52 protein-coding genes and 1 tRNA gene (2 of these 53 running past the window's edge) are annotated in these 56,654 nt (G+C 66.5%); 25 read left to right on the top strand and 28 right to left on the bottom strand.

From position 1 onward, the window contains the following. Together ACE3QW_RS04700 and ACE3QW_RS04695 are read right to left on the bottom strand one after the other, a co-directional pair. Positions 1-809, bottom strand: the 5' portion of a protein-coding gene (locus ACE3QW_RS04700; RefSeq protein ID WP_374250654.1) for a beta-ketoacyl synthase N-terminal-like domain-containing protein. Its footprint begins 355 nt before the window's first position; the window shows 809 of its 1,164 coding nt (coding positions 1-809); its start codon is at positions 807-809; its stop codon lies beyond the left edge, outside the window. Further along, on the bottom strand, positions 806-2,362 hold the full coding sequence (locus ACE3QW_RS04695; RefSeq protein ID WP_374250652.1) for a long-chain fatty acid--CoA ligase: 1,557 nt from the start codon (positions 2,360-2,362) through the stop codon (positions 806-808). Before ACE3QW_RS04695 ends, ACE3QW_RS04700 begins: the two co-directional genes overlap by 4 nt. A 166-nt stretch (positions 2,363-2,528) precedes the next feature. On the opposite strand from ACE3QW_RS04695, the gene ACE3QW_RS04690 reads away from it, so the two are divergent. Beyond that, positions 2,529-3,209, top strand: a complete 681-nt coding sequence (locus tag ACE3QW_RS04690) for a TetR/AcrR family transcriptional regulator (RefSeq protein WP_374250651.1) — start codon at positions 2,529-2,531, stop codon at positions 3,207-3,209. A gap of 53 nt (positions 3,210-3,262) precedes the next feature. Here ACE3QW_RS04690 and ACE3QW_RS04685 read toward each other — a convergent pair whose 3' ends face one another. The 11 genes from ACE3QW_RS04685 to ACE3QW_RS04635 all read right to left on the bottom strand — a co-directional run bounded on the left by ACE3QW_RS04685 (position 3,263) and on the right by ACE3QW_RS04635 (position 15,640). Beyond that, the gene (locus ACE3QW_RS04685) at positions 3,263-4,384 is read right to left on the bottom strand and encodes an ABC transporter substrate-binding protein (RefSeq protein ID WP_374250650.1); all 1,122 of its coding nucleotides are present in this window, start codon (positions 4,382-4,384) and stop codon (positions 3,263-3,265) included. Positions 4,385-4,834: 450 nt separating this feature from the next. After that, on the bottom strand, positions 4,835-6,817 hold the full coding sequence (locus tag ACE3QW_RS04680) for a hypothetical protein (protein WP_374250649.1): 1,983 nt from the start codon (positions 6,815-6,817) through the stop codon (positions 4,835-4,837). A gap of 16 nt (positions 6,818-6,833) precedes the next feature. Next, positions 6,834-8,060, bottom strand: a complete 1,227-nt coding sequence (locus ACE3QW_RS04675) for an ABC transporter substrate-binding protein (RefSeq protein ID WP_374250679.1) — start codon at positions 8,058-8,060, stop codon at positions 6,834-6,836. Between the two features lie 77 nt (positions 8,061-8,137). Then, on the bottom strand, positions 8,138-9,241 hold the full coding sequence (locus tag ACE3QW_RS04670) for a CaiB/BaiF CoA transferase family protein (RefSeq protein WP_374250648.1): 1,104 nt from the start codon (positions 9,239-9,241) through the stop codon (positions 8,138-8,140). A 42-nt stretch (positions 9,242-9,283) separates the two neighbouring features. Continuing rightward, complete coding sequence (locus ACE3QW_RS04665) at positions 9,284-10,096, bottom strand: SDR family NAD(P)-dependent oxidoreductase (protein WP_374250647.1); 813 nt, start codon at positions 10,094-10,096, stop codon at positions 9,284-9,286. A 4-nt stretch (positions 10,097-10,100) separates the two neighbouring features. Further along, on the bottom strand, positions 10,101-11,240 hold the full coding sequence (locus ACE3QW_RS04660; RefSeq protein ID WP_250167069.1) for a thiolase family protein: 1,140 nt from the start codon (positions 11,238-11,240) through the stop codon (positions 10,101-10,103). Continuing rightward, a complete protein-coding gene (locus tag ACE3QW_RS04655) occupies positions 11,237-11,647 on the bottom strand; it encodes a Zn-ribbon domain-containing OB-fold protein (RefSeq protein WP_029557355.1) in 411 nt (136 codons plus the stop codon). Before ACE3QW_RS04655 ends, ACE3QW_RS04660 begins: the two co-directional genes overlap by 4 nt. Beyond that, on the bottom strand, positions 11,644-12,408 hold the full coding sequence (locus ACE3QW_RS04650; RefSeq protein ID WP_374250645.1) for an SDR family NAD(P)-dependent oxidoreductase: 765 nt from the start codon (positions 12,406-12,408) through the stop codon (positions 11,644-11,646). Before ACE3QW_RS04650 ends, ACE3QW_RS04655 begins: the two co-directional genes overlap by 4 nt. Then, complete coding sequence (locus ACE3QW_RS04645; RefSeq protein WP_374250644.1) at positions 12,405-14,027, bottom strand: AMP-binding protein; 1,623 nt, start codon at positions 14,025-14,027, stop codon at positions 12,405-12,407. Before ACE3QW_RS04645 ends, ACE3QW_RS04650 begins: the two co-directional genes overlap by 4 nt. After that, positions 14,024-14,707, bottom strand: coding sequence for a 3-hydroxyacyl-CoA dehydrogenase family protein (locus ACE3QW_RS04640; protein WP_374250643.1), 684 nt, complete (start codon positions 14,705-14,707; stop codon positions 14,024-14,026). Before ACE3QW_RS04640 ends, ACE3QW_RS04645 begins: the two co-directional genes overlap by 4 nt. Before the next feature lie 54 nt (positions 14,708-14,761). Further along, on the bottom strand, positions 14,762-15,640 hold the full coding sequence (locus ACE3QW_RS04635) for a 3-hydroxyacyl-CoA dehydrogenase family protein (protein ID WP_374250642.1): 879 nt from the start codon (positions 15,638-15,640) through the stop codon (positions 14,762-14,764). A gap of 259 nt (positions 15,641-15,899) precedes the next feature. Between ACE3QW_RS04635 and ACE3QW_RS04630 the strand changes: the two genes are divergently transcribed. The 5 genes from ACE3QW_RS04630 to ACE3QW_RS04610 are packed head-to-tail and all read left to right on the top strand — an operon-like array spanning position 15,900 to position 20,579. Continuing rightward, positions 15,900-17,129 (top strand): CaiB/BaiF CoA transferase family protein, encoded by a 1,230-nt coding sequence (locus ACE3QW_RS04630; RefSeq protein ID WP_374250641.1) that lies wholly within the window; start codon positions 15,900-15,902, stop codon positions 17,127-17,129. A 5-nt stretch (positions 17,130-17,134) separates the two neighbouring features. Then, positions 17,135-18,313: an acyl-CoA dehydrogenase family protein gene (locus tag ACE3QW_RS04625; RefSeq protein WP_374250640.1), complete on the top strand. Its 1,179-nt coding sequence runs from the start codon at positions 17,135-17,137 to the stop codon at positions 18,311-18,313. Continuing rightward, positions 18,313-19,071: an enoyl-CoA hydratase/isomerase family protein gene (locus ACE3QW_RS04620; RefSeq protein WP_374250639.1), complete on the top strand. Its 759-nt coding sequence runs from the start codon at positions 18,313-18,315 to the stop codon at positions 19,069-19,071. Before ACE3QW_RS04625 ends, ACE3QW_RS04620 begins: the two co-directional genes overlap by 1 nt. Positions 19,072-19,083: 12 nt before the next feature. Further along, entirely contained in the window at positions 19,084-19,872 is a 789-nt protein-coding gene (locus tag ACE3QW_RS04615; protein ID WP_374250638.1) for an enoyl-CoA hydratase-related protein, read from the top strand. Between the two features lie 8 nt (positions 19,873-19,880). Next, positions 19,881-20,579: a TetR/AcrR family transcriptional regulator gene (locus ACE3QW_RS04610; protein WP_051679054.1), complete on the top strand. Its 699-nt coding sequence runs from the start codon at positions 19,881-19,883 to the stop codon at positions 20,577-20,579. Between the two features lie 80 nt (positions 20,580-20,659). On the opposite strand, the gene ACE3QW_RS04605 is transcribed toward ACE3QW_RS04610, so the two are convergent. Both ACE3QW_RS04605 and ACE3QW_RS04600 read right to left on the bottom strand, forming a co-directional pair. Then, complete coding sequence (locus ACE3QW_RS04605) at positions 20,660-21,874, bottom strand: ABC transporter substrate-binding protein (RefSeq protein ID WP_374250636.1); 1,215 nt, start codon at positions 21,872-21,874, stop codon at positions 20,660-20,662. A 57-nt stretch (positions 21,875-21,931) separates the two neighbouring features. Then, positions 21,932-23,593: an AMP-binding protein gene (locus ACE3QW_RS04600; protein WP_374250635.1), complete on the bottom strand. Its 1,662-nt coding sequence runs from the start codon at positions 23,591-23,593 to the stop codon at positions 21,932-21,934. A 128-nt stretch (positions 23,594-23,721) separates the two neighbouring features. On the opposite strand from ACE3QW_RS04600, the gene ACE3QW_RS04595 reads away from it, so the two are divergent. Both ACE3QW_RS04595 and ACE3QW_RS04590 read left to right on the top strand, forming a co-directional pair. Further along, the gene (locus tag ACE3QW_RS04595; protein WP_374250634.1) at positions 23,722-24,594 is read left to right on the top strand and encodes an enoyl-CoA hydratase-related protein; all 873 of its coding nucleotides are present in this window, start codon (positions 23,722-23,724) and stop codon (positions 24,592-24,594) included. A 76-nt stretch (positions 24,595-24,670) separates the two neighbouring features. Continuing rightward, a complete protein-coding gene (locus tag ACE3QW_RS04590; protein WP_374250633.1) occupies positions 24,671-25,654 on the top strand; it encodes a Bug family tripartite tricarboxylate transporter substrate binding protein in 984 nt (327 codons plus the stop codon). 18 nt (positions 25,655-25,672) lie between these two features. Here ACE3QW_RS04590 and ACE3QW_RS04585 read toward each other — a convergent pair whose 3' ends face one another. The 7 genes from ACE3QW_RS04585 to ACE3QW_RS04555 form a co-directional block, all read right to left on the bottom strand. Then, positions 25,673-26,431: an SDR family NAD(P)-dependent oxidoreductase gene (locus ACE3QW_RS04585; protein ID WP_374250632.1), complete on the bottom strand. Its 759-nt coding sequence runs from the start codon at positions 26,429-26,431 to the stop codon at positions 25,673-25,675. An 81-nt stretch (positions 26,432-26,512) separates the two neighbouring features. Continuing rightward, positions 26,513-27,286, bottom strand: a complete 774-nt coding sequence (locus tag ACE3QW_RS04580) for an SDR family NAD(P)-dependent oxidoreductase (RefSeq protein ID WP_197022985.1) — start codon at positions 27,284-27,286, stop codon at positions 26,513-26,515. 68 nt (positions 27,287-27,354) lie between these two features. Next, positions 27,355-28,509: a thiolase gene (locus tag ACE3QW_RS04575; protein ID WP_029557340.1), complete on the bottom strand. Its 1,155-nt coding sequence runs from the start codon at positions 28,507-28,509 to the stop codon at positions 27,355-27,357. A 16-nt stretch (positions 28,510-28,525) separates the two neighbouring features. Next, positions 28,526-28,897, bottom strand: a complete 372-nt coding sequence (locus tag ACE3QW_RS04570; protein ID WP_029557339.1) for a Zn-ribbon domain-containing OB-fold protein — start codon at positions 28,895-28,897, stop codon at positions 28,526-28,528. Between the two features lie 52 nt (positions 28,898-28,949). After that, complete coding sequence (locus ACE3QW_RS04565) at positions 28,950-30,125, bottom strand: acyl-CoA dehydrogenase family protein (RefSeq protein ID WP_374250631.1); 1,176 nt, start codon at positions 30,123-30,125, stop codon at positions 28,950-28,952. Continuing rightward, the gene (locus tag ACE3QW_RS04560) at positions 30,112-31,212 is read right to left on the bottom strand and encodes an acyl-CoA dehydrogenase family protein (protein ID WP_374250630.1); all 1,101 of its coding nucleotides are present in this window, start codon (positions 31,210-31,212) and stop codon (positions 30,112-30,114) included. Before ACE3QW_RS04560 ends, ACE3QW_RS04565 begins: the two co-directional genes overlap by 14 nt. Positions 31,213-31,256: 44 nt before the next feature. Beyond that, on the bottom strand, positions 31,257-31,544 hold the full coding sequence (locus ACE3QW_RS04555; RefSeq protein ID WP_029557336.1) for a DUF1330 domain-containing protein: 288 nt from the start codon (positions 31,542-31,544) through the stop codon (positions 31,257-31,259). A gap of 329 nt (positions 31,545-31,873) precedes the next feature. Here ACE3QW_RS04555 and ACE3QW_RS04550 point away from each other — a divergent pair, with 329 nt between their 5' ends. Next, positions 31,874-32,863, top strand: coding sequence for a Bug family tripartite tricarboxylate transporter substrate binding protein (locus ACE3QW_RS04550; protein WP_374250629.1), 990 nt, complete (start codon positions 31,874-31,876; stop codon positions 32,861-32,863). A 68-nt stretch (positions 32,864-32,931) separates the two neighbouring features. On the opposite strand, the gene ACE3QW_RS04545 is transcribed toward ACE3QW_RS04550, so the two are convergent. Further along, positions 32,932-33,771: an IclR family transcriptional regulator gene (locus ACE3QW_RS04545; RefSeq protein WP_374250628.1), complete on the bottom strand. Its 840-nt coding sequence runs from the start codon at positions 33,769-33,771 to the stop codon at positions 32,932-32,934. 338 nt (positions 33,772-34,109) lie between these two features. Between ACE3QW_RS04545 and ACE3QW_RS04540 the strand changes: the two genes are divergently transcribed. The 3 genes from ACE3QW_RS04540 to ACE3QW_RS04530 are packed head-to-tail and all read left to right on the top strand — an operon-like array spanning position 34,110 to position 37,248. Then, positions 34,110-34,916 (top strand): enoyl-CoA hydratase/isomerase family protein, encoded by an 807-nt coding sequence (locus ACE3QW_RS04540; RefSeq protein WP_374250627.1) that lies wholly within the window; start codon positions 34,110-34,112, stop codon positions 34,914-34,916. 27 nt (positions 34,917-34,943) lie between these two features. Continuing rightward, positions 34,944-36,383 (top strand): NAD-dependent succinate-semialdehyde dehydrogenase, encoded by a 1,440-nt coding sequence (locus ACE3QW_RS04535; RefSeq protein ID WP_374250626.1) that lies wholly within the window; start codon positions 34,944-34,946, stop codon positions 36,381-36,383. A gap of 16 nt (positions 36,384-36,399) precedes the next feature. Beyond that, a complete protein-coding gene (locus ACE3QW_RS04530) occupies positions 36,400-37,248 on the top strand; it encodes an oxidoreductase (protein WP_374250625.1) in 849 nt (282 codons plus the stop codon). A gap of 37 nt (positions 37,249-37,285) precedes the next feature. On the opposite strand, the gene ACE3QW_RS04525 is transcribed toward ACE3QW_RS04530, so the two are convergent. Then, entirely contained in the window at positions 37,286-38,047 is a 762-nt protein-coding gene (locus ACE3QW_RS04525) for an enoyl-CoA hydratase-related protein (protein ID WP_374250624.1), read from the bottom strand. A 123-nt stretch (positions 38,048-38,170) separates the two neighbouring features. On the opposite strand from ACE3QW_RS04525, the gene ACE3QW_RS04520 reads away from it, so the two are divergent. The 4 genes from ACE3QW_RS04520 to ACE3QW_RS04505 all read left to right on the top strand — a co-directional run bounded on the left by ACE3QW_RS04520 (position 38,171) and on the right by ACE3QW_RS04505 (position 43,544). Next, the gene (locus ACE3QW_RS04520) at positions 38,171-39,376 is read left to right on the top strand and encodes an NAD(P)H-dependent flavin oxidoreductase (RefSeq protein ID WP_374250623.1); all 1,206 of its coding nucleotides are present in this window, start codon (positions 38,171-38,173) and stop codon (positions 39,374-39,376) included. A gap of 172 nt (positions 39,377-39,548) precedes the next feature. Further along, complete coding sequence (locus ACE3QW_RS04515) at positions 39,549-41,603, top strand: acetate--CoA ligase family protein (protein WP_374250622.1); 2,055 nt, start codon at positions 39,549-39,551, stop codon at positions 41,601-41,603. A 70-nt stretch (positions 41,604-41,673) separates the two neighbouring features. After that, the gene (locus tag ACE3QW_RS04510) at positions 41,674-42,717 is read left to right on the top strand and encodes an ABC transporter substrate-binding protein (protein WP_374250621.1); all 1,044 of its coding nucleotides are present in this window, start codon (positions 41,674-41,676) and stop codon (positions 42,715-42,717) included. Positions 42,718-42,764: 47 nt separating this feature from the next. Further along, a complete protein-coding gene (locus tag ACE3QW_RS04505; RefSeq protein WP_250167041.1) occupies positions 42,765-43,544 on the top strand; it encodes an enoyl-CoA hydratase/isomerase family protein in 780 nt (259 codons plus the stop codon). Positions 43,545-43,614: 70 nt separating this feature from the next. On the opposite strand, the gene ACE3QW_RS04500 is transcribed toward ACE3QW_RS04505, so the two are convergent. Then, on the bottom strand, positions 43,615-44,466 hold the full coding sequence (locus ACE3QW_RS04500) for an IclR family transcriptional regulator (RefSeq protein WP_374250620.1): 852 nt from the start codon (positions 44,464-44,466) through the stop codon (positions 43,615-43,617). A gap of 265 nt (positions 44,467-44,731) precedes the next feature. Here ACE3QW_RS04500 and selB point away from each other — a divergent pair, with 265 nt between their 5' ends. The 6 genes from selB (at position 44,732) to ACE3QW_RS04470 (ending at position 49,406) form a co-directional block, all read left to right on the top strand. Beyond that, positions 44,732-46,648, top strand: a complete 1,917-nt coding sequence (selB, locus tag ACE3QW_RS04495; protein ID WP_374250619.1) for a selenocysteine-specific translation elongation factor — start codon at positions 44,732-44,734, stop codon at positions 46,646-46,648. A gap of 15 nt (positions 46,649-46,663) precedes the next feature. Next, positions 46,664-46,759 (top strand) — tRNA-Sec (locus ACE3QW_RS04490). Between the two features lie 73 nt (positions 46,760-46,832). After that, complete coding sequence (locus tag ACE3QW_RS04485; protein ID WP_374250618.1) at positions 46,833-47,129, top strand: hypothetical protein; 297 nt, start codon at positions 46,833-46,835, stop codon at positions 47,127-47,129. 54 nt (positions 47,130-47,183) lie between these two features. Next, positions 47,184-47,369 (top strand): hypothetical protein, encoded by a 186-nt coding sequence (locus tag ACE3QW_RS04480; protein ID WP_250167037.1) that lies wholly within the window; start codon positions 47,184-47,186, stop codon positions 47,367-47,369. Between the two features lie 16 nt (positions 47,370-47,385). Continuing rightward, a complete protein-coding gene (locus ACE3QW_RS04475; RefSeq protein WP_374250617.1) occupies positions 47,386-48,432 on the top strand; it encodes a hypothetical protein in 1,047 nt (348 codons plus the stop codon). Continuing rightward, positions 48,429-49,406 carry a hypothetical protein gene (locus ACE3QW_RS04470; RefSeq protein ID WP_374250616.1) on the top strand — a complete coding sequence of 326 codons (978 nt, stop codon included), beginning with the start codon at positions 48,429-48,431 and terminating at the stop codon, positions 49,404-49,406. Before ACE3QW_RS04475 ends, ACE3QW_RS04470 begins: the two co-directional genes overlap by 4 nt. A gap of 37 nt (positions 49,407-49,443) precedes the next feature. Here the strand turns inward: ACE3QW_RS04470 and trxB are convergent, their stop codons facing one another. Then, complete coding sequence (gene trxB / locus ACE3QW_RS04465) at positions 49,444-50,394, bottom strand: thioredoxin-disulfide reductase (RefSeq protein WP_374250678.1); 951 nt, start codon at positions 50,392-50,394, stop codon at positions 49,444-49,446. 297 nt (positions 50,395-50,691) lie between these two features. On the opposite strand from trxB, the gene ACE3QW_RS04460 reads away from it, so the two are divergent. Genes ACE3QW_RS04460 through ACE3QW_RS04450 form a run of 3 tightly spaced genes read left to right on the top strand, consistent with a single transcriptional unit; the run spans position 50,692 to position 55,162 of the window. Then, a complete protein-coding gene (locus tag ACE3QW_RS04460; RefSeq protein ID WP_374250615.1) occupies positions 50,692-51,828 on the top strand; it encodes an acyl-CoA dehydrogenase family protein in 1,137 nt (378 codons plus the stop codon). Positions 51,829-51,833: 5 nt separating this feature from the next. Beyond that, complete coding sequence (locus ACE3QW_RS04455; protein WP_374250614.1) at positions 51,834-53,981, top strand: acetate--CoA ligase family protein; 2,148 nt, start codon at positions 51,834-51,836, stop codon at positions 53,979-53,981. Beyond that, complete coding sequence (locus ACE3QW_RS04450; protein WP_374250613.1) at positions 53,978-55,162, top strand: acyl-CoA dehydrogenase family protein; 1,185 nt, start codon at positions 53,978-53,980, stop codon at positions 55,160-55,162. The genes ACE3QW_RS04455 and ACE3QW_RS04450 overlap by 4 nt, the downstream gene beginning before the upstream one ends. Positions 55,163-55,283: 121 nt before the next feature. Here the strand turns inward: ACE3QW_RS04450 and ACE3QW_RS04445 are convergent, their stop codons facing one another. Together ACE3QW_RS04445 and ACE3QW_RS04440 are read right to left on the bottom strand one after the other, a co-directional pair. Next, positions 55,284-56,357 carry an ABC transporter substrate-binding protein gene (locus ACE3QW_RS04445; RefSeq protein ID WP_374250612.1) on the bottom strand — a complete coding sequence of 358 codons (1,074 nt, stop codon included), beginning with the start codon at positions 56,355-56,357 and terminating at the stop codon, positions 55,284-55,286. Further along, positions 56,354-56,654: the 3' end of an ABC transporter permease gene (locus tag ACE3QW_RS04440; RefSeq protein ID WP_374250611.1), read on the bottom strand. 488 nt of this gene lie beyond the right edge of the window; 301 of the gene's 789 nt are visible here — the last part of the coding sequence; its start codon lies beyond the right edge, outside the window — the gene reads right to left on this strand; the stop codon is at positions 56,354-56,356. Before ACE3QW_RS04440 ends, ACE3QW_RS04445 begins: the two co-directional genes overlap by 4 nt.

The raw sequence follows: 56,654 nt of genomic DNA, 5'->3' as shown, positions 1-56,654 counted from the left end.
TGCGCATAGGCTCCTTGAGCTGCGGCCACCGTCGCCTCGAAGGTGCAGAGGTCCGGATGGCCGGCGATGCGTGCGCTGCCGCGCGCCTGTGCCGACGCCAGTACTTGCACCGGCTGCGGGATCACATCGCGCAGGCGATCGCCGGCGACGAGCAGCACGGCAGCCGCGCCGTCGCTGGCCGGGCAGCAATCGTAAAGTCGCAACGGATCGCAGATGAGGCGGGCGTTGCCGATCTCCTCGACCGAGAGCTGCGCGCCCATCTGGGCGAGCGGGTTTCGCAGGCCGTTGCCCTTGTTCTTGCGCACGACGGCAGAGATGTCGTCCCGCGTCGCGCCGTAACGCTGCTCATAGAGGCGCCAGGCGAGGCCGAACAGGCCGGGGAAGGTGAGCCCGCTCACCCCGTCACTGCGGAAATCCATGGCGCAGTTGAGTGCCGAGGTGACGGCCGCCGTGTCGGCATGGGTCATCTTCTCCGCGCCCACGGCGAGCGCCATGTCGCACATGCCGGTCGCCACCGCGAGATAGGCGTGGCGGAAGGCGATGCCGCCGGAGGCGCAGGCTCCCTCCACCTTGGTGCAGGGAATCTGCGGCAGGCCGAGCCCGTCCGCCACCAGCCCCGCCAGCACCTCCTGCCCGAGCAGCGGCCCCGCGACGAAATTGCCGAGATAGAGGGCGCCGACGTCACCACGATCGAGCCCGGATTCGCGGATCGCCGCGTCCGCCGCGCGGATGGCGAGGGCCTCGATGGACGTTTCCGGATGACGACCGAAGGCCGAGGAGCCGATGCCGGCGACGAAGACCGGCCTCATGAGGTGGCTCCCTGGTCCTGGACACGCGCTGCGGCATCGGCCTCGGCAAGCCGGCGGCGCAGCTCGGTCTTGAGGATCTTGCCGTAGTTGTTCTTCGGCAGCGCCGCCTCGAAGCGGTAGCGCTTGGGTCGCTTGAAGCGGGCGATGTTATCGAGGCAGAGCTGGTCCAGCTCCGAAGCGTCGACCTCCGCCCCCGGGCGGACGGCGACGAACGCCACCACCTCCTCGCCCCAGTCGGGATGCGGCGCGCCGATGACGGACACCTCCAGCACGCCTTCATGGAGCAGCAGCACCTCCTCCACTTCGCGGGGATAGATGTTGCTGCCGCCGGAGATGATGAGGTCCTTGGAGCGGTCGCGCAGCGTGAGGTAGCCGCGCGCGTCGAGGCTGCCGACATCGCCGGTGTAGAGCCAGCCGTCGCGCAGGGCGGCCGCCGTGCCGGCGGGGTTGTTCCAGTAGCCTTCCATCACGCAGTCGCTGCGGGTGATGACCTCGCCCACCTCGCCGGGCGGGAGATCATGCCCGTTCTCGTCGACCACCCGCACCTCCTGCCCGGAGCGGGGGAAGCCGCAGGAGCCCAGCACGGCGTCATCGGCCGGGGCACCATCGGCGCGCACATGCAGCGCCTTCGGCAGCAAGGTGATGGTCATGGGGGATTCGCCCTGGCCGAAGATCTGGCACAGCTTCGGGCCGATGACACGCAGTGCCTGCTTCAGGTCGGCGACGTACATGGGCGCGCCGCCATAGTAGATGGTTTTCAGGTTGGACAGATCCGCGCAGAGCGTCGCCGGATGGTTCACCATGCGCGTGAGCATGGTGGGGGCCGCGAAAAGCGCGACCTTGCTGTAGCGCGCGATGGCCTTCAGCACCTCCTCCACATCGAAGCCCGGCAGCACCACCTGATGCGCGCCCTTCATCAGGAAGGGCAAGGCGTAGAGACCAGCGCCGTGGGAGACCGGCGCGCATGCGATGTGGGTCTCATCGGTGTCGATGGAATCGACATCGGCATAGTAGGCGAGCGACATGGCCAGGAGGTTGCGATGGCTGAGCATCGCGCCCTTGGGCTTGCCGGTGGTGCCGGAGGTGTAGAACAGCCAGGCGCGTTCTTCCGGCGCCGCATCCTCGCAGGCGATCGGCTCGGCGGCGACAAGGCGTGCATAGGCCTCGGAGCCGGTCGTTATGATCGCGAGCTGGGCGAGGGCATCGATCTCGGCCGCAAGGGCCTCGGACAGGCCGGGCGTGGTGAAGAGCGCTTCGGCCTCCGCATCTGCCGCGATGCCGATCACCTCGCGCGGATGCAGCTTGGCGTTGACCGGCACGGCGCACAGGCCGGCGATCCAGCAGCCGAGGAGGCATTCGAAGAAGGCGCCGGTGTTCTCCATGAACAGCACGACACGCGCGCCCGGCTTGAGATCCATCGTGCGCAAACCGCCGGCGATCCGGGCCGACCGATCGGCGAAGGCGGCGTAGGTGAGGGTACCGTTGGCGTCGGTGATCGCGGGTTTGTCCGGCAGGCGTCGCGCGGTCTGCAGGATGAGCGTGGCGATGCTCATCGGCCCCCCCTACCATTTAGTAGTTATATTTACTGATGAGTCAGACTAGCTGTTTTGCGAGTTTTATGCAAGCATGCGACACAGTATTTGTTCGAAGGTCGGCGCGCCGGATGCGTTCTCCGGGAAGCCGCTCCTCGTTATCGCCGAAAGCAGGACCCGCCAGTTCATGAGTGACACTCCCAGCGCGGCGACCCGCGCTCCCGCGCCGGGGCGTGCGGCCTTCGACAGAGACGAGCAGCGCCGCCGCAAGCGCGAGGCGGTGCTGCGGGTGGCGGCATCCGCCTTCAACCGCCGCGGCTTCGCCAACACGTCCATGGATGATGTGGCGTCGGTTCTCGGCGTGTCGAAGCCGACGCTCTACCAGTATTTCAAGAGCAAGCAGGAGCTGCTCTACGCCTGCCACCAGGTGGCCATGGACAATGGCGAGGCGGGCCTCGCCCTCGCCGCGGCCCATGACGGGACGGGCCTCGAAAAGCTGATCATCTACCTGCGTCGCTACATGGAAGGCATCTTCGGCGACCTTGGAAACTGCCCGGTGCTCACCGACGTGGATTCGCTGGCACCTGAAGATCGCGCGAACGTGGTGGCGCGCCGAAAGCGCATCAGCGCCGCCACGAAGGAACTGATCGCCCTTGGCGTCGGCGACGGCTCCATCGGCCCCTGCGACCCGAAGCTCGCGAGCCTGTTCGCCCTCGGCGTGGTCAACTGGATTCCAGCTTGGTATCGGGATTCCGGCCCCAACACGCCGGAGGAGATCATGGAGAGCTTCGCAGCGCTCCTGATCTCCGGCCTTGCGGCCCCGGCGTCGCCGAAGCCCCCGCGCAAGAGAGCGAAGTCACAGGCCTGATCCCTCCCCTCGCGCCGCCGGACCGTGATCGCCCCGGCGGCCGAAAGGCGCGGCTACTTCTGGGGCATCAGCTTCGGCGCGGGCACCACCGTGTCGCCCTTCCAGATACCGAGGAAGATGTCGCCCTGGCCGAGGCATTCGTGATCGTTCGGCCCGAACGGCTTCGCCGGCGTGGCGGAGACCGCCTGGACGCCGTCGATGTTCTCGATGGCGTCCCTCAGCTTCGCCGGGTCCGACTTGCCGACCTTGTCCACGGCGGCGAACATGATCTGGCCCGCGTCATAGCCGAGCGCGGCGACCACCGGCCAGCGATAGTCCTTGCCGTATTTCTCGGTCATGCGCTTGTTGAAGGCCTGCGCCTTCGGATCGGAGAGGTCGAGAGCCTGGCCCATGGCGGTGCCCTGGATGGCTTCGACGCCCACGATGTCCTTCACCTTCAGCGAGGAGAGGCCCCAGTTGCCGGCGAAGGTCGGCTTATAGTCGAGCCGCGGCAGGGGCCGATACGGCAGCTCGAACGACTCGTGAAAGTGCAGGATGAGATCGACGCCGGCATCGCGCATCTTGATCATCTGTGGCGTCAGGTCGTTGACGCCCGGCGCTGCCGCCTCGACCGCCGCAAGCTCCACGCCGCGTGCCTTCAGGCCGGCGGTCGCCTCCTGTGCGGCGAAGTTGCCGTAGCCGGTGGTCGAGTGCAGCAGGCCGATCTTCTTGTAGTTCTTCACCGCCCAATCGAGGATCGCGTCGATCTGATACTTCTCGATCATCGAGCAGCGGAAGATGAAGCTCGGCTTCTGGTCGATGAACTTGGTGGTAATGTCGGTCGCCGCTGACGGCCCGGCGATGAGCGGCACGCCGGCGCGCTGGAGCACGGGGGCAAAGGCCATGACATTGCCGCTCGACACCGTGCCGATGACGCCAGCGACGCCATCGTTCTGGATCAGGCGCTGGACCACCGAAACGGCGCGTTGGGGATTGGCCTCGTCGTCATAGACCACGAGCTCGATGGGTGTCTTGCCGCCCTTCGCCTTGTAGTCTTCCAGCGCCAGCTTGACACCTTGCAGGTAGCTCTCGCCGAAGTCGACGATGGCCGGCGGTCCGCTCAGGCCTTCGACCACACCGATCTTGACCGGCGTCTGGGCCCGCGCGGCGCCAACCGGCGCGAGCAACAGCGCCATGGCAGCGCCCGCGAGCAGCGCGCCTCCTCCTGATCCCGTCCGAACCATACCCGCTCCTCCCCATCAAAACTCATCGGTTCCGCAGTTCAAGGCGACTGCAAAACTCGTGAGTAAGTTTTATATCTTTATAGTAGGGGTATCGGATCAAACTGCGCACCGCAAGGGGGAAGTGCCCGCGAACGCAAACCGGCCGGAGCTCGGTGCGGTCCGGCCGTCACGTCGCAGTGTCGATCTCGCTGGCGCTGGTGTCCTGTCCAGGGGGCGCGCCTCGGCTGGACACCGGCGGAGGGTGCGGTGCGAGCCGATGGCGCTCCCGCCGATCACGTCAGGGCGCTTGAACCTGAGATCGGCCGCTGGCGGAATTTGGCTTCACGGGAGGGGGAGAACGGCCGGCCCTACCGCATTCTGCCGCTCTTTGATCCAAAGCTCACCGTCGCAAACTAAAGGATGTCAAAAGGATCGCGTCAGCTCTACGGCCCGATAGACGGCTTGAGCCAGGGCGCCCGGTTCGTAGCAATCGTCGATCTGGGCATCGGCCGGATTTCCCCAGTCGGTGTTCCAGAGCTGGGGATCGGCCGAAGACGCAGCGTCTAGCCTGCCAATAACGACAGCATCGAAGTTCTGTACGTGATCGCAGGGATCAGCGACCGATACGTCAATTTGCGCCCCGCGCTCCAGCAGCAGTCGGCGGTTGAGAACGCGAAAGCCCGGATGAGCGTCAAACCCGATGTCCCGCGCAGGAGTGCGGAGCGTGACGGCGAGGCCTCGATCCGCCAAGAGCAGGGCCGCATCCGCGGCGGCAAGGTCATCCCCAGCAACCAGCACGCGGCCCTTGATCGAGCCCGCTGTGTCGGCAAGCACGGCGTAGGCGGTCACAACCGTCTTTGACGCCGATGCCGCATCGATGCGAGCCGGCTCGAGGCGGCGCTCGCGCCAGATCAGGTCGAAACCTGCGGGGGCCACGCTGCCGGGCCGGATGTCCACGCCCACGGTGCGGGCGCGCTCCACGACCGCACGCACGGCGACAGCATATTCCGCCTGACCTGGCACCCGGCTACGCCACGCCTGCATGCCTCCGAGCGGCTGCGCGCCATGGGCCAAAGTGACATCAAGGCCCCGGCGCGCCGCGAGCCAGGCGGCCGTGAGGGCCGCGAAGCCGGCGCCCTGCACCAGCAGCCGCATGCCCTGTTTCGGGGCGGGCGGAGCCAGATCTCGCTCGCGGCCGACGAAGGGATTGACCGGGCAGATCATCTCCGGTCGTGCGCTGCGGCCGAGGCAGAGATTGCACGACATGCAAGCAACCGCCGCCGGCCCCGCGCCTCGGTACAAACGGTTCGGAAAATCCGGATCGGTGATCGATCCACGCCCGATCGCCGCGAGGTCGATCTTGCCTTCCGCCAGCGCCGCTTCGGCGCGTTCCGGGCGCTTGATGCGACCGACCCCCACCACCGGAATGCCGATGGCCCGCCGCACCACGCCGGCGCGGTCCAGCCAGGGGCCTTCCGGCTCGCCGGACAACATGGTCAGTTGGTTGTAGGATTCATAGACGCCCACGGACAGGGAGATCACGTCGCACCCCAGCGCCTCCAGCTGCCGGGAGATCACCACGACGTCCTCCGGAACGAGTCCATCCGGGACGAATTCCTCCACGCTCATGCGCACGAAGAGAAGAAAGTCGGGACTGCAACGGGCCCGAATGCCCGCGACGATGCCCGCAAGGAAGCGCAGGCGGTTCTCCGGCGAGCCGCCATAGGCATCGTCGCGCCGGTTGGAATAGGCGGAAAGGAAAGAGGCGGCCAGATAGCCATGGGCGGCGTGGATCTCCACGCCGTCAAATCCCGCCTTCTCCAGCCTCTCCGCCGCCGCCACATAGGCCTCCTGCAACGCGGGAATCTCGTCCGCCGACAGAGCGCGGGGCATTTCACGCATCAGCGGGCATGCGATTGCCGAGGGGGCGACAAGCTCCTGCCCGGTCAGGCGGCTGGCGGTTTGCCGGCCGCCATGGTTGATCTGCCCGATGGCGAGAGCCCCGTGGCCGCGGATCGCCGTGGCGAGGCGCGCGAGGCCCGCGATCCGGGACTCATCCTCCGCCATGAGCATCCGGGCCATCACCCGCCCTCCCGGGTGCACACCGATATTCTCCGTCACCACGATCCCGAAGCCGCCCTCGGCGCGGGCCTCCAGATAGGCGGCAAGGCGCTCGCCCGCCGAACCGTCAGGCTCGGCGAAATGGGTCGCCATGGCCGGTACGATCAACCGGTTGCGCGCCGTTTTCGCCCTGAGCTGGAGCGGTGTGAAGAGATGGGGAAAGCTGGCGTGGGCTGGCATCGGAGAACGACTCGCTGAAGACCGCCGGCGGCGTCGGTCGCAGGCGGTGGAACAAGACCGGCGGCGCGCCGCCGCCGGTTCGAAGCACTGGTGGATGGGCCGCACCCAGCCGTTCAGATCCTCACTGGCCGGAGACCAGGGGGCAGCCCCCCTCGCTTATCGGGCGAAACGCATCCTTGCCGGGGATGGTCGCGACCTGCTCCAGCAGGTCCCATTCGCCCTTCGACTCCTCCGGCTTCTTCACGCGGAACAGATAAAGATCCCGGATGACGCGCCCATCCGCCCGCACTTCGCCGTTCTTCGTCATGAAATCGTTGATGGGCGTGGCCTTCATCTTTGCCATCACTGGCTTTGCACTGTCCGTGCCGGCCGCCTGGACCGCCTTGAGATAGTGCATGACGGCGCCGTACATGCTCGCCTGCATCATGGTCGGAGGTTTGCCGTGAATGGCCTGGAAACGTTTGGAAAAGGCCCGCGTCTCCGGCGTCTGGTCCCAGTAGAAGGCCTCGGTGAAGGTCAGCCCCTGGGCGGCCTTGAGGCCGAGGCTGTGCACATCGGTGAGTGTCACCAGCAGACCGACGGGCCGCTGCCGATTCCCCGCGACACCGAATTCCACGAGCTGCTTCATCGTGTTGGTCATATCGGCGCCGGCATTGGCAAGGCCGATCACCTTCGCGCCCGACGCCTGTGCCTGGAGGATGAAGGATGAGAAGTCCGTGGTATTAATGGGCGCGCGGACGCCCCCCACGACCTTTCCGCCGCTGCCCTCCACCACCCGGCGCGTGCTCTCCTCAAGCGACTGGCCAAAGGCGTAGTCCGCGGTGATGAAAAACCAGGTGTTCCCGCCATCCTTCAGGGTCGCCAGAGCCGTGGCGCGCGGAATGGCGTAATTGTCGTAAGTCCAGTGGATGCCGTTCGGCGAGCAGTTCTTGCCCGTCAGCGCCGGCGTCCCCGCCGCGATGACGATGTTGATCCGATCCTTCTCGCGGGTGATGTCCTGAACCGCCAGCGCGACGGCGGAATCGCCGAGGCCGAAGATGGCGTCCACCTTCTCCTGATCGTACCAGCGTCGCGCGATGGTGCTGCCGACGTCCACCTTGTGCTGGAGATCACCGGCAACCACTTCCACCGGCTTGCCGAGCACCTTGCCGCCGAAATCCTCCACCGCCATCCGGGCGGCGACCACGTCCCCCGGGCCCTGCAGGTCGGCATAAGGGCCTGAAAGACCGTCGAGCACGCCGATCTTGACGATATCGTCGGAGACCTGCGCCTGGGCGATATCGGCCCAGGCGATAAGCGCGCCGAGGGTCAACAGCGTGAATCCTATGGGATGCTTGCTCCTGGACATGGCGTTTCCTCCACCGTTGTTTTCTTGTCGTTTTTCTCGGGCACGGGCGACTGCGCGCCCTTCAACCCTTTGCGCCGTCACCCGAGATCGGGAAACGGCTTCGTCTCTTCAGGATCGCGGTAGGCTTCCACGAGCGGCAGCGGCAACGCGGCGATCGTTCCGGCCCTGCTCGCAATGCGGCGGCGAAAGAGGTCGCGGGCGGCGACATGGGGGTCCGACATGGCTTCCTCGATGGAGGCGACGAGCGACACGCAGGCGTCCTTGCCGGCGAATGCGGCCATGAGGTCGCCCGAGAGGCGCGCCGCCACGGCCGTCGCCACGTCGGCCTTGCTCGCGTTCTCGCTCAGGCCGAGCACCGCGCAGAAGGTCCGCCAGAACTGATCCTCCAGGGGAGCCGCCGCCAGGTGCCGGCCATCAGCGGTTCGATAGATGGCATAGCGGGGCGAGCCGCCGGTGATGAGTTCGCCATTGGACGACGGCCATTGGCCGGCCGCGGCGCCGGCGAGCGCCCAGTAGAGGAACGGGAACAGATTGTCCGTCATAGAGATGTCGAGATGGCGCCCGCGCCCGGTCTGGGTGCGCTCGATCACGGCCATCAGAATGTTGATGATGGCGGGATAGGTTCCCCCGCCGATATCGGCCAGCGGGATCGGCAGAAGCGACGGGGTGCCGTCGCTGTCGGACACCAGCGAGAGGAGCCCTGCGTCGGCGCCGTAGTTCATGTCGTGCGCGGCGACATGCGCCTTCGGCCCGTCCTGTCCGTAGCCCGTGATCGAGCAGTAGATGAGACGCGGATTCTCCGCCGAAAGCACCTCGTAGGAGAGGCCGAGCCGCGCCATGACGCCGGGACGGAACTGCTCGACGAGGATGTCCGCGCCGCGCGCAAGCTCCTTTGCCTGCGCAAGGCCGTCCGGGGACTTCAGGTCCAGCGCCACGCTTGCCTTGCCGCGATTGAGCAGCGCGAATATGGCGCTGTCCGGTCCGACGCGTGGCTCGTAGCCGCGCATCTCGTCACCCTTGCCCGGACGCTCGATCTTGACCACGTCCGCGCCGGCCTCTGCCAACATCAGCGTGGCGAACGGGCCGGGCAGAAGGGTCGAGAAATCGACCACTTTCAGTCCACGCAGGGGCAAAGCTCCCCCCTCCGGGCGCGACGCATCCTGCCCCTCGCGAGCATCCATCCTGGAGATCCTCCTCATTCGCCGTGCGTTGCCGCGCGCGGCTCAGACCATGACGAAGCCGCCATTCACTCCCAGCACCTGACCGGTGATGTAGGCGGCGCGGGCAGAGGCCAGAAAGGCGACCGCGTCGGCCGCGTCCTCCGGCCGGGTCAGGCGGCCCAGGCCTTCGCCGATGGGGTAGTTGCGCAGCACCTTGCGCAGGGTTTCATCGCTCTCCACCGTCGCCGTCAGCTTCTGGAAGCCGGCGATGGGATTTTCGTGGGCGACCGCCGACAGGGACACGGCATTGACCGTGATGCCGTGCGGCCCCAGTTCCTTGGCGATGGCGCGGGAGAAACCGATGATGGCGGCCTTTGCCCCCGAATAGACCGCCATGCGCGGTTCGCCGACACGGCCAGCGTCCGACACCATCGACACGATCTTGCCGGTGCGCCGCTCCACCATGGAATCCGCCACGGCGGCCACGCAGTTCATGACGCCATAATAGTTGAGATCGACGATCTTCTTCCAGAAATGCGGCGCCATCTCCCGGAAGGTCGGCATGCCGATCTCTCCGGTGCGCCGCTCCGGCACCACGCCGGCATTGTTGACGAGAATGTCCACAGGACCGAGCGCTTCTGCGATCTCGGCCACGCCCGCACGGGCGGCGTCAAGGTCGATGATGTCGAACGGCACCGCCAACGCCGTGCCGCCGGCCTCGGCGATCTCGGCCGCGACCGCCGCACACCGTTCCGGCAGGATGTCGTTGACCGCGACCCGCGCGCCTTCGGCCGCGAGGCGCTTGCAGATGGCGCGCCCGACTCCCATGCCACCGCCGGTGACGAGGGCCACCTTTCCTTCGAGTTCGAGTTCCATCGCGTCATCCCACCAGAATATGAACCGACGTGGCGCCCGCCTCGATCTGGGTAACGCCCCCGCCGACCGTGTGCGCGAGACCCACCCGCGCGCCCGGCACCTGCCGCTCGCCGGCTTCTCCGCGCAGTTGCCAGAACATTTCCGCGATCTGCGCGACCCCGGTCGCGCCCAGGGGATGACCGCGGGCGAGCAGGCCGCCCGAGGGCGACACCGCGACGCGCCCGCCGATGTCGAACCATCCTTCGTCGACGCCGCGCCCTCCCTCCCCCGGCGCGCAGAAGCCGAGGTCCTCGTAGTGCACCAGCTCGGCGATGGTGAAGGGATCATGCAGCTCGCACAGGTCCACGTCCTCCGGACCGATCCCGGCGACCTCATAGGCCCGCCGGGCCGCGCGGATGGTCATCTCGGAATGGTCGTCCGCCATGCCGACTCCGTTGCGGATGCCTGACGCGAGAATGGCGGCGCGGACTTCCACCGGCCGCGCGGTGTAGCGCCGCGCCACCCGATCGGACGCGAGGATGACCGCGGCGGCGCCATCCGACACCGGGCAGCAGGACAGGCGGGTCAAGGGCTCGGCGATCATGGGCGCGGCGAGCACGTCCTCGACCGTGATCTCGTCGCGCCACGGGGAATAGGGATTGCGCACCCCGCCGCGCCGGTTCTTCACCGCAATGCGGGCCAGCTGATCCAGCGTGGTGCCATAGCGGTCCATGTGCTTGCGCGCCATCATGGAGAAGACGGAGGGCATGACCCGGCCCATGCTGCTTTCGAGATCATCGGCAACGAGCGGGGTGAAGCCCCCTTTGGCCGAGGCGAGCTTTTCCGCACCGATGGCGATGCCGATATCCGCCTGACCAGCCTTGATGGCGTTGACGACGCCCCAGACCGCCGATGCGCCGCTCGCGCAGGCGTTCTCGCAATTCACCACCGGCATGCCGGTCATGCCGATCTTCAGCAGCACCTTCTGGCCGAAACACTGCCCCTGATAGGCGTGGCCGGCATAGGCCAGTTCGATATCCTCCGGGCGCACGCCCGAACTCTCGATGGCCGCCCAGGCGGCCTGCCGCGCCAGTTCGTGGACCTCGACCGTGGGATGCGGCTTGAACTGCGTCATCCCGGCGCCAATCACATGGACCGCACTCATAGGTTCTCATCCTTGATCGGGCGGAATTTCGGTCCGAGAACTCGGGTGCCGTCGGGATCGGTGCGAATGGTGCCGATGACGAGATCCAGCCGCTGGCCGATGTGCAGGTCGGTTCCCGCCCAGTCGGTGATCTGAGCCGTCAATGTCGGGCCAGCATCCAGCTCCACGATCCCCAGAACGAGGGGAGAGTCGTAGCCGGGCATGCCGCGGTGGATGCGGGTGAAGTTGAGGAGCCGCCCGGCCCCCTCCAGCTCACACGTTTCCATGGTCCCGGCCCGATGGGTCACCGGGTTCATCACCTGCACCGGGTAGAACAGCTCCCCCGTCTCGCGGCAGCGGCTGCCGAGAAGGCGCGGCGGCGGGCCGGCGACGAACAGGTCGTCCCTGAGATTGCGCGTGGCCGTCATGAATGCATGTATCCGTCGTCTACGGAGATGATGGCGCCGTTGATGACGGCGCCGGCTTCGGGCGAGGCGAGCAGCAGCAGGGTTCCGTCGAGATCATGCGGCTGCGCGATCCGGCGCTTCGGCAGGGCCGCCGTGATCTTCTGCCCGGCCTCGGAACCGAAGAACGCGGCATTGAGGGCGGTGGCGACATAGCCGGGGCAGATGGCGTTGACGGAGATGCCGTGCCGCGCCCACTCGATGGCCAGCGCCCGCGTCATCTGCACCACCGCCGCCTTGGACATGCCGTAGACGCCGAGTTGCGGCATGGGCACGAGCCCCGCCACGGATGCGATGTTGACGATGCGGCCGGCAATGCCCCGCTCGATCATCCGCTGGCCGCAGACCTGAGCCACGAAGAAGGCGCCACGAACGTTGGTGGAGAACACCCGATCGAATTCCGCCTCGGTGGTGGAAAGCGCCTTGGCCTGTACCGCGATGCCCGCATTGTTGACGAGGATATGGATCGGCCCCAGCGACGCCTCCACCTCGGCGATGCCGGCCCTGATGGCATCGACGGACGCCACGTCCATGGCGACCGGCACGATGGTGCAGCCCAGCGCGTCCGCTTCGCGCGCGAGATCCTCGAGGAGGCTGGTGCGCCGAGCCGCGGCGGCGACGCGTGCGCCCTTTCGCGCCAGCATCAGCGCGAAATGCCGTCCGAGCCCGGAGGATGCCCCTGTGACAAGAACCGTCTTGCCCGCCAGCTCCCGTGCGTCGCTCATGCCGCATTCTCCCGAGCCTGCTGCCTCAGCAGGAATTTCTGAACCTTTCCCGTCGCCGTCTTGGGGATCGGCCCGAACGCGAAGCCGCAGGGAACCTTGAAGCTGGCGAGCCGCGCCCGGCAGTGCGCCTCAAGTTCCGCAGCATCGAGCGCCACACCGTCCCGGATCTCCACGAATGCGAACGGACTTTCGCCCCACCGCGCGCTCGGAACCCCGACAACGGCGGCGCTAAGCACATGGGGATGGGCGCAGATGGCATTCTCGATCTCGATGGACGAGATGTTCTCGCCGCCCGAGATGATGATGTCCTTGGACCGGTCCTTCAGCTCGATCGCACCATCCGGGTGCCAGACCGCGAGGTCGCCGGAATGGAAGTAGCCGCCGGCGAAGGCCTCGCGGGTCGCTTCCGGATTCTTGAGATAGCCGCGCATCACCACATTGCCGCGGAACATCACCTCGCCCAGCGTGGTGCCATCGCGCGGAACCGGCTCCAGGGTCAGCGGATCGGCCACGATGGCGCTGTCCAGAACAAGGTTGGGAATGCCCTGTCGCACCTTCAATGCCGCCCGCTCGGCAGGCGCCATGGCAGCCCATTCCTCCTGCGGCTCGCGGAAAATGGCTGGTCCCCACACTTCGGACAGGCCGTAGCCTTGATCGAGATCGATCCCCATCTGCTCCAAAGCGAGGAACTGCGCCGTGGTCGGTGGAGCGCCCGCCGTGAGCATGCGCACCTTGTGCGACAGGACCGGCCGTTCCGCCGCCGGAACCTGGGCGATCATCTGCGCAATGACCGGTGCGCCGAAGACATGGGTGGCACCGTGGCGGGCGATCAGTCCGAGGATCGCGCCGCCGGAGGGTTTGCGAACCAGAATGTTGGTGGCGCCCACCCCAGCCATGGGCCACAGATAGCACCAGCCGTTGGCGTGGAAGATGGGGACCACCCAGACCAGCCGGGGACGCCCGCTGACGCCGAGGGCGAGCATGTTGCCGAGGGATTCGACGAAGGCATTGCGGTGGTCATAGACCACGCCCTTCGGCTTTCCGGTGGTGCCGGACGTATAGCCGAGTGTGATGGGTTGCAGCTCGCTCGACGGCTGGGCCGAGTGGAACGCCGGGTCGCCCTCCGCCAGCAATTCCTCGTACTCGATCGAGCCGATCCGCGCGCCTCCGGGACCGCCGGGGTCGGCGATGTCGACGACCAGAGGCGGGTGCGCGAGCGTGGCGAGGGCCTGTCGGGCAAGCTCGGAGAATTCGGTATCGACGAGAAGCACCTTGGCTTCGCAATGGGCGAGGATGTAGGCGACAGTCTCGGGCTCGAGGCGCGTGTTGACGGTATTGAGCACCGCCCCGGTCATGGGCACGCCGAAGTGCGCCTCGTAGATGGCCAAGCCGTTGGGCGCCAGTACCGACACCGTGTCGCCGGGACCGACGCCGCGTCGCGCCAGCGCCGAGGCCAGCCGCCGGCATCGCGCGGCGGTCTCCCGCCACGTCAGCGCGATTTCGCCGCTGACAACGCTGGTTCGGTCGGCGAAATACTGCTCCGCCCGATCGAGGAAGCGCAGGGGCGTGAGCGGCGCATGGCATACCCGGTCCAGGGGCAGGTCGTCGTAGATGCTCATTCCCCGGCCTCCCTGAGAGGGGAGGCATGGGAGGGCTTGTCCGCCTTCTGGCGCGCCACGACCGCCAGACGCGGCGGCGCATACTGAGCCTGCCCGTACACCTCGAACAGCGCACGCGTCACGTCGTAGTGGTCGGCGAGCCCGGAGCCGAGGAGCGGCGCGAGCAGGCCCTGCCGATATCCAAGCCCCAGCTTGAGGCACAGATCCATGTCCTCGGCCGTCGCGAGGCCGTCGTCGAGGGCCGTGAGGGCGAGGTTGAACTGCGGTCGCAGGAGGCGGTCGACGATGCGGCCGGCGCGGTCCGCGCACCGGCTGACGGTGAAGCCCGCCGCTTCGAAGACGGCCTGGGCGGCATCGAGCGCATTCGGGCGCGTGGTGCGGCCGGCCACCAGTTCGATCAGATCCGATGGAGTATTGTCGCCGAGCCGCCAGCGCGCGAAACCGACCAGGTTCGACGACGCCGGCGGATCCTCCTCGCGCTCATAAGCCGCCAGGCATTCCGTACCAAGCTCCACCAGCACCGCCGTCCGCTCCGGCGCGACGCAGCGCGTGGCCATCGCGGGGCCGAGCAGCACAAGCACCGCACCTTCGGCAGTGGCACCATCGATGAAAGCGTGTGTGCCTGGAAATGCACGACTTTCGCCTGTCTGCGCGATCGAATAACTCAGGTCCGGCATCATACCTCCCCACGTTCGCGGCTGCCCATCCGGCGCCAGCGCTTGGTTTTTCTCGTCTTAGGCGCCGAACAGGGCGTCGGAACCGTAATCAAAGAACCCGCGCCGGGTTTTGCGGCCGAGCTGCCCGGCCGCCACCATCCGGCGCAGCAGCGGAGGGGGAAACGTCCGCGGATTGTTGGTGACCGAGAAGAACGCCTCCGAGGCGCGCAGTTGCGTGTCCAGCCCGATGAGATCGATCAGCTCGCACGGCCCCATGGCGAAGCCCATGGCCGCCTTCAACGCCTTGTCGATGTCGGCGGGCTCGGCGACCCCGGCCTCCACCATGCGGATCACGTCGTTGTGGTAGGGCACGCAAAAGAAATTGAGCACGAAGCCCGGCCGGTCCCTGGTTTCGACAGGATGCTGGCCGGTGGCACGCTGGAAGGCCCAGGCCTGATCCCAGCTCGCCGCCGAGGTCTGGATCGCCTTTGACATCTCCACCAGCCGCATCAGCTGCGCCGGGAGACAATAGTGCGCTCCGACCACCCGATCCGGCCGCCCCGAACCCGCCGCGAGCTCGGTTATGGAAAGCGTCGAGGTGTTGGTGAGAAAAAGGGTTTCATCCCCGCACACCGCATTCAGGGTCGACAGCAGCCGCTGCTTGGCTGCCAGTTCCTCGTAGATCGCCTCGACGACCACGTCCGCCTCGGCGAGGACTGAAACGTCCTTGACGTAGGACAGGCGCGCGGTCGCCGCGGCCGCGGCCGCGGCATCGAGCTTGCCCTTGCGCACCGAGCTTTCGAAAAACGCCTCCACCTGGCGCTTCGCGCGGTCGAGGGCATCGGGGCTCTCGTCGAACACGAGGGTGTTCAGCCCCGAGCGCGCAATGGTGATCGCGATGCCGGCGCCCATCGTTCCCGCACCGGCGACCGCGGCGGCGTTCCACTCCCAGGCCATCTGCAACTGCCTTTTTGAATTTATATTCAGTTTTTATCCCGCCCCTCCGATCTTCGTCAAGACCTGACCGCAGGCTTCCGTCCAAACCGGGCATTTCGCAGATCGGCGTTATCGTGCGCCGTAGCCTTTGCGAATGCGTGATCTGGCGCACCACCGGGCCGGTCTCGCAAAGGCAGGCGCGCGTGTTCCGCTATTGACAGCGCCAAGCGCCTTCAGTCAAAAATGATTGAACGAGTAATTATTTTATGACGGACGCTCCATGCTGCCGCTGCATCGCCTTCCCCCAGCACCTGACGCACCGCCCTGCACGCTGCTCGCCGGCGTCAGAGTGCTTGACCTCACCACCTCCATCGCCGCCCCCTATGCCACCATGCTGCTCGCCGATCTCGGCGCGGAGATCACGAAGATCGAGCGCCCGGGACGCGGCGACGACTCCCGGGCCTGGGGACCGCCTTTCCTCGACGGGGAGTCGCTCTGGTACCTGAGCGTGAACCGCAACAAGGCGAGCGTGGCGCTCGACTATGCCCAACCGGAGGGCCTCGCGGTGCTGCACCGTCTCGTGGCGGTCAGCGACGTGGTGGTGCTCAACCTCGTTCCGCGGGTTCAGAAAAAGCTGAAAGTGGACCGGGAGACGCTGCGCGCCCTCAACCCGAACCTCGTGTTCGTCTCCATCACCGGCTTTGGCCTCGATGGCGTGCGGGCCGACAAGACCTCCTACGATATCGTGGCGGAAGGCTTCAGCGGGGTCATGGACCTCACGGGCGAGCCGGACAGCCCGCCGCAGAAGGTGGGCACCCCTGCGGCCGATCTTCTCTCGGGCATGGATGCCGTCATCGGCACCCTCGCCGCCCTGTACGACCGCGCGAAGAACGCACGGGGCCACACCATCGACGTCTCCATGTTCGAGAGCATGACCCGCTTTCTCACCCCCCGTGTGGTCACTTATCTCGGCTCCGGCGAGGTGCCCCGCCGCTCCGGCGGCAAGGACAGCGTCATCGCCATCTACCAGGCGTTCGACACGGCCGACGATCCGATCACCCTCGGCCTCGGCAACGACGGCTTGTGGCGCCGCTTCTGGGAGGCGATCGGCGACCCGGCCTTCGGCGCCGATCCGCGTTTCGGGAGCAACGCCGACCGCCATGCGTCGCGGGCGGAGATCGTGGCGCATATCCAGGCGCGCCTTCTCACGAAGCCGCGCGCCCACTGGCTGGACCTCTTCGATGCCGCCGGCATCCCCTGCGGCCCCATCAACCGGATCGACCAGATGGTGGAAGACCCGGAACTTCAGGCTCGCGGCTTCCTCTACCGGATGGAGGACAACGGCCGCACCATTCCCCAGGTCGGCCTCGGCATCGGCATCGACGGGTCCACCTGCGGGCCACGCCGCGCCCCGCCGGTGCTGGGCGCCGATACGCGCGACGTGCTCGCCGGCTGGATCGGACTCGATGCCACCGAAATCGATCGCCTGAGTCGCCAAGGAGTGATCTGACCCCCATGACCATACTGGACAGGCTCGATGCTCAGCTGGACCTCAGCGAGAGCGAACGCATGCTATTCGACAGCGTCTGCACGCTCGCGCGGGACCAGTTCGCGCCGAAGGCTTCGCATTACGACGAAACCAGCGCGTTTCCCTGGGAAAACGTGCAGGCGATCAACGCCCTCGGCCTCAATGCCATGTTCATTCCGGAGGCCTATGGCGGCGCCGAGCTGAGCTATCGCGCCTATCTGGCCTGCGTCCGGGAGATCAGCCGCGCCTGCGCGTCCACCGGCATCATCTGGGCGACCAATTTCCACGCCATCAAGCCGGTGGTGGCCTTCGCCAGCGAGGAACAGAAGGCGCGTCTCCTGCCGCGCATCGCGGATGGCGGCCTCGCGGCCCTCGCCATCACCGAGCCCGGCGCGGGGTCCGACGCCACGGGCATGAAAACCCGGTTCACCCCCGATGGGGACGACATCATCGTCGATGGCGGCAAGTGCTTCATCACCAACGGCGACGTGGCGGATCTCTATCTCCTGTTCGGCAAGTGGTCCGAGATCGAGGACCCCAAGGCGGCGATCTCTGTGCTGGTGCTTGAAAAGGGTACTCCCGGCCTTTCCGTGCTGGGCACGGAGAAGAAGATGGGACACCGCGCCTCCAGTACGGCGGTCCTCGCCTTTGACGGCTGCCGTGTCCCCCGTGCGAACCTCATCGGCGCGCCCGGTGAGGGGCTCGACATCCTTTTCGGCTCTCTCAACCGGTCGCGCCCGAGCGTCGCCGCCCATGCGCTGGGCATCGCGCGGAGCGCGTTCGAGCGGGCTGTCGCCTACGTCAACGAGCGCAGGCAGAACGGCCGGCGCATCATCGACAACCAGGGCATCCAGTTCCTGCTCGCCGATCTCGCCACGGACATCGTGCTGGCCGAGAGCTGGCTGTGGCGTGTGGCGGACATGGTGGAGAGTGGCACGGACGACTTCGGCATCGAATCCTCCATGCTGAAGATGAAGGCGACGGACGTCGCCATGCGCGTGACCGAAGAGGCCGTCCAGCTGTTCGGCGGCTACGGCTACTGCCGGGAATACGAGGTGGAGCGCCTGATGCGCGACGCCAAGATCACCCAGATCTGGGAGGGCACCAACCAGGTGCATCGCCAGCTGATCGGCCGCTCGTTCGCGCAGAAGAAGAGCAACCGCTGATGTTCGACCTCAAGCTCGACGGCGCGAAGGCCGTCCTCACTTTGTGCCGCCCGCCGGTCAATGCCATCAACGCGGAATGGCTCGCAGGCTTCCACGCCTTGCTGGACCGGCTGGAGGGCGCTGCTGGATTGTCGGTCCTCCTCATCCGCTCTGATCAGAAGATATTCTGCGCCGGCATGGATCTCGACCACGTCCGCGCCCTCTTCGCCCGTGCCGACGGCGCGGATGCCATGGTGGGCGACGTGTCCGAGTTCCAGCGCCTGTTCGCCCGCATCGAGGCCCTTCCGGCCGTGGTGGTGTGCGAGATCGGCGGCGCGGCACTCGGCGGCGGGCTTGAACTGGCGCTCGCCTGCGACATCCGCATCGCATCGCACAAGGCGAAGCTCGGCCTGCCCGAAGCGCGCCTCGGGCTCATCCCGGGTGCCGGCGGCACCCAGCGCCTGACGCGCCTGTGCGGACGGGGAATCGCCTCCCGCATCATCCTCTCCGCAGACACGCTCGACGGCGCGACGGCGGAGCGGCTCGGCCTCGTGCAATGGTCCTGCCCCCCGGAGGCGCTGGAGGCGACCGTAGAGGCGGTGGTCACCCGCATCGCCGGGCTCGCGCCGGCGGCCGTTCGCGAGGCGAAAGCCCTCATCGCCGCCGCCGGCGACCCGGCGCGAGACGGATACGCCGAGGAACGCGAGGCGGATCGCCGCTTGTTCGACCAGGCCGACACACGAACCCGCATCGCCGATTTTCTCGCCGGTGCCCGCTGAGGAGCGCGTTTCATGGACTACACGGATATCCGCTACGAGGTGGCAGACCGCATCGCCACCATCACCATCGACCGCGAAAAGCGGCTCAATGCCTTTCGCGGACGCACGGTGGAGGAGTTGCTGCACGCCTTCCGCGCCGCCTGGGCGGATGACGATGTGGGGGCGGTGATCTTCACCGGGGCGGGCAACAAGGCGTTCTGCGTCGGCGGAGACCAGAAGGAATTCGTCGAGACCGGAAGCTATGGCCTGAGCCAGAACGGGCGCTGGGAGATCGAGGACCTGCACGTCGCCATCCGCTCCATTCCCAAGCCGGTCATTGCCGCGGTGAACGGATTCGCCATCGGTGGAGGCAACGTGCTGGCAGCGGTGTGCGACGTGGCGATCGCCGCCGAGCACGCCCGTTTCGGACAGGTTGGGCCCCGCGTCGGATCGTTCGATGCCGGCTGGGGCACCCATCTCACCCGGCTCATCGGCGAGCGCAGGGCACGCGAGATGTGGTTCTTCTGTCGCCAGTACACGGCGACGGAGGTGGAGCGCTGGGGCCTTGTCAACAAGGTGGTGCCGGGGGACAGCCTGGTGGCCGAAGCCACGGCCTGGGCGCGGGAGACTGTCGCACTCAGCCCGACGGCATTGAAATTTCTTAAATGTGCGTTCAATTTGGAGTCTGGTGGACTGGGCGCGCAGGCGCTGTTCGCCGATGCCGGCCTCCAGCTGTATCTGGAATCGCCGGAGTGCCAGGAGGGTCGGGTCGCCTTCGCCGAGAAGCGTGCCCCCGACTTCGCGGCCAGACGGAAGGGATAAGGGGCTGGATGGATCAGACCGTGCTGCCAACGCGTCGACCCGCCCGCAAGAGCGGGACGACGCCGACGCGCCGCCACCGCAAGACGGAGCAGCGGCGCCAGCAGATTTTCTCCGGGGCGCTCAGCTGCTTCGAGCAGAAGGGCTACCATGAGACCACGGTCGCCGATATCGCGGCCGCCGCCGGCGTCAGCTCGGGCCTGATCTACCAGTATTTCAACGACAAGCGAGACCTGCTTTTCCAGGTGATCCTGGAAATCCTCGAAGCCTACAACCGCGACGTCCCGAGCGCGCTGATCGGCGTCAAGGACCCGCTGGAACGGCTCCAGGCCGCGGCGATCGCCTATTACAAGGTGATCGATCAGCGCGTTCAGGCCACCCTGTTCGCCTATCGCGAGAGCGCCTCCCTTGAGAAGGAGCAGATCGCGATCCTGAAGTCCAAGGAGCTTCAGACCAACCAGTTGATCGTGGACTGCGTTCTGGAATGCGAACGCGCCGGCTTCTGCATGGACGTCGATCCGGAACTCGCCACCTACTGGATCATCAACTCCGCCCACGCCTGGGGGCTCAAGAACTGGCGGCTGCGCAAGGTCATCAGCTTCGAAGACTATGCCCGCAAGACCCTTGGCGTCATCATCCGCGGCATGTTGAATGACGCGGGCGAGGCGCATTTCTCACGCCACAACCTGCTGGATGGCCGCCCGCTCTGATTTCCGCCACCGCCCCTGTGCCAAGGGCCCGGCCGGAAGGGCGGATGCCGGACAATGAGCCGGCATCCGGTCGCGCGGGCCTACTTCTTCATGACCAGAGGGCACTCCCCCTCGGCGAGCGGGCGGAATGCATCCTGCGGATCGATACGGGCGACGATCTCGTAGAGATCCCAGGGCTCTTTCTGCTGCGACGGCGCCTTGATCCGCGCGAGATAGGCGGGGCGCATCAACCGGCCGTCCGCGCGGATTTCGAGGTTGTCGCTGTAGAAATCATTCACCGGCGTCGCCCGCATCTTGTCGACCACCGTCGTGACATCCGTGGTCCCCGCCGCCTTCACGGCTTTTAGATAATGGGTCACCGCGCTGTAGACGCCGGCGTGCGCCTCGGTCGGCATCACCTTGTTGCGGGCGAAGAAGCGGCGCGAGAAAGCCGCCGCCTCGGGGTTCTGGTTCCAGTAGAAGATGGTCGAGAATTCAAGCCCCTGCCCCAACTGGGTGCCGATGGCATAAGCGTCGGAGACCAGAAGCATGCCCACCACCAGGCGCTGGCGGGGGGTGATCTGGAATTCGGACGCCTGCTTGATGGCATTCACCGTGTCGTTGCCCGAATTCAGGATGGCGACCGCCTTGGCCCCGGAGCCCTGCGCCTGAAGCAGGAAGGAAGAGAAGTCCGTGGTGCCCTGCGGATGATAGACGACCCCGACCACCTTGCCGCCCCGGGCCTCGATGACCTTGCGCGTCTCCTCCGCCAGCGAGCGCCCGAACGCATAGTCGGAAGCGATCAGGAACCAGCTGTCCACGCCCTGCGCCAGCAGCGTCTTCGGCAAGGCGTTGGCGAACATGTAAGTGTCGTGAGTCCAGTGCAGGCCGTTGCGGGTGCAACTCTTGCCGGTGATGGCCGTGCTCGCCGCCGAAGCGAAGAGCGCGATCCGGTTCTTTTCCGCCGCCAGCCCCTGCACGCTCAGGGCAACCGCAGAATTCCCCATGCCCGTGATCACCTGCACCTGATCCTCGTCGAACCAGCGGCGGGCGATGGCCGCGCCGATATCGGCCTTGTTCTGATGATCGGCCCCGAGCACCTCGATCGGCCGACCGAGGACGGTGCCGCCGAAGTCTTCCGCAGCCATGCGGGCGGCATCGACCGTCGGCGGGCCGAGGGCCGACGACAGATAGCCGGAAATGTCGGTAAGCACGCCAACGCGGACCGGGCCGGCCGATCCGTCGGCCGATGCGGCCGGCAATCCGGACACCGCCATAAACCCTGCCGCAAGCGCAGCCAGCAGAACAGCTCGCATGTTTCCTCCTCCTGAAGCTTGATTCATTTTTGAGGCGGCGTGGTATTCCGCCCGTCCCTACCCTGCCGAAGCGGTGGCCGTGTCCACCTCAGCCCGCTGTCGCAACAGGAACTTCTGGATCTTCCCGCTGGCCGTGCGGGGCATTTCCGCGATGATCTCGAGACGCTCGGGGAAATAGGTTCGGGTCACGCCGCACGCGGCGAGAAAGCGGGTCATTTCGGCCATGTCGAAGCCGTCCGTGCCCCGCAAGGTGACATAGGCACAGGCGCGTTCGCCGAGCCGCGGATCCGGCACGGCCACGATGGCCGCGTCGGCGATCGCCGGGTGGCGGTACAGCACGTTCTCCACGTCCGCGACCGGGATCTTCTCGCCACCGCGAATGACGATGTCCTTGGCACGGCCGGTGATTCTGAGATAGCCGGCGTCATCCACGTAGCCGAGGTCGCCGGTCTCGAACCAGCCGTCCGCATCGGTGTCGTTGAGGTCGGGACGCTTGAGATAGCCGACGAAATTGAACGGCCCCCGCGCCTGCAATCGCCCCTCCACGCGGGGTGGCACCGGCACGCCGCTGGAATTCACGATGCGGATCTGCGTGCCGGGGAGCGGCGCGCCGTCGGTGGCGGAAACCCGCTCGGCGCTGTCCGCGGGGTGGGAGATGGTGACGAGTGCCACCTCAGTCATGCCCCATGCCGAGCCGATGCGGACGCCGAGGCGCTCCGCCGCCCGTTCCACAAGCACTTTCGGCACCGGCGCTCCGGCGAGGAGGAAGGCGTTCAGCGATCCAAGATCCGCCCCTTCGGCCTCCTGAACGCCGAGGAGATCCGTCAGGAAGGTGGGGGCGGCGACGCTGAACGTGGCGCGTTCCGCCGCAATCAGCTGCGCCGCACGCTGCGGCACCCACTGGTCCAGGTAGACGACGCGGGCACCGAGGAAGATCGGAAGGAAGATCCCCCAGAGATAGCCGGTCTGGTGCGCGAGGGGCGACGCCATGAAGATCGTGTCGCCGGCGCCGAGACCATTGCGCTCCGCGAAGGCACGGGTCGCGGCGAGAAGCGTGTTCGAGGTCTGCATCACGCCCTTGGGCGCGCCCGTGGTGCCCGAGGTGAACATGATTTCCGTGACGGCGTCGGCATGGGTGAAGGCCTTCGGGATGGCCACACGGGACGGTAGCCCCTCGAAGCCGTCCGGCGCCGCCTCATCGACCACGACCACATGGCGAAGCCCGGGAAGGTCCTTCCGCAATCCATCAAGGAGAGACGGATAGTCCACCTGCCGGAAGCTGCGGGGAATGAAGAGAATCCGCGTGTCGCACAGGCTGAGTGCCGCCTTCAGCTCATGGGCCCTGGCGGTGGGCATGAGCGGATTGACGATGCAGCCGAGCCGCGTGCAGGCGAGCACGATGGCTGAGAACTGCCACCAGCACGGCAGTTGCACCGACACGATTGTGCCCGGCTGGGCGCCGAGCGCGGCAAGGCCGGCGGCGATGCGCTCCGCCTCCCCGGCGAGTTCGCGATAGGTGAGGCGCGTCACGCGTCCCCCATCCTTCCGGGCGGACACGATCGCCTCGGCGTCCGGGTGGGCCAGGACGGCGCGATCGAGGCAATCGACGAGGCGTTCGTCCGTCCAGAAGCCCTGCTGCTTCATGCGCGCGATCCGCTCGGACTGAAGCATGACGCCCAGCCGGGCAGCGATCGTCTCGGGCGCAAGATCCTGATCCATCTTTCCCCACGATTATGAATAGGCATCCACGTGCCAAATCCCCGTGGGAAAGGTATCAGCGAGGAACTGTTCGCACAATAAAATTGACTACTCATTTATTTTTTGTTCGAGTGCCGATGGAGGGCTCAATGGAAAAGATGATCGAGACCGTGGTGGAAGACGGGGTTGCGCGGATAACGCTCAATCGCCCGCACGTCCTGAACGCGGTCAATCTTCAGATGATCGTGCAGCTTCGTGCTGTCCTGAGCGAACTGCGCCACAATCCCGATGCCCGGGTGCTCCTGCTTACCGGCGCGGGCCGCGCCTTCTGCGCCGGCATCGACCTCGGCGCGCCTTTCATGCAGGAGGAGGAGGGGCAAGCGGACCCTAGCCGGCGGTTCCGGGCCCTGATGGATGACGCCATCAACGGCCTGATGCGTGACCTCTATGCCTTCGACCGGCCGAAGATTGCGGCGGTCAACGGCGCCGCCGTCGGGGGCGGCTGCGGGCTAGCCCTCGTCTGCGACATGGTTCTCGCAGCGCGGTCGTCCTACTTCCTTTTCCCGTTCGCACCGCGTCTCGCGCGGGTGCCTGACATGGGGATGACCTGGTTCTTGCCGCGACTTCTCGGCCGCAGCCGGGCCCTCGGCCTTGCCATGCTTGGCGACCGGTTGCCGGCGGCACAGGCGGAGCAGTGGGGCCTCGTCTGGAAGTGCGTCGAGGACGAGGCGCTGCAGGGCGAAGCGACGGCACTGGCGCATCGCCTCAGAGAAGGTCCGCCGCGGGCGTTCGCCGAACAGACCCGGATTCTCGATGCCGCCCCCTTCAACTCGTTCGGCGATCAGCTGGACCTTGAACGGGACGTTCAGGCCGCACTTGTCTGCACGCCGGATGCCATTGAGGCGGTCCAGGCTTTCCGGGAGAAGCGCCCAGCCTATTTCGGCTGGCCGGCGAACCCCACCAAAGGCCGGTCCCAGCAAGAGGCCCAGCCGCGCGCGAAACATCGCGGCGGCGGCGCCTGAGCCTCCCGAAGGCGGCGTCAGACCGCGCGGCCAGGACAACCCGAACCAACACAACAAGAATGGGAGGAGAACAAAAATGGATCGCAGGACTTTTCTGAAGGTCGGCGCCGGTGTTGCGGCGATGTCGCCGGGTATCGTGCTGGCCAAGGACGATTTCCCGAACCGTCCGATCCGCCTCGTCGTGGGATTTCCGCCGGGCGGTCAGTCCGACATCTTCGCGCGGCGCTACGCCGAACGTGTCAGCCCCCTCCTCGGCGTCCCGGTCGTCATTGACAACAAGCCCGGAGCCTCGGCGAGCATCGCAAATGCGTCGGTGGCGCGGTCTACGCCGGATGGGTACACGCTGTCGTTCGCCACATCGAGCCTGATCCTCTACGCCCTTCTGAACTCCAAGGCCGGTTACGACCCCGTTACGAGCTTTAGCCCCATCGCGATCGTGGGGGAGACGCCGATGGTCATCGGCGTCAACAAGGCCAAACTTCCGGTCGAGAATCTCGAAGCCCTTATCCGGGAGATCAAGGCCAATCCGGGGAAATACTCTGCCGCGTCCACCGGCATCGGCGCCATCGCCCACTATTCGCTCGAGCTTTTCAAGATGGAGGCGGGCGGCCTCGACCTCGTCCACGTGCCCTACACCGGAGGCGCGGCAGCCCTTTTGGGTCTCATCAGGGGAGAGGTGGACCTCTTCATCGAAACGCTGACGAGCATGCTGCCCTATTCCCAGGAGAGCGGCCCCCTTCGCCTGCTCGCCTATTGCAGCGACAAGCGGGCCTCATACGCGCCCGCCATACCGACGACCCGCGAGGCGGGTCTTCCCGGCATGCTGGCCAGCACGTTCAACGCGGTACTTGCGCCGGCCGGCACCCCGGCCGCGGTCGTCGGCAAGCTGGCGGACATCACGCACGACGTCATGTCCAAGACCGCCTTTCAGGACGAGATTCGCGCCTCGCTCATCGACCCGATCGCGGATTCGAACCCCGTCAGCGCGAAAGACTACATCGCCAGCAATCTGGAAAAATGGCGGCTCGTCACGGCGAAGGCAAAGATTTCGCTGGAATGAAGCACAATCCGGGGCGCCTCAGTCCATGACATAGTTGAGGCAGAAGCGGCCGCCCTCCACATTGACCACCTCGCCGGTCATGAAGCTCGAGTCCGGGCCGGCGAGGAAGGCCACCACGCCTGCGATCTCCTCGGGAGTTCCCACCCTGCCGATTGGCGTGCGAGACAGGATGCGGCGGCGCGCGGCTTCGTCTCCCAGCAGCCTCTCCCGGGTCATTTCCGTCACGACCGTACCCGGCGCAACGGCGTTGACGCGGATGCCGTGGCCGGCAAGGCCGAGAGCCATGGATCTGGTCAGCGACACGACCGCCCCCTTGGACGTCGCATAGGGGACGCTGGTCGGCGTCGACATGGTCGCGCTCACGGAGGCGATGTTGACGATGGCGCCCCCGCCGTTTCCCATCATCAGCCGCGCCGCAGCCTGCCCGCACAGAAGGACGGACTTGACGTTGACCCGGAGCGTCTCGTCGAGGACGGCCTCGGTCAGCTCAAGGAAGTGGGCGGGAATGTTGATGGCGGCATTGTTGACCAGCACGTCGAGCCGGCCATGTTCAGCCCTTACCGCCTCGAAGACGGCGGCAACCGCCGCGGCCGAGCCGACGTCGCACGCCATGAAGGAGGCCCGGGGTCCTAGCGAGCCGATGGCGTCCTTGGGTTCGACACGGTCAAGCAGGATGGTGGAATAGCCATCGGCGAGGAAACGCCGGGCGCAGGCAAACCCGATGCCCCGCCCGGCTCCCGTCACCACCGCGACTTTTGGATCTGCGCGGGAAATCATCGGCATGTCCTCCGAAAGTATGGCCTGCGTGAAGACCGGGCCGCGAGGCCGGAGGCGCCATCAACGCCGACGGCCCCCACTTCAGCCGCGGCTGACGGGAGGCGTCGGAAGGGGAACGGACGAGGTCAGGCCGCCATCGACCGGGAGGATCACACCCGTGATCCAGCGGGCCGCCTGGCTCGCCAGGAACAGGGTCGCATAACCCACGTCCCACCCCGTCCCCTCGATCTTCAGGAGATTGTTCTCCCGGCGCTGCAGCCGCATCTCCTCCGACATGCCACGGGTTGTGACCATCGGCGTGAAGACGTTGCCCGGCATCACGCTGTTCACGCGAATGCCCGCCGGCCCATAGTGCGATGCCATGGCGGTGGTCATTCCCAGCACAGCGCTTTTCGTGGCGGGGTAACACAGGCTCGGATGTCCGCCGCGTTGCGCCACGATGGACGAGACATTGACGATCGCCGCGGCGGACGAACGCCGCAGCGCGGGAACCGCATGGCGGGCCATCAGCATCACCGACTTCACGTTGATCCGGAAGGCGTCGTCCCAGGCCTCCGGATCGACGTCCTCGGCGGTCCCGGCGGGGCCGACGATCCCGACATTGTTCACGAGCACGTCGAGCTGCCCGAACCGCTCCAGCGCGCCATTCACGATCTGCGCGCAGCCGGCCGGGTCCCCCACGTCCGCGACCACCCCCAGGCCGGGAACACCGGTCTCGGCGATCATCGCCAGCGTGGCGTCGAGCGCCGAAGCGTCGCGATCCGCGGCCACGACGCGCGCGCCCGCCTGCGCCATCAGCACCGCGATGGCGCGGCCGTTGCCGATCCCCTCGCCGCGCGATCCCGCACCGGTCACGACGACGGTGCGGCCATCCAGCCGAAACGGGTCCTGGCGCTGGGCCGCGTGATCGGTCTGCCGGGGGGTCAGAGGGTCGCCTCGCTGCCGAGGATCACCACGGCCTGACTGGACAGCATCCCGCCATTCCCCTGAGCGAACGCGAGGTTCACGTCGGCCTGCTGCCGCGCACCCGCCTCCCCGGCCAGCTGGCGGGTCGCCTCGATGATCGTGAACAGCCCATACATGCCGGGATGGACACACGAGAGCCCGCCGCCATTGGTGTTGACCGGCAGCCGGCCGCCAGGTCCGATTGCGCCATCCTCCACGAAGCGGCCGCCCTCGCCCTTCGGGCAGAAGCCGGCATCCTCCAGGAAGAGAATGGTGTTGATGGAGAAGGCGTCATAGAGCTCGACCACGTCGATATCCGTCGGCTTCACCCGAGCCTGCGCGTAGGCGCGGGGCGCAGCCTCGGCCACGCCCGTCACCGTGAGGTCGGGCATGTTGGTGATGTCGCGGTGCGTGACGGCGGAGGCCGCGCCGAGCACGTAGGCCGGCTTCGGCGTGAAGTCCCGCGCCCTGTCCGCCCGCACCATCACGATGGCACCGGCCCCGTCCGTAACGAGGCAACAATCCCTGAGCCCCAGCGGATCGGAAACCAGGCGCGCCGCGAGGCAGTCCTCAATGGTGAGGTCATCCCGCATGAATGCTTCCGGATTGAGCTTCGCCCAGCCGCGCGCGGCCACGGCGACCTCCGCGAGCTGCCGCCGCGTGGTGCCGTAGAGATGCATGTGGCGCGAGGCGGCAAGCGCATAGGAGGAGATCGGCAGGAGCTGCCGGTAGGGTCCCTCGTAGGGGGACGGGCGGTTCGACTGGACCAGCTTTCCCGAGGCGGTGCGCTGGTTGGACCCATAGGCGATGAGGGCCACGTCGCACTGGCCGGCGGCCAGCGCCATCGCGGCCCAGGCGACGTGGGTCTGGAAGGCCGACCCGCCGGTCCGGTTGTTGTCCGAGATGCGCGGCTTGATGCCGAGATACTCCGACAGGGTCAGTCCGGAGAGATAATCGTCGGGCAGGCCGATGAATACGCCATCCACGTCAGCCGGCGTCAGGCCGATGCGCGCGAGCGCGGCCACGCTCGCGTGCGCGGCGAGGTCCATGGAGCTGAGGCCCGGCGCCTCGCCCAACCCGTAGGTGGCATTGCTGACAATTGCGGTTCGACCGCGGGGAAAGGTGTCGTCCACGCTCTCGATCCTATCCTCAGATATTGGCTGGCTTGAACACGACGAGGGGCGCTCCGTCGCGCTCGATGATGGCAGCCTGGACAGGCATGCCGATGCGGATGTCCTCGTTCTCCATCTCGACGACGGTGGACATCATGCGAGGCCCCTCGGCGAGATCGACCAGAACGACGTTGTAGTTCGGCGTGGGCGGGCGCTGGCGCACGATGGTGCAGGCATAGATCGATCCCCGGCCCGAGGCTTCCACCCACTCGAGGTCGGTGGCTCCCGTCCGAGGCTCGGCGACGCGGGGATAGAAGACGTACCCACCCGTCGACCGTGACCTGAGAAGCATCAGCTTCCCCTTCGAAAGAAACTCCATGTAGTCCTGGAGTGGACGAATGTATCCCATGAGGCCTCCTGTTCGGCCGTCGCGATTGCTAGAAAAAAGGGGTGAACCCGCCTCAGACAGCGAGAAGGGAGCGGCTGATGATGTCGCGCTGGACCTCGCTGGTGCCGCCGAAAATCGTCACCGGTCGCGAGATCAGGTAGAGATGGTTGATCTCCTCAAACAGCACGCGCGTGGACTGGTCGTGATGTCCGGCCTGGTAGGGGGGCAGCACCTCCACCGCGTACTCCGCGGTGCGCTGGAAAAGCTCGGTGGATACAAGCTTCATCATGGAGAACTCGCTGTCGAGCTTCTCTCCGGCGACAAACCGCCCGCACAAGTCGGCATAGAGCAAACGCGCCACGTCAAGCTCGGACGCGAACCCCTTCATCCGGGCCGCAAACACGGGATCATCCGCGATGCTGCAGCGCTCCGCGAGGCTGTTCAGCATCTTCAGCGCGAGATCCGCGAGGAAGGGGCTTCCGATGCTGGTCCGCTCGAACTCCAGAAGAGACTTCGCGATGGTCCACCCCTCGTCCAGCGTGCCAAGAAGCTGCGAGGACGGCACCCGGACATCGTCGAAGAAGACTTCGCCGAACTCGCTATCGCCTGCAATATTGCGGATGCCGCGCCGCGTGATTCCAGGCGTCTCAATGTCTATGAGAAGAAAGCTGATCCCCTGCTGCCTGCGCTCGTAGCGCCCGGTGCGGACCAGGGTGAAGATGTGCGTTGCGTCCTGAACGAACGTGGTCCAGATCTTCTGGCCATTGACGATAAAGTCGTCCCCGTCACGCACCGCTGTGGTCCGCAGGCTGGCGAGATCCGATCCTGCATTCGGCTCGGAATAGCCCTGACACCAGAAATCCGAGCAATCAAGAATGCGCGGCAGCAAAGTGGCCTTCTGCTCCTGCGTGCCATGACGCATGAGCATGGGGCCGAGCAGGGTTTCACCAAGGTCGAGCCAACGTGTGACACCAAGCCGTTCCAGCTCTTCGCGATAGATGAGCTGCTTGGCGAAGGACAGGCCCATGCCGCCGTGCTCTCGCGGCCAGCCCGGGGCGCGCCAGCCATGGACATTGAGCTTGCGCAGCCACGCCTTCAGGGGGGCTCCGGCCAGCCGTCGCGCCGGACGCAGCATCTGCACATCGCAATGCTCTTCCAGCCACGCGCGCCACGCGGCCCGGAAATCGGCATCCGCCAGTTCCGACCGACGCGCCACGACGGAAGCGGAAATCTCTTCAAGCCGATTCACGGTCGCGTCCTCTGCCCTGGGTCGAGGTGGTCCGGTGAAGGCGCGCGCTGCCGAGCCATGCGGCCCCGGTCAACGCGGCCTTGTGGTAGAGCCCGATGTCCGCCTCATCGGAGAAGCCCATCGCGCCGTGCAGCTGAATGCCGGCACGGCTGGTTGCCACCGCGGCCTCCGATGCGCTCGCCTTGGCGGCGCTGATGGCTTGGTCTCCGGCCCCATGGGGACGACGAGCGTCCCGCAGCGCGGCCCGGGCCAGTTCAAGACCGATCTTCAGGTCCACCGCCCGATGCCTGAGGGATTGAAAACGCGCGATCGCGCTGCCGAACTGGACCCGCGTCTCCATGTATCGCAATGAGATGTGCAGGCTCGCCTTGGCGATGCCGTACAGCTGCGCCGCCAGAGCGAGCTGGCCGCCGGCGATCATCCGCGCGGTTGCCCGCTCCACCTCGTCACCCCGAGCCAGAACCGCAGTCTCATCCAGGCGGACCTGCGCAAACGACACGGCGCCCATGCGGGTGCCGTCGACGAGCAGGACCTGCTCCACCTCCACGCCCCGCAACGCGGGATCCACGCGCAGCAACGCGCTCGCCCCGTCGAGCACGGCCGTGACGAGCCATTCGCCCGCGCTGGCAATGGCCGGAACGCAGACCTTGCGCCCGCGCAGCACAAGGTGATCACCGTTCCGCTCGACCACGGCATCCCTTGGAAGAGGAGCGAGGTTCTCCGCGGCCTCCTGCCAGGCGACGGTCACAAGGCGCTCCCCTGCGGCGATACCGGCTGCGATCTCATCCCCGGCACCCGGCAGGGCGGCGAGGAGAAGCGACGGCATCAGCGCCATGGCGATGAAGGGTTCGGGAAGGAGCGCGGCACCGAACGCCTCGGTGAGCACGCAAGCCGCGGAAGCGTCCATCCCGAGCCCGCCCTGGGCCTCGGGTAGACACATGCCGAGCCACCCCTGCTCGGCCATGGCGGCCCATATGTCCGAATCAAGGACCGGACCGCCCGCGCGTAGCCGCCCGCTGGATGCGCGCACCGCAAGGAAGGCCTCCGCGCTATCCCCGAGCAACCGCAATTCGCTGTCATCGACCATCTGGTCGTCTGGAAGCAACATAGCCGTCACGTCTTTTCCGCCCCTCAGAGACCATCCGCCAGGACGAGACGGGATTTCGTCGTTGCGCGACGAAGATCTCGCGGCGCCCGATACGCATCCGATTCATAGAATTGCATGGCGACGTCCATCGATGGGAACTCGATAACGACGATGCGGCCGGGCTGTTTTTCCCCTTCGACAAGTCGTGTTTCGCCGCCACGAGACAGATAGCGCCCCCCGAACGCGGAAATCGCTGCAGCGGCCTGGGGCAGATAGGTCGACGCGGCTTCCGCATCGATCTGATCCACCTCGCAAATCAAATACGCCGCCATTCGCGTCTCCCTGCCTGCATTTCATGGAATGCCTCGTGCCACGACGTGTCGCGGCCGAATTATGAACAGTGATTTATTGTGGGGTCGGGAATGTCAATGCCACGCCCGTCTCCAGGTCGCACGAACCTCAAAATGACACCATCGTGCAATCGATGGGGCGACCATTGACTTTATGCACCCACTGAACACCATCCTGCTCTCTGGCGAGATGCGGAGCAGCCGCCCCACGCCACCTGAGTGTCGCGTGAGATCTGCATTGAAAATGAATATATGTTCATAAATTTCTCAGATCGCCGATCACTTGAGGCGGAACAGAGAGGGAGGATTCCTTGCAGAAGCCACTTCGTCGTAGCTTGGCGACCCTGATCGCATTGGCGCTGGGGGCGGCCGCTCCGATCAGCGCGGCCCGCGCCGCCGATTACCCGACCCGACCCGTAACGGTTGTGGTGCCCTATGCACCCGGCGGCCAGACCGACGCTTTCGCCCGCATTATGGCCGAAGCACTGCGGGAGAGCCTGGGCCAGCCGGTTATCGTCGACAACAAGCCCGGCGCGGGCACCATGATCGGCTCGGAATACGTGGCAAGGGCCGCGCCCGACGGCTACACGATCCTGGTGGCGACGCCAGGCGTCGTCGTCGCGCCCTCGCTGTACAATTCGACGAAGTATGACGTGGTCAAGGACTTCCAGCCCATCACGCTGGCCTGCTCGATTCTCATGGTCCTTTCGGTCAACCCGAACAAAATGCCCGTGAAGGACGTCGGCGGCTTCATCTCCGCGCTGAAGGCAAACCCGGACAAGTATTTCTATGGCACGGCCGGCGCCGGATCATCTCCTCATCTGATCGGCGAATGGTTCAAGAAGCTGACCGGCACGCAGATGACCCATGTGGCCTTCAAGGGAAGCGCCCCTGCCGTGACGGCCCTCCTCTCGGGACAGATCGACCTGATGTTCGATGCCTATGCGTCGCAGGCAGAACTTGCGAAGTCGGGAGGCATCAAAATTCTCGCCGTGACGTCGGATCAGCGCTCCGACCTGATTCCAGACGTACCGACATTGAAGGAATCCGGCGTCACGGATCTCGTGGTGCTCCCCTGGACCGGCGTCATCGCCCCCAAGGGCCTCGACCCTGCCGTCACCGCTCGCCTGGACACCGCCATCCGCAACGCCCTGACCAAGCCGTCCGTCGCGGAAAAGCTGGCCAAGATCGGCCTTGACTGCAAAAAGCCGATGGACAGCGCCCAATTCAAGGCTTTCCTCGCGCCGGATGTTCAAATGTGGAAGAACATGCTGAGCATTTCCGGCGCGAAGCTCGAGTAATCGCTGGCGCCAAACCCAACGCTGACGAGGGGCCGCCCCCGCGTCCCCTCATGCCCCTCGGCGGAGGCTCAGGCCGCGCTCGGCTGCAGGTGCCCCGCCGCAAAACTCACCGAAGGCCCGCCTTCGCCGCAAGGCCGCACCAGATGGCGGGCAATTTCCTCCCGCACGATGGCAACAAAGTCGCTCTCCATTTCCTCGATCACGTTCGTGCGGCCACCGAGCCCGACCACCAGCGGACGCGAAGTCAGCTCCGCCGGCAGCCTGATGGCGAGCGAGCCGAAATTGTCGACCACCCGGTTCTTGGAGATGCAATACCCGCGGCGACGGATCGCCGTCAGCTCGTTCAGCAGTTCGGGCAGGTCGATCCGCACCGCATCGCTGGATGCGTAGGCGTTCAGCCGGTGGACCAGACTTCGCACCTCCCCATCGGAAGAGGCCGCTAGCAGCACGCGCCCGGCTCCCGAGGACGCAAGCGGTCGCTTCATGCCGATCTGGATGTGGTACGCGATGGCGTCCGGCTGCTTCAGTACGTGAATATATTGCGCGAAATCGCCGTTGCGCGCGGCGATCAAGGCCAGTTGGCCAGTCCGACGATGGACCGCCCGCATCATCCGCAGGAGCGCCCCGTCCTCAAAGAGCGGCGGACTGATCCAGTTCCCCAGCAGGCCCACCCGGTCGGTCGGAAGGTAGGTGCGAGCCTTGGCATCGAACTGCAGATAGCCCATGGCAACCATGCTGCGCAAAAGGGCAGCCGTGCTCGACTGAGGATATCCAAGGGCTTCCGACACGGTCACGACATTCGTCGGCTGCCGCACCTCGTCAAAGAACTCGAGGATCTCCAGCGTTCTGACGGCGGACTTGACGACATGGGCCTCATCGCGACCTGACGGCGAACCTCGCATCAGCATGGCATCCTCCCATTGGCGGGGCAGCTTGTCGCCGCCTCCACGTCTGTTGTTCGCTAGGAGAATGCAAGCGGGCAATAATGTCAAGATATTGACGGACACCCCCTCAGGAACCCCTTGCTGATCCTGCCGCAGCGCAGCGCAGAAAGGCAAAGAGTGCCCGAAAGACGGGTTGGAGATCCAACGGCCCATCCGCCCCCAAGAACGGCGTCTTCCCCCGCCGGATTGCAGATCACGCGATAATCTCCATCCCCCTGCGAATAAGAAACGCCAGGTGGTGACTTCACTCTTTTCGTCCGATGATCCGTTGGATACCGCCGTCACGCCGAGCGCCAAAGATCATGTCTCTTCCCTCGACAGAAGTAGAAGCCGAGATCCGCCTGAACATCGAGGATGGGGTTGCCACGATCCTCCTCAACCGCCCGGACAAGCTCAACGCCTTCAACGACCCCATGCTGACGCTATGGGAAGCCGCCATCCGCGAGGTCGCAGCGGACGACACCGTGCGGGCGGTGATCCTGACGGGGGCGGGACGCGCGTTTTGCAGCGGTGGCGACGTGGACAAGATGGGCAGCGCCGAGATGACGCCGCTGCAGGTCAAGGAGCGCCTGACAAAGGGTATCCAGCGCATCACCCACGCCATGGCTGCCCTCGACAAGCCGGCGATCGCGGCGATCAACGGCGTTGCGGCAGGCGCCGGTCTCGACATCGCCCTCATGTGCGACCTGCGTTTCATGGCGCTGGGCGCCAAAGTGGCCGAAACCTACTTCAAGCTCGGGCTCGTGCCGGGTGCCGGAGGCGCTCACTACCTGCCGCGGATCGTCGGGCCCGCAAAGGCACTCGAGATGTTCTGGAGCGCCGACTATGTGGGCGCCGAGGAATGCCTGCGCATCGGGCTCGTCAACCGCATCTATCCGGATGACGAGCTCATGGAGCAGGCGCACGCGTTCGCCCGCCGCATCGCCGCCGGCCCTCCGCTCTCGGCGCGGCTCATCAAGCGCGCGGTCTACCAGGGCCTCGACACCGACCTCTCCACCAGCCTCGACCTCGTTTCCTCCCACATGACCATCGTGCGGTCGAGCCGCGACCACGTGGAGGCCGTCGCCGCCCTGCGGGAGAAGCGCGCCCCGCGCTTCGAAGGCCGCTAGCCCTACCCTCCCGGAGTTTCCTAGCCCATGTCGTTCGCATACCCGGAACCGAAGCTCTACATCGACGGCGAGTGGACCGCCGGCTCGTCCGGCATCACCCGGCCGGTGTTCGATCCCGCGACGGAGGAAGAGATCGGCCGCCTGCCCGTGGCAGGCGCAGCAGATCTCGACAAGGCTGTGATGGCGGCGAGCCGGGCGCTTCCCGGATGGCGGAGCACACCGCCGCTCAAGCGCTGCGACATCCTCATGAAGGCGGCGGCGCTGTTGCGTGAACGAATAGAGGAAATCGCCTGGCTGACGACCCGCGAGCAGGGGCAACCCATTGGGGATTCGAAGGTTCACATCCTGCGGGGCATCGAGATCATCGAATGGGACGCCCAGGAAGGCCGGCGGCTCTACGGGCGGATCATCCCGTCCGAACCGGGCCTGCGCCAGATGGTGGTGCGTGAGCCCGTCGGGGTCGTGGCGGCGTTCGCGCCCTGGAACGCGCCGGTGTTCACTCCATGCCGCAAGATCGCGAGTGCCCTCGCGGCCGGCTGCACGCTGGTTCTCAAGCCCGCGGAGGAGACCCCGGCGAGCACGTTGGCGCTGGTGCAGACCTTCATTGATGCCGGGGTGCCGCCCGGCGTCCTCAACGTCGTGTTCGGCGACCCGGCGGCCATCTCCGAACACCTCATCGCTGCGCCGCAGGTGCGCCTCGTCACGTTCACCGGCTCGGTTCCGGTCGGCAAGCACCTGGCCCAGCTCGCCGCGCGCGAAATGAAGCCCACCATCATGGAGCTGGGCGGCCACGCCCCGGTCATCATCTGCGAGGACGCGGATGTGGAGACGGCAGCGACCCGCATCGCCGGCACCAAGTTCCGCAATGCCGGCCAGGCCTGCCTTTCGCCGACGCGGCTCTATGCCCATCGGTCGGTTTACGACCGCTTCGTGGATCAGTTCGCAGCTCTTGCGAGGAAGATCCCGGTCGGGCCGGGCGTGGCGGCGACGACCGCCATGGGGCCGCTCGCGAATGCCCGCCGCCTTGCCGCCGTCGATGAACTGGTGACCGACGCGGTGCGCCGGGGCGGGCGCGCGCTGGCAGGCGGCAGCCGGATCGGCAACACGGGGTACTTCTACGCTCCGACCGTGCTCGTCGATGTCCCGGAGGATGCCCGCATCCTGAACGAGGAGCCCTTCGGCCCGGTCGCCATCATTGCGCGATACGACGACGAGGCGGAGGTGCTGGCGCGTGCGAACGCCCTGCCCTACGGGCTCGCGGGCTACGTCTTCACCCGCTCGGCCGCCCGGGCGGACAAGCTCGCCGGCGCGCTCGAATGCGGCACGGTGGGAATCAACCATCTCGTCGTCTCCACCGTCGGCATTCCGTTCGGCGGCGTGAAGGAAAGCGGGCACGGACGCGAGGGCGGCGTTGAGGGCGTCGAGGGATACACCGTCAGCAAGACGGTCACGCATCTTCTGCAGTAAGCGGCGGAGAGGAAAAATGTCGACACCAGCATCCCTGACCTGGTTCATAACCGGCTGCGACAGCGGCATGGGCTACGCCTTCGCCGAGGTCGCGCTGGAGCACGGCGAGACGGTCGTCGCCACGGCGCGCGACACGGCCAATCTCGCAGACCTGGTGACTCGCTTCGGCGACCGGGTCGTCGCCCTGGAGATGAACGTCACCCGGCCGGACCAGATCGCCGCCGCCGTTGCCGAGGCCGAACGGCGGACCGGCGGCATCGATGTGCTGGTCAACAATGCGGGCTATGGCCTGATGGCCGCCGCCGAGGAAACGACACCCGACGAGTACCGACCGCTCTTCGATGTCAATTTCTTCGGCCTCGCGGAAGTGACGCGGGCGGTGTTGCCCGGCATGCGGAGCCGCGGGCGCGGGCACATCATGAACACGTCTTCCAGCGGCGGCTATTCGGCATCTCCGGGCTTCGCGTTCTACGCTGCCACGAAGTATGCCGTGGAAGGTTTTTCGGATGCGCTCGCCCAGGAGGTCGCCGTCTTCGGCATCAAGGTCACGATCCTGGAGCCCGGATCGATCAGGACCCGGTTCGCCGGCACCTCGCTCCAGCGTCCGCGCCATCCCATCGCGGCCTACCAATCCGGTGCGACCAAGACCACCCTCGACCGCATGAACGCGCGGGATGGACAGCAGCCGAACGATCCCAGAAAGGTCGGGGAAGTGCTGCTGAGGATCGCCCGCATGCCCGACCCGCCGGGCCGCCTTCCGCTCGGCGAGGATTCCCTCGATCGCCTCCGTCGCAAGGCCGCGGCCGTCGCCAACGAGTTCGAGAAATTCGCCGAGATTTCGCTCTCCGTGGCCTACAAGGCTTAGGCGGCGGAGCGCGGCAGGCTGCGGCCGGGAGCCAGCCTCAGGCCCGGCCGCTGCCCTTCTCGGTAAAGGCCTTCATGCGGCGGGTACGTTCCTCGGTCCCGAAAAGGGCCAGATTGGCGTTACGCTCCAGGGCAAGGGCGGCGGCCAGCGAAGCATCAGGCCCGAGCTGGACGACCTCCTTGATCTGGCGGACCGCGAGCGGCGGCATCGCGGCAATGGAAGCGGCCAGCGCCAACGCGGCCGCCACCGCATCGTCCGCCGCGACTTCGCAGACGATCCCCATGGCCTGCGCCGCGCGTGCGGACAGGCGATCTCCGGTGAGGAGATAGCGAAGAGCCCTTTGGCGGCCCGCAAGCCGCACCAGGCGCTGCGTGCCGCCGGCGCCGGGCAGGATGCCGAGCCGGATCTCGGGAAGGCCGAACACCGCCCCCTCGCTTGCGACCACCAAATCGGCCGCCAGCGCGATCTCCATGCCGCCGCCGAGCGCATAGCCATCGACCGCCACCACCAGCGGCTTGCGCAGCGCGCCGAGAGTTCGCCAAAGCGGATGCTCGCGCATCGCGAGCTGCTCCTCGACGGTGACGGCGCCGAGTTCCTTGATGTCGCCACCGGCACAGAAGGCTTCAGGGGTGCCGGTCAGGACGATGACGCGCACGTCGCTCGCCCGTTCCGCATCCAGCAGGGCAGCATCGAGGGCATCCTTGAGCGCGTGGCTCAAGGCATTGCGCGCCTCAGGGCGGTTGAGCCTCACGAGCGACACGCCGTCAGCGGGACGCTCGACCTTGACGATGGACTCCATGGGTCGGGCTCGCCATTTCGGGGAAGGGAAGGATCGTAGGGGAGGCGCGGGACGAAGACGTCCGGCAACGCCGGCCTGCTCCCAACGGACAGGCGGAGTATGGAGCCGGGCCCACGCGCCGTCATGCCCGACCGCAACCGATATGTGTTGATTATCCCTGGCCTGCGTCTTCGCGCTCCACGGCTTTGGCAGGTTGCCGATAATGCGGCTCAGGTCCGCGCCGCCGACGGATCAGGCCTGCGCGGCTCCGGGCGGCGTGCCGCCTTCCTGATCCACAGCGAAAGTGCGTCTTCCATGCGACCGCAGATCTTCAAAACGCGGATCACCGAGCTTCTCGGCATCCGACATCCTATCCTGTGCGGAGGGCTCGGGCCGGGCGTGTCAGACGCCGCGTATGTTGCCGCAGTGGTGAAGGCCGGCGGAATGGGCTTCATCGTCTCGTCCGGCGAGACGGACTGGGTCGAGGAACAGGTGCGCACCTGCCGCGCGACGCTCGGTGATCTCGGCTTCGGGGTCAACATCTACATTTCGCGTTTCGACGAAGGCATCGAGCGGGCCCGACGGCTCATCCCGCTGCTCGCGGACAATCGCGTCTCCTGCGTGGAGACGGCCGGCGCCTCGCCCGAGCCGATCATCCCGGCGCTGCGGGAAGCGGGCATCAAGATCATCCACAAGGTGCCGGCCGTTAAATATGCGCGCAGCGCGACACGCCTCGATGTCGATGCGATCACCGTGGTCGGCGCCGATTGCGGCGGCCATCCGGGTGTCTTCATGATTTCCACCATGGTTCAGGCCCCGGTGGCGGCACGGGAGATCGATCTGCCGCTCGTCGTGGGTGGAGGCATAGGGACGGGCAGCCAGCTTGCGGCCGCGCTCGCCATGGGCGCGGACGCGATCGTCATGGGCACCCGCATGCTGGTGGCCGAGGAATTGTGGATTCACCCGTCCTACAAGCAGTTCATCGCCGAAAGCGATGGAACCCAGAGCGTAGTGGTGAAGCAGATTCTGCGCGATCACCACCGGGTGCTCGAAAATGACAGCGCCCGGGAGCTGCTGGCGCTGGAAGACCGGAAGGTGACGGATTTCGACGCCTACCGGCCCCACGTCGCAGGCAAGCTCGCGCGCGAAGCCTACCGCACCGGCGACCGGTCCCGGGGCATGCTCGACTTCGGGCCGGCGGCCGCCTTCGCCACGTCGATCCAGAGCGTTGAGACAATCTTCGACGATATGCTGGACGGGGCTTGCGCAGCCATATCCAGAATGTCCGCCCTCACGGGCCAGCAGGTGCAGGACGCAGACGCGGTGGGGCGACAGATATGTGTCGATTGATCAAGGGGGCTTTACGAACACTGGCTGCGCGCAGCGCGAACACCTAAAATTGCCTCCGATCTATAGGAACGGAGCATATGGCCAGATGAATTCAACCGTATTTTCGTCTGGCCAGAAAGCATTCGCTGTTCCGAAGCCTGATCTTAAAGCCCTCATTGATCCGTCATCCATCGTGGTGATCGGCGCCTCGCCCGATCCCACCCGGATCGGCGGACGGCCTCTCGCGCAGATGCGCGACTATGGCTATTCCGGCTCCATCTACTGCATCAATCCCCGCTATCGGGAGGTGCAGGGCTTTCCCTGCTATCCCGATGTCGCCTCCCTGCCCGCGACGCCCGACGCGGCCCTGCTCTCGGTCAACGCCGATGCCGGCCTCGACGAGATCGAGCGCTGCGCCGCGCTGGGGGTGAAGGCGGCCATCGTCTTCTCCGCCGGCTTCGCCGAACTCGGCACCGAGGAAGGCATCGCCCGGCAGGTCCGGCTGAGGGATATCGCCGCGCGCACGGGCATGGCGATCATCGGTCCCAACTGCCTCGGCGTCGCCAACTTCAACAGCGGAGCCATCGCCAGCTTCAACCTGTTCGCCCCCCAGTCCGGCTCCAAGCGCGCGGCCATCGTGTCTCAGAGCGGGGCGCTGGCAGCCGCCATCTACGCCAGTGCCAGCCAGGCCGGCTTCGGCATCAGCCATGTGGTCACGACCGGGAACGAGGCCTGTCTCGACCTGTCGGACTTCATCGAATATTTCGCGGATGCTCCCGACATCGACGTCGTCCTCTCCTATGTGGAACAGGTGCGGGACGGCCCCCGCTTCCTTGCCGCGGCGCGGCGTCTGAAGCGCAACGGCAAGCTGCTCGTCGCCTACAAGGTCGGACGCAGCGCCAAGGGCGCGGAGGCGGCGCAGTCCCACACCGCCGCGCTCGCCGGCAACGACCGGGCGTATCGCGAGGCGTTCCGGGCGGCGGGGGTGATCGAAGCGCGCAACGTCGCGGAACTCGTGGACATTTCCTACCTGCATCGCTTCGCGGCGGGCACCCCCGTGGGCGGCGTCGGTGTCCTCTCCGTGTCGGGAGCGGCGTGCGTCGCGCTCGCCGACGAGTTCGCCGAGGGAGGCCATCCGCTGCCGACGTTCGATGCCGAACTCCAAAAGGAACTGCGGACTCTCGTCCCTGCCTACGGCATGGTGGCGAACCCCGTGGACATGACGGCCAATGTGGTCAACGACGATGCCACCCTGCCGACACTGGTGCGTCTGGTGGGACGCTCGGATGCCGTGAGCGCAATTGTCACCTGCGGCTCAGCGAATGTCATGCGCAAGCCGTGGGCGGACATCGCGCGGGACCCCGAACGGCCGAAAAAGCTGCTCATTACGGTCGACACGCTGTGCAATGCACGGGAGGAGGCGGAAGCCAGCGGCTTCGCCTATTTCAACGACATGACCCGCGCCGCGCGTGCCCTCTGTGCCTACCTCAGCAATGCGAAGGCAACAGCGGAGGACGCGCACATTCCGCCCTCTCCCGCTGTTCTGTCGGCGCGCGCCAGCCTCGCGCGATTGAAGGAGGCCGGACGTACCGCGCTGAGCGAGGTGGAGGGCAAGGCGCTGCTCCAGGAGATCGGCGTCGATGCCGTTACCGATCGGCTGGTCCATTCACCGGAGGAGGCGGCCGCAGCCGTGCTCGCCCTCGGGGAGCCGGCGGTCCTGAAGCTCGTCAGTCCGGATGTCCTGCACAAGACGGAAATCGGCGGCGTCCGGCTGGGCGTGGCGGGCGAAGCGGCGGCGCGCGCGGCCTATGACGACATCCTCGCCGGCGCCCGGCGCCTGGCACCCGACGCCCGCATCGACGGCATCTCGGTGCAGCCATATGTAACCGATGGCGTCGAAGTGCTGGTCGGCTTCACCCGCGATCCGGTTTTCGGCTGGATGGTGACGGTCGGTCTCGGCGGCGTCTTCACAGAACTCCTGGGCGACGCGGAAACCCGCCTCGCGCCCGTCAGCCCCCAGGTCGCGGAAGAGATGTTCCGCAAACTCAAGGGCTTCGCGCTGCTTGACGGCTTCCGTGGTGCGCCGAAGGCGGACGTGGCAGCCGCCGCCCACGCCGTTGCGCTGCTTTCGCAGTTCGCCGTCGCTGCAGGCGACCTCATGAGCGAGTTCGAGATCAATCCGCTACTGGTGCGCCCGAAGGGCGCCCTCGCCGCTGATGCCGTGGTGGTGCTCTCGCCCGAAAATTGAAGGCGCACCGGGCGCAGCCTTTACAGACGGGATGGCAGATGATCGGAGGTGCATCATGATGAGGTGGGCCTTGGCCTCGCTGTTCGCCGCGATTTCGATCGCCTGCGCGGCAGCCGAGCCTGTAACCCTGCGGGTGGGGGTCTGCGCGCCCACGGTCAGCGTCAGCCTCGCACCGTTCGCGGTCGCGGAAAAACTCGGCTACAGCGAACGGGAGAACCTGCGCTTCGACTTCATCGTGGCGGGAACCTCGACCGATTGCGCGAAGTATCTGGCCACGCGCCAGTTTGACACCGCACAATTCTCCATCGAACAGATCGTCGCGATGCGTCTTCAGGGCGTCAGGATGACGACCTTCTACACATTCAGCCAAGGCAACGTCTACGGCATCGCCGTGCCGCAGGACAGCGCCATCAAGACCCTCTCGGACCTCAAGGGCAAACGCATCGGCGTCACGTCCATGAGTTCGGTCGGCGTGTTGAACGGGCGGGCGTTCCTCGCGACGGTCGGCCTCAATCCGCAGACCGACGTCGCCTTCTCCGCCGCCGGCACCGGCGCCCAGGCGGCCGCCCTGCTCAATCGCGGACAGGTCGACGCCGTGAGCATGTTCGACACCCAGTTCGCAATGATCGGGAATGCCGGAACCCCGCTGCGGCTCCTCCCTCTCCCGCAGGAATATCGGGCGTTTCCCACGACCGGCTTCGTCGCGTTGGAATCGACGCTGCGGGACAAGCGCGCGGCCTTGGAGGCGCTGGGCCGACTGTGGGCCATGGGCTCCGAATTCACCCAGGCCAATCCCGAGGCCGCCGTGCGGATGGCATGGGACTACTTTCCCCAATTGAAGCCCGTCGGCACACCCGAAGAACAGGCGCTGGCCAACGAGGTTGCCGTGCTGAAAACGCGCCTCGCCAACTGGGATCTCGCCCTGGGCGGGGTCTCGGACTGGGGCGAGAGCAATCCGGCCCACTATGCCGCCTACGTCGACTTCCTGCTGAAATGGAAAATGATCCAGCCCGGCATTCCCCCCACCGATCTCTACACCAACGCTCTGGTGCCGGCCTTCAACCGCTTCGACCGGCAAGCCGTCCTGAAGGCCGCCGCCGACTGGAAGAAATGAAGGGTCGCCGAAGCGGCCCCTGCCGGAAACTGAGGAGCAACGCGATCATGATCGAAGCCGACGAAGACCGCGTGCTCTGCACGCGGGAGGGGCCCCTCGCCATTCTCACCCTGAACGAACCGAAGCGGATGAACGTGTATTCGCCACAGCTGCGCGACCAGCTTCTGGGGCGCCTGCGCGACCTGAACGATGACGACACCTGTCGCGCCATCGTGCTCACCGGGGCCGGCGGACACTTTTCGGCCGGCGGCGACATCGCGAGCTTCAACGAGCGCGACGCGCTGGCGATGCGCTCGCGCATGGAGCGGACGAGCATGCAGCTGGTCCGCCTCCTGATCGCCGGACGCAAACCCGTCATCACGGCCGTGGAAGGCAATTGCTACGGCGCCGGTCTTTCGCTGATGTCGGCCTCCGACTACGCCGTGGCGGCGCGCGACGCGAAACTGTGCTGCGCCTTCATCCGGATGGGGTTCATCCCCGATCTCGGAACCCTGTGGAGCCTGCCGCGCCGGGTCGGGCTCGGCAAGGCCAAGGAGCTGACGGCTCTGGCGAGCGTGCTGGACGGAGCGGAAGCCGGTCGCATCGGCCTTGTGGACGAAGTTGTCGAGCCGGGGGCAGCCCTCGCCGCCGCGAAGGCGGTCGCACTGCGTTTCGCGAAGGCCTCACCGCCCGCGATGGCCATGCTGAAGGAAGCCTTTTCCGAGGGCCTTGAGGCCGCGCTTCGCCAGGAGATCGCCTTTCAGCCCATGCTCGCGATGTCCGAAGAGCATGCTGAAGCCAAGCGCCGCTTCCTTGAGGCGCGAGACCGAAAGACGTCGGCGGAATAGAGGGTGTTTTGCCCCGCCGCGCCCGATCACCGCACAAGGTCCGGGACGGGGCGTATGGATCGGCGCCCCCTCACCCCGCCAGGGCGACCGGGCGCAAGCCGGCACCGACGGGGCCGTTGCCCCGCCCCGGCGAGGCGAACAGCCTCTGGACGCCCTCCCGAAGCAGGTTCGCAAACGCAGTCTCGTTGCGGCGCAGGGTCATCGACGTGCTGGCGATCCCTAGGGCGAAGCCCGGACGGGTGTCGCGTGTCACCGGGACCGATATGACGCCCCCGCCATGCGTCACCGCGTCCAGCGTCATGGCATAGCCGTTCTGGCGGATGGAATTGATGGTCCCCATGACCTCGGCAGCGTCGACCCGTCCCGCATCATCAACAGAGGCGTTGAACCGCCGTATCAGCTTCGCCACCTCAAGGTCCGAATGCATGCTCAGGAGCGTGCGTCCCGTGCCGGAACGGAGAAGGCAACGTTCCGTGCCAACGGTGATGTGGCGCCGGCCCGGCTTGGCGGCCTGAACCACCTGAATGAACTTGGCGTGCATACCGACGCGCTGTGCCAGCACGACGAACTCGCCGCTCTCGGCGGAAATGCGCTCCATGAGAGCACGCAATTGTCCACGCCCGAACAGACTGTGGTCCATCCAGCTCCCGAGCATCGCGACACGGTAGGAGAGGGCGTAGGTCCGGCGCGGAGTCAGCTCCAGGAAGCCGAGCTCCACGAGGCTTTTCAGGATGACGCCGATGCTCGATTGAGGCGACCGCAGCGCTTCGGCCACCTCGACGATGCTGACATCTCTTTGGACGTCATCGAAATATTCCAGAATTTGCGCGGTTCGTCCGGCCGATTTCACCACCGTGGACGGGAGCGACGGAAACGCGCCGATCCGCTCCTTGTCGAGCCTCTGAGCTGGAGGTCTGCCCATGAAACGCTCCTACTGAAACGCTCCTGTCAAGCGGACGGCAACAGTGGTCACGGTGCCCACAAGGTGTCAACGCGCGCGCCTTGATCCCACATATGTGGGCTTAAATCTCCTATCCCCGACGCGCACTTGCACGGCGCGGAGCCTCCAACCTTACTGCGCTCATGATCGAACCGGCGCGCGGAACTGGCAGCCAGGGCTTGAGAGAACCGTCATCGGACCGGCATGTCGGCCTTCCGACCTCCGGCTCTGCCATGGGGCGCTCCCTATGATCATCGGACTGGCAGGCCACATCGATCACGGGAAGACCGCGCTGGTCCGAGCCCTCACCGGCGTGGATACCGACAGGCTCAAGGAAGAGAAGGCGCGCGGGATCACGATCGATCTCGGCTTCGCCTACACGGATTTCCAGGATGGCCGGACGATCGGTTTCGTCGACGTGCCGGGCCACGAGCGCCTTGTGCATACGATGATCGCGGGGGCGTGCGGCATCGACAGCGTCCTGTTGGTGGTCGCAGTCGATGACGGAATCATGCCGCAGACGCGTGAGCATTTCGATATCATGCGCTTTCTGGGCGTGCGGCGCGGCGTATTCGCCCTGACCAAGGCGGATCTTGCAGACGCCACACGCCGTCAGCAGGTCATCGAAGAGATCCGCAGCCTCCAGGCCTCCTTCAGTCCGCAAATGGAGATCGTGCCGGTATCGGTCGAGACCGGAGAAGGGCTGACAGACCTGCGGGCGGCATTGGGCCGGCTTGCGGCGCCGTCGCGCGATGCACGTTCAAACCGGCGGCTGCGGTTTTCCGTCGACCGGAGCTTCACCCTCGCCGGTATTGGAACGGTGGTCAGCGGCTTCGTGGCTTCGGGCTATGTCCGGGGCGGGGATGAGGTTTGCCTTGCCTCCGGTCTCGAAGCACGCGTGCGCTCGATCCAGATGGCCGGACGGCCGGTGCCCGTCGCCGGCCCCGGCGAGCGCTGCGCCCTCAATCTCACAGGCCGCCGAATTCGCAAGGACGCCATCGAGCGCGGAGATTGGGTGCTGGCCCCACCGGCGGCATGGACCAGTGATCGCGCAGACATCGAGCTTTGCCTTGCCCACCATCCGGGCCTGATGATCAAGGCCTGGTCCCCGGTGCTGGCGCATCACGGCGCGGCCCAGATCCCGGGGCATCTGGTGCCGATCGAGCGTGATGAACTGCGCGCTGGCGAATCCGGACTGGTCCAGGTCGTGCTGGATCGGCCGGTGCCCCTGCGCCATGGGGACCATATCGTCCTGCGCGATGCCGGCTGCTCCCGGACCATCGGCGGCGGCACGATCGTCGCTCCCCGGGCGCCGCGGCGCGGCCGCCGGACCATCCGGCGCCTTGCGCAGCTCGCCGCGATGCACCCGGCCGATGGGGCGGAGGCGCTGGCCGCACTGTCGCGGATCGCCCCGGGCCTCGTCGATCTGTCGGCGTTCGCCGAGGACCGGGACCTGCCGATCGAGGAGGCTCAGGACGCCGCACGGATCGCGGACCTCGCGGTGCTGGAAGCCGACGGGCGGACCTTTGCCATAGCTTCCGCGGCGGACGCCATTCTTCGCGCGGCAGTGCTCGCACAGTTGCACGCCTTCCATGCTCTCGAACCGACGAAAAGCGGACTGAGCTTGGACGGCCTGCGGCGAGGTCTGCGTGAACCGCTTTCCCGGAGCGCCCTTCTGTCTCTCCTGCGCGCCTGGTCGGTCGAAGGACATGTCCTCGTCGAGCGCGGGGAGGTGCGTTTGCCGCATCATTCTACCATCCTTTCGGAGACGGACAGCAAGATCTGGTCAAAGACCTGCCATTTGCTGGAGGTCGAGCCCGTTCCAGCGCGGCTCGCCGACATCGCGCGCACCACCGGCCTCCATGAGGCTCAGGTTCGTCAGGTCTTCAAGCGGATGGCCCGGGCGGGCGCTCTGGTCGAGGCTGCGCCGGACCATTTTCTGCCGCGGGCGACGCTGGTGCGGATGGCCGAGGCCGCGGTCAGCCTTTCCCATCGCGGGCAGGGTTTCACGGTTGCCGAGTTCCGGGACACCGTCGGGGTGGGGCGGAATCTTGCGGTCGCGGTGCTCGAATTGTTCGATCGCAAGCGCTTCACGGCACGTTCCGGTGATAGCCGACGAGCGCTGAGAGATTCATGCACGTTGTTCGCGGGGGCGGGCTCATGAGCCTGACCGTTGCAGGGAGGAGAATCGCCCCCGGTGGGGTGTCCGGACTTCAAATCCGGGCGGGGCCGCATGGCGGTCCTGGGTGGGTTCGACTCCCATTCTCCTCCGCCATGTCCCGCCGGCCCGGCCGACGCCCGCGGAACCAGCGCCTGCTGGCAAAATGCCGAATTGCACAGGAGAAACCATGCGCATCGTGAATCCCAGCTATGCCCTCCCGCCCGCGACGCACAATCGCGGCGAGGTGGCGAAGGATTCGGCCGGGCTGTCGGACTGGACATCCTCGCCCATCGCCCTCTTCAGCAACGGCAAGCCCAACAGCCAGGAACTGCTCCTTGGCCTTCGGGACCGCCTCGCCGAGCTTCGGCCCGTCGACAATGTGGATCTCGTCCTCAAGCCCGGCCCCAGCGTGGCGGCCACCTCCGCGATGATCGATGCGGTCGCCCAGAAGTACAGGATGGCGCTGGTCGCCCTCGGCGATTGAGGCTCCTGCTCATCGTGGAGTTTCCACGACAGCGTAGAACTTGAGAAACGGGGCGTGCGCAGCTGGGTCATCGTGACCGAGACGTTCCGTGGCCTCGTGATGGCGCAGGCCAAGGCCCGCAAGGTCGAACCCCGCTTGCTCGTGGTCCGGCATCCGGTGGGCGGGCTCAGTCCGGATGAGCTGTCCGAGCGCATCGATACGGCGTTCGGCAGGCTCAAGGAGGAGATCGGCCGTGGCTGAACCCGGGATGGGCCGCATGAAGATGTTGGACGACCTCGCCGCGCGGCAGACCTTCGATCTCGACCTCCGCGATGAGGAATGGACGGAGTTCGCCATCGCGCAGGGCTGGAGCGACGGCCTTCCTCTGGTCATCCCGACCGAGAAGGCGGTGGAACGCTTCCTTTCGGTTGCCGGGGAGGTTCGGGAGCCATGGGCTCCCATTTCTCCCCGGCAGGTTCTACCGACACCGGAAAGTCTGGCAGCGAACGCCGTCATGGCGGGTTGCCGCCCCTCGGACTTCCCTGTCGTGCTCGCGGCACTGCGCGCCGTGCTGCAACCTGACTTCAACCTGCACGGCATGCTTGCAACGACGCATCCCTGCGGGATCGTCATCATCGTCAGTGGCCCGATCCGGACGCGGCTCGGCATCGCGTGCGGCAGCAACTGCTTCGGACAGGGCTGGCGGGCCAACCTGACGATCGGTCGGGCGCTCAATCTCATCCTGCGCAACATCGGTGGCGCAAGACCGGGGGAGATGGACAACGCCACCCAGGGCACCCCGGCGAAAATCACGTTCTGCTTCGGCGAAAACGAGGAACAGAGCCCCTGGGAGCCCTATGGCGTGCGGCGGGGCTTTGCGAGGGATGCCAGCCTCGTTTCCTGCATGGCCAGCGAAGGGCCGCACAACATCAACGACCACGGCAGCAACAGCGCCGAGGGCATCGTCAAGATGCTGGCCGAGGCGATCAGCCAGCCCGGCGCCAACACTATCTATGCGAAAGGCCCGTTCGCCGTGGTGCTGGGGCCCGAGCACGCCGCGACCCTCCATCGGGACGGATGGTCCGTCGAGATGATCCAGCAGGCCCTGTACCAAGGCGCGCGCGTGCACATCTCCCGGATCGGCGCCGACAACCGCCGCCACTACGAGCAGAACGTCCAGCATTTCCCGGTGGATGATCACTACACCATGGCGCCGTCGCCCAACGACATCCACGTGCTCGTCGCCGGCGGCGCAGGCAAGCACTCCGCCTGGATTCCGAGCTTCGGATACACTCAGATGTGCTCCGCCGAGATCGACCCATGATCCGCATCGGCGAGGTCCACGCGCCGGTCTTCGACGCGGCTGCGCCGTGGCGCGACATCCGTCGGGACATGGAGCCGCTTGGCCTGGGAGACGGGCTCCCGCTGGCACTCCCGACGCGGGATGCCATCGAAGCCATGCTGGACGGCCGGGACCCGGACCGCAGCCTCGGCCCTGTCCCGCCGCTGTTCGGCGAGGCGTCCATGGGCAACCTGGCCTACCTCAGCGTGCTCGCGGGCTGCCGGCCGGGCGTGCTGGCCATCCTGGCAGCGGCGGTCGATGCCATGCTCGCACCGGCGTTCAACCTGCTCGGCATCGCGACGACGACCGGCTCCGCAACGGTCGCCGTCATTGTCTCGGGACCGCAGGTCACGAGACTTCGCTTCAATCCGGGGGGAAACGGCCTGGGACCCGGCTGCGCCGCCAACGCCACGTTGGGACGCGCGCTGCAGTTCGTCCTCGGCGCGCTGGGCGGGGCCCGACCCGGCGTCGACATGGCGACCATCGGCCAGCCGGGGAAATATACCTTCGTCTGTGCCGAGAACCAGGAGGCCATTCTGGCGGCCCTTGCCGACCGGCAGGGAGGTGCGGATGGCGCGGACCTCGTCACGGTCGTGGGGGCGACCGGGACCATCGAAGTCCTGCCCCGCGTGGACCGCAGCGCGAGCGACATTCTGTTTCCACCCGCAGACGTCCTTCACGCGGCGAAGTGCGCGGGACGCACCTCGGGCGAGACACGCCCCGATGACGTCGATATCCTCCTGCTCCCGCCGGAACTTGCCTTGCGGCTGCGTGAGCTGGGCCTGACGCGCGTCGAGGTCGAGGCCATCCTCGCCGAGCGCGCCGGCTACGCCATCATCCCCGTCGTCACGGGTGGCGCTGGAATCAAGATGTGCGCGATCCCGTCCTGGCCGGGCGGATCAAGGCCGCAGACGGTGCCCGTGGCACCCCGGCGCGCGGCACCTACCCTCCCCTGACGGCCGTGGCGGCCCGTCATGCCACCGGAGCCTGCGCTCAGGCGCCGGCGGGCTCCAAGGAAGGCGACGGCGCGTGCTCCGCGAGGAAACGGCCCGCTTCGATGGCTGCCATGCACCCCATTCCCGCTGAAGTGATCGCCTGACGGAATACCGGATCGCAGATGTCGCCGGCGGCAAAGACGCCGGGAACCGAGGTCCGGGTCGACCAGGGGGCGACCTTCACATAGCCCGCCTCATCGAGGTCGAGCTGGCCGCGGACGAGGGCGGACGAGGGATCATGGCCGATGGCCACGAAAAGCCCATCCGTGGGCATCTCTCGGGCCGTTCCCGTGCCGAGGTCTCGCAGACGGAGGGCGGTGACCGCCGGGGTTGGATCGGTGGTGCCGACGATGTCCTCGACCACATGGTTCCACAGCACGCTCACGATGGGATTTGCAAGCAGCCTGTCCTGAAGAACCTGCTCGGCCCGGAACCTGTTCCGCCGGTGCACCACGGTGACTTTCGTGGCATGTCCCGTGAGGTAGAGCGCCTCCTCGACGGCGGTGTTGCCACCTCCCACCACCACGACCTCCTTGCCGCGGAAGAAATAGCCGTCGCAGGTGGCGCACGCCGAGACACCGTATCCGGAGAAGGCCCGCTCGGCCTCCAGCCCGAGCCAGCGCGCCTGAGCCCCCATGGCGAGCACAAGCGTGTCGGCCAGGAATGCATCTCCCGCCTCGGTCCGGATCTTGAAGGGCCGCTCCGACAGATCAACCTCCGCGACGGCGTCGTAGACCAGCTCGCACCCCACGTGCTCGGCCTGCTCGCGCATCTGGTCCATCAGCCACGGGCCCTGGACCGCCTCAGCGAAGCCGGGATAGTTTTCGACGTCTGTGGTCGTGGTGAGCTGGCCTCCGGGGGTCAGGCCCGTGACCAGCAACGGGGCAAGCCCCGCGCGAGCCGCATAAATCCCCGCGGTGTACCCGGCGGGGCCAGAGCCGATAATCATCAGCCGAGACTGTCGGACCGTCGTCAATGATGACTCCCTTCCCTTTTCAATAACCATACGTCGCAACAGCGATTTCGGAAGGAAAGCTGGCCGCTCCGGACAATTGAACAAGCATCTGGGAAAAATGCCGGGGTGTGGGGGCCGCAAAGCCCGCCGGCAAAAGCCGCCGAACATGCGGCGCCGCGCACGGGAAACCGCAGGAGAATGCGAAAAACGGTGCCGCCGTTGGTCCGCTCCCCCCGATGTCGTATCGGTCAGTCATCGCGCTGTGGCGCCAAAGTTCTGCGGGAGAATCGCTTGATCACCCAGGAAGCGTACCCGGCGTCGCAAACGACGCGAGAGATGCAGGACCAATCCGTAGCCGTTGCGGAAAGTGTCTTTGGAGATCTTGTCACCCGCGATGTGCTCGAGCAGGCAGAGGCGGGACAGTTCCCGGCGGCGCTGTGGGCCGCGCTCTCCGAACTCGGATTTCAAGGCGCATGCCTGCCGGAGGCGGAAGGCGGCCTTGGCGGCCTTGCCGAGGGACTTGTGCTGTTGCGCCCGGCGGGTCGCTTCACGCTGCCCGCCCCCCTTCCCGAGACCATGGTGGCAGCGTGGCTCCTCGACCGCGCGGGCTTTCCTCGCACGAGCGCCGTCCTGACATTCGCTCCGGCCCGGGAAGACGAGGCGCTTCCGCGGATCACGCCCTCGAACGCGGGTGGCTACCTGCTGAGCGGCACCGTGAACGCGGTGCCATGGGCTCGGTGCGCCCACCTCGCGATGCTCGCCCTAGGCGATGGCATGCCCCGGAGCGAGAGCCGGGCCGGGCTCTTCGTCGTGAGCGTCGATCCCTCTGCGGCGCGTCTCGTAAAAGCCCGCAATGTGGCGCACGAGCCCCGCGACACGGTCATCTTCGATGCCGTCCCGCTTCCCCCGGAGGCCGTGCGACCGGCCCCGGCCTTCCTGACACCCGGATGGATCGCCTGCTGCGGGGCTGTGATGCGGGCGCTCCAGATGGCGGGCGCGCTCGATGGCCTGCTCGACGGCACCGTCCGCTACGCCAACGACCGGGTGCAGTTCGGCCGCCCCATCGGAAAATTCCAGGCCATCCAGCAGATGATCGCGGTGATGGCGGCGCATGTGGCAGCCGCCGGCATGGCGGCGGAGCTGGGACTGGCCGCGCTGGCGCGAAACGAACCGTTGGAAACGCTCGCAATCAGCGCCGCCGTCGCCAAGATCCGTGCAGGCGAAGCCGCCACGGCCGCCGCAGCCATCGCCCACCAGGTGCATGGGGCCATGGGCTTCACGCACGAGCATACGCTCCACTACACCACGCGGCGCCTCTGGGCCTGGCGCGAGGACTTCGGACGCGAGGCCGTCTGGGCCGAGCGCCTCGGCCGGCAGGGCCTCGCCGCCGGCGCGGACCATCTGTGGGCATTTTCCAGCAAGGCCTGACGCACGTGCATCCTCTTCATTCCCTTCTTTGGCCATCGAGCATCGCTGTCGTCGGCGCATCCCCGGACACCGGCAAGATTCGCGGCCGTCTGCTCGCCTATGTGCGCAAGAGCGCCTTCTCGGGAGACGTGTTCCCGATCAATCCCAGCTATGCCGAGATCGACGGGCTGCGCTGCTTCCCCTCGATCGCAGCGGTCGGGCGCAGCGTCGACGTGGCGCTGATCGCCATTCCCGCCGAACAGGTGCTGGACGAACTGGAACGCTGCGCGGCGGCGGGCACGAAGTTCGCGGTCATCATCACGTCCGGCTTTGCGGAGGGCGGGGACGGCAGCGCCGAGGTCCAGGCTCGCATCGGGGAGATCGCGCGGCGCACCGGCATGCGGGTGATCGGCCCCAACGCCGAAGGCTTCTACAATGCCGTCGGCGGGATCATCGCAAGCTTCAGCCCGACGCTGGAGCACGCGCGCGAGCCGTTGCCCGTGCTGGGGACGCGCCGCGTCGCCGTCGTGGCGCAGAGCGGCGGCGTCGGCTTTGCCCTGTTCAGCCACGGGCGCCGCCTCGGGTTCGCGTTCAGCCATATCATCACCAGCGGCAACGAGGCTGATCTCACCCTCTCGGATTATCTCGACTATCTCGTGGACGACCCGGATACGTCGGTCATCTTCCTCTACCTTGAGACGATCCGCGACCCGGACGGCTTCGTGCGTGCCGCCCGCCGCGCCAGAGCCCTGGGCAAGCAGATCGTGGCAATCAAGATCGGCCAGAGTGCGGCCGGGCAGCGCGCGACCCTCTCCCACACGGCGAGCGTCGCGGGGTGGCACGTGGCCTATGATGCCATGTTCCGCGACCTCAGCATTCTGCAGCCGCTCGATCTGGACGAAGCCCTCGCGGCCGTGGCTCTGCTCCTCGCCGGGCGTCGCCCGCCGGGTCCCCGTGTCGCTGTGGTGACCGTGTCGGGCGGGGCCGGCGCGCTTGCCGCGGATGCCGCCGAGCGCAGCGGCCTCCTCCTGCCCCTGCCCTCCGCCACCACGCGGGCGGCAATCGAAGGCATGCTGCCATCCTATGGCTCGGCGGTGAACCCGATCGACATCACGGCAACCGGCGTTCGGACAGGGGCACTCCTGCGCTCCATCGCCCTGCTGTCCCGCTCCGGCGAGGTGGATGCGATCATCATTGTGCATTCGCTGGGGGGCACGCACATCAACCTCGATCTCGCGGAACTCGCACGCGTCGTTGCGGACAGCCCGATCCCGGTGTGCCTCTATTCCTATGTGCAGCCATCCGAAATCTGGCGCATGGCCATGATCGAGACGGGCGTACCCATGGTCACCAATCTGCCCGGGCTCACGAGCGCCATCGCAAGGCTCGCCGGATTGCGGGCCGAGCCGGTGGCCGCCGACGCACCGGCACCTGTGCCCGAGGTTGCGACAGCGCAGCTGCATGGGGCGCGCGCCGTGCTGTGCGAGTACGAGGCGAAGGCCCTGCTGAAACTCTGCGGCATCGACATTCCCCGCGAAGTGCTCGCGGGTGACGCGGAGGAGGCCGCAGCGGCCGCCGAAGGCATCGGCTTTCCGGTCGTGATGAAAATCCAGTCTCCCGACATCCCGCACAAGAGCGAGGCCGGAGGCGTGAAGCTGGGGATCGGATCGAAGGAGGCCGCGCGCGCGGCGTATGCCACGATCCTCACCAATGCCCGCGCCTATGCCCCTGACGGCATGATCGATGGCGTGCTCATCCAGGCTTCGGCCCCGGCAGGACCCGAGATCATCATCGGGATGCTCCAGGACGACACCTTCGGCCCCATGATGATGGTCGGCTTCGGCGGGGTCGCTGTCGAGCTGTTCAAGGACGTCGCCTACCGCCCGGCACCCGTCACGCCCGATGGAGCACGCGAAATGCTCATGGCGCTGAAGTCAGCCCCCTTGCTCAGCGGCTTCCGCGGCCGGACGCCCCTCGATCTTGAAGGCTTGTGCCGTCTCATTGCCCGCATCTCCGAGATCGCCGTGGCATGGCGCGAGGACGTCCGCGAACTCGAGCTCAACCCGGTGATCATGCACGCCGATGGATCCGGCTTCACCATCGCCGACGCGCTCCTTGTGCGGAAAGAGCAACCAGAGGCCGGGCTGCCGGCCCTCGCGGAGCAATCAAGATGAGCTTCAGATTTGATATCCCGCCGAACGCGCAGCACCTGACCGATCTGCGTCAGGAGGTTCGCGGCTTCCTCGCCGAGGCGATGCGCGACATTCCCGCGGAAGAAGCGGCGCGCTCCTGGCACAGCTTCGACCCCGCCTTCAGCCGGAAGGTGGCCGAGAAGGGCTGGATCGGCATGACCTGGCCCAAACAATATGGCGGGCACGGACGCACCGTCATCGAGCGATATGTAGTCATCGAGGAGTTCCTGGCGGCCGGTGCGCCGATCGGCGCGCACTGGACGGGCGATCGCCAAAGCGGGCCGCTGCTGCTGCGCTACGGCACTGAGGAACAGAAGATGGCACTGCTGCCAGCCACCGCGTCTGGCGAACTCTTCTTCTGCATCGGCATGAGCGAGCCGGATGCCGGCTCCGACCTCGCCAACATCAAGACCCGCGCGCGCAAGGTGAGCGACGGCTGGTGCGTGAACGGCGCGAAGATATGGACCAGCAACGCACACCGCCGAAACTACATGATCCTGCTCTGCCGCACCGGCAGCAGCGAGGAGCGACACGGCGGCATGAGCCAGTTCCTGGTCGATCTGAAAAGCCCGGGGATCTCGATCCGCGGCATCCGCAATATGGCGAACGAGCACCATTTCAACGAAGTGGTGTTCACTGACTGCTTCATTCCCGACTCTGCTCTCGTCGGTGTCGCCGGCGAAGGCTGGAAGCAGGTGAACGCGGAACTCGGCTTCGAACGCAGCGGCCCCGAGCGCTTCCTCACATCCTACATCCTTCTGCGCGAGCTGGTGCGTCAGCTCGGGCCGGATGCACCGGAACGGGCCCGGATCGCCGTCGGTCGGCTATTGGCCCACCTCGTGACCTTGCGCTCCATGTCGTTCTCCCTGGCAGCGGCCCTGGAAGCCGGGCGGGACATAGCCAGCGAAGCTTCCGTGGTGAAGAGCATGGGCAGCGAATTCGAGCAGTCCATCCCGGAAATTGCCCGTGATCTTGTGGATCTTCAGGCGCTCGTTCCGGATGATGAAATGGGTCGGATCTCCCCCGCCGCCGCGAATGACACCGCGCAAACGTACGCGAGCGTTCTTCATCACGTGATGCTGCACGCCCCGTCATTTTCCATCTATGGCGGAACGCGAGAGATCCTGCGCGGGATCATCGCCAAGACGCTCGGCCTGCGCTGAGACAGCCGGACACGGCGCACGAAGACATCACGAGGTGCGGCCTTGCCGCCCCATTTTTATTTGAACAACCGCAGGCGGCTCGTGCTGGAAAACCGCCCGCCAGCTGATGATCGACCTTCGTTCAGCGGTAAGCCTTGGCCTGCGCCTCGACCTTGGCCACATCGAACGTATTGAAACCTGCGACATATGCGTTTGTGAAGACTTCTGACGCATCCACACCCGGCTTCACGATGTTCCACTTGGTGATAAAATCCAGATATCGCTTATAGGAAGCCGGGTTGTTCTCGCCCCAGCGGGTAACATGGCTTTTCTCAAGCTTCAGGTTCTCGAGGCGCGCCTTCAGGACGCTGAGGTCATCGGCCAGCGCCTGCTCATCCGATTTCCCGGAGGGCTTCGTCTGGGGATACTGCTCCCAGGTCATCCTGACCGCCGCGGCCGGGTTGGCCATCGCGAAGACCGTGCCCATGGCCCAGGCCCGGCCAATCGCTTCCGCAGTCTTGGGATTGGCCTGCAACACGCTTTCCAGGGCGACGAAGCCCGTTGTTGGCATGCCGGAAAACTCGTCCGGCACGGGCAGTTCCCGCATCGGCACGCCGGCATTCCGCACCAGGGCGAACTGGGTGTCGTAGGCACTCAGGGCATCGACCTGCTTGCTGCGCAGGAGTTCGGCCGTCTGCGCACCCTGGCCGACCACGACCGGGGTGAAATCCGTGGGCTGCAACCCCGCCTGCTGCAGCAGCGCGCGGGCAACGAACACGCCCACGGAGCTGAGCGACGTCACGCCGACCTTCTTGCCTTTCAGGTCCGAAATGCTCTTGATCGGACTGTCTTCCGGCACCGCTATGCCATACACATTGCCCTGGTTGTGCGTATAGAAAGTCGTCATCTTCACGCCCTGCTGGCGCATGGTGACGATCGGTTCGATTGAGAACTGGGCGTAGGGGAATTGCCTGGTCGCGACATACTTCGCGCAGTCCGTCGCAGTGCCGGCCGCGACCAAGTCCACCCTGTATCCCTCTGCGGCGAGGTAGCCCATCTTCTCGGCAACAGCGAACGGGGCCACGCCCTTGGTCAAGGCTGGCGTGCAAATGCCAATCTTCACTGTCTCCAGCGCAGGCGCTGCAGCCACATGGAGCGTGGCCCCGATGGCGACCACGCATGACGCGGCCACCGTCCAAAGGATGTTCTTCTTCATGCGACTTCTCCTCCCTTCTTTTCGGAACGGCTGGATGCATCCCAGAAGAGCATCTTTTTCTTTAGAAGGCGCAGGATCACGCTGAATCCCAGCCCGAAGAAGGAAAGTATGATCAGGATTGAGAACTGCCCCGCCACGTCGAGAGACAGGTTCATGCTCTGGATCAGCATGCCAAGCCCTGCCTCCGCGCCCACGAACTCGGCGACGATCGCTCCGATAAGCGAAAAAATCATCGCCACCTCGATGCCGGCCATGATGTACGGGAGCGCGTTCGGGAACTGGAGCATGGTGAAGATC

The sequence above is a fragment of the Xanthobacter sp. genome, assembly GCF_041911315.1.
GTDB classification, from domain to species: Bacteria; Pseudomonadota; Alphaproteobacteria; order Rhizobiales; family Xanthobacteraceae; genus Xanthobacter; species Xanthobacter aminoxidans.
Note: the sequence above shows the minus strand (reverse complement) of the source record. Positions and strands in the feature narration are given on the sequence as shown.

Coding starts and splice junctions, on each gene's coding strand:
- ACE3QW_RS04685 (WP_374250650.1), bottom strand. CDS start 4,384: ATGGCGCTGTTGCTCGCGCCGGTTGGCGCCGCGCGGGCCCAGACGCCG.
- ACE3QW_RS04570 (WP_029557339.1), bottom strand. CDS start 28,897: ATGGGATACATTCGTCCACTCCAGGACTACATGGAGTTTCTTTCGAAG.
- ACE3QW_RS04530 (WP_374250625.1), top strand. CDS start 36,400: ATGTCGACACCAGCATCCCTGACCTGGTTCATAACCGGCTGCGACAGC.
- ACE3QW_RS04525 (WP_374250624.1), bottom strand. CDS start 38,047: ATGGAGTCCATCGTCAAGGTCGAGCGTCCCGCTGACGGCGTGTCGCTC.
- ACE3QW_RS04520 (WP_374250623.1), top strand. CDS start 38,171: ATGCCCGACCGCAACCGATATGTGTTGATTATCCCTGGCCTGCGTCTT.
- ACE3QW_RS04595 (WP_374250634.1), top strand. CDS start 23,722: ATGGAAAAGATGATCGAGACCGTGGTGGAAGACGGGGTTGCGCGGATA.
- ACE3QW_RS04670 (WP_374250648.1), bottom strand. CDS start 9,241: ATGGATGCTCGCGAGGGGCAGGATGCGTCGCGCCCGGAGGGGGGAGCT.
- ACE3QW_RS04475 (WP_374250617.1), top strand. CDS start 47,386: ATGAAGATGTTGGACGACCTCGCCGCGCGGCAGACCTTCGATCTCGAC.
- ACE3QW_RS04610 (WP_051679054.1), top strand. CDS start 19,881: ATGGATCAGACCGTGCTGCCAACGCGTCGACCCGCCCGCAAGAGCGGG.
- ACE3QW_RS04600 (WP_374250635.1), bottom strand. CDS start 23,593: ATGGATCAGGATCTTGCGCCCGAGACGATCGCTGCCCGGCTGGGCGTC.
- ACE3QW_RS04660 (WP_250167069.1), bottom strand. CDS start 11,240: ATGAGTGCGGTCCATGTGATTGGCGCCGGGATGACGCAGTTCAAGCCG.
- ACE3QW_RS04555 (WP_029557336.1), bottom strand. CDS start 31,544: ATGGCGGCGTATTTGATTTGCGAGGTGGATCAGATCGATGCGGAAGCC.
- ACE3QW_RS04545 (WP_374250628.1), bottom strand. CDS start 33,771: ATGCTGATGCGAGGTTCGCCGTCAGGTCGCGATGAGGCCCATGTCGTC.
- ACE3QW_RS04695 (WP_374250652.1), bottom strand. CDS start 2,362: ATGAGCATCGCCACGCTCATCCTGCAGACCGCGCGACGCCTGCCGGAC.
- ACE3QW_RS04665 (WP_374250647.1), bottom strand. CDS start 10,096: ATGGAACTCGAACTCGAAGGAAAGGTGGCCCTCGTCACCGGCGGTGGC.
- ACE3QW_RS04605 (WP_374250636.1), bottom strand. CDS start 21,874: ATGCGAGCTGTTCTGCTGGCTGCGCTTGCGGCAGGGTTTATGGCGGTG.
- ACE3QW_RS04445 (WP_374250612.1), bottom strand. CDS start 56,357: ATGAAGAAGAACATCCTTTGGACGGTGGCCGCGTCATGCGTGGTCGCC.
- ACE3QW_RS04650 (WP_374250645.1), bottom strand. CDS start 12,408: ATGAGCGACGCACGGGAGCTGGCGGGCAAGACGGTTCTTGTCACAGGG.
- ACE3QW_RS04535 (WP_374250626.1), top strand. CDS start 34,944: ATGTCGTTCGCATACCCGGAACCGAAGCTCTACATCGACGGCGAGTGG.
- ACE3QW_RS04500 (WP_374250620.1), bottom strand. CDS start 44,466: ATGGGCAGACCTCCAGCTCAGAGGCTCGACAAGGAGCGGATCGGCGCG.
- ACE3QW_RS04540 (WP_374250627.1), top strand. CDS start 34,110: ATGTCTCTTCCCTCGACAGAAGTAGAAGCCGAGATCCGCCTGAACATC.
- ACE3QW_RS04470 (WP_374250616.1), top strand. CDS start 48,429: ATGATCCGCATCGGCGAGGTCCACGCGCCGGTCTTCGACGCGGCTGCG.
- ACE3QW_RS04635 (WP_374250642.1), bottom strand. CDS start 15,640: ATGGCCTGGGAGTGGAACGCCGCCGCGGTCGCCGGTGCGGGAACGATG.
- selB (WP_374250619.1), top strand. CDS start 44,732: ATGATCATCGGACTGGCAGGCCACATCGATCACGGGAAGACCGCGCTG.
- ACE3QW_RS04625 (WP_374250640.1), top strand. CDS start 17,135: ATGACCATACTGGACAGGCTCGATGCTCAGCTGGACCTCAGCGAGAGC.
- ACE3QW_RS04560 (WP_374250630.1), bottom strand. CDS start 31,212: ATGGTCGATGACAGCGAATTGCGGTTGCTCGGGGATAGCGCGGAGGCC.
- ACE3QW_RS04645 (WP_374250644.1), bottom strand. CDS start 14,027: ATGAGCATCTACGACGACCTGCCCCTGGACCGGGTATGCCATGCGCCG.
- ACE3QW_RS04630 (WP_374250641.1), top strand. CDS start 15,900: ATGCTGCCGCTGCATCGCCTTCCCCCAGCACCTGACGCACCGCCCTGC.
- ACE3QW_RS04590 (WP_374250633.1), top strand. CDS start 24,671: ATGGATCGCAGGACTTTTCTGAAGGTCGGCGCCGGTGTTGCGGCGATG.
- ACE3QW_RS04585 (WP_374250632.1), bottom strand. CDS start 26,431: ATGATTTCCCGCGCAGATCCAAAAGTCGCGGTGGTGACGGGAGCCGGG.
- ACE3QW_RS04620 (WP_374250639.1), top strand. CDS start 18,313: ATGTTCGACCTCAAGCTCGACGGCGCGAAGGCCGTCCTCACTTTGTGC.
- trxB (WP_374250678.1), bottom strand. CDS start 50,394: ATGATTATCGGCTCTGGCCCCGCCGGGTACACCGCGGGGATTTATGCG.
- ACE3QW_RS04655 (WP_029557355.1), bottom strand. CDS start 11,647: ATGACGGCCACGCGCAATCTCAGGGACGACCTGTTCGTCGCCGGCCCG.
- ACE3QW_RS04615 (WP_374250638.1), top strand. CDS start 19,084: ATGGACTACACGGATATCCGCTACGAGGTGGCAGACCGCATCGCCACC.
- ACE3QW_RS04485 (WP_374250618.1), top strand. CDS start 46,833: ATGCGCATCGTGAATCCCAGCTATGCCCTCCCGCCCGCGACGCACAAT.
- ACE3QW_RS04450 (WP_374250613.1), top strand. CDS start 53,978: ATGAGCTTCAGATTTGATATCCCGCCGAACGCGCAGCACCTGACCGAT.
- ACE3QW_RS04675 (WP_374250679.1), bottom strand. CDS start 8,060: ATGTCCAGGAGCAAGCATCCCATAGGATTCACGCTGTTGACCCTCGGC.
- ACE3QW_RS04690 (WP_374250651.1), top strand. CDS start 2,529: ATGAGTGACACTCCCAGCGCGGCGACCCGCGCTCCCGCGCCGGGGCGT.
- ACE3QW_RS04640 (WP_374250643.1), bottom strand. CDS start 14,707: ATGATGCCGGACCTGAGTTATTCGATCGCGCAGACAGGCGAAAGTCGT.
- ACE3QW_RS04505 (WP_250167041.1), top strand. CDS start 42,765: ATGATCGAAGCCGACGAAGACCGCGTGCTCTGCACGCGGGAGGGGCCC.